The organism is Caulobacter sp. 10L414 (assembly GCF_056395525.1).
This window is the reverse complement of the sequence record NZ_JBFTJR010000038.1, coordinates 1-57,671: the sequence shown is the minus strand read 5'-3', so window position 1 is coordinate 57,671 and position 57,671 is coordinate 1. Positions and strand designations below refer to the sequence as shown.

Annotated in this window: 44 protein-coding genes (1 of these 44 running past the window's edge); 27 read left to right on the top strand and 17 right to left on the bottom strand. The window is 69.3% G+C overall.

Features of this window, described 5'->3' with window-relative positions:
- Positions 1-165, top strand: the 3' portion of a protein-coding gene (gene hfsH, locus AC1DCG_RS15860; RefSeq protein ID WP_477029748.1) for an oligosaccharide deacetylase HfsH. Its footprint begins 618 nt before the window's first position; only the last 165 of its 783 coding nucleotides appear in the window; its start codon lies beyond the left edge, outside the window; the stop codon is at positions 163-165.
- A 3-nt stretch (positions 166-168) separates the two neighbouring features.
- Here the strand turns inward: hfsH and AC1DCG_RS15855 are convergent, their stop codons facing one another.
- The 3 genes from AC1DCG_RS15855 to AC1DCG_RS15845 all read right to left on the bottom strand — a co-directional run bounded on the left by AC1DCG_RS15855 (position 169) and on the right by AC1DCG_RS15845 (position 2,951).
- Entirely contained in the window at positions 169-519 is a 351-nt protein-coding gene (locus tag AC1DCG_RS15855; protein WP_477029749.1) for a hypothetical protein, read from the bottom strand.
- Between the two features lie 30 nt (positions 520-549).
- Positions 550-1,230: a peptidoglycan L,D-endopeptidase MepK gene (gene mepK, locus AC1DCG_RS15850; RefSeq protein WP_477029750.1), complete on the bottom strand. Its 681-nt coding sequence runs from the start codon at positions 1,228-1,230 to the stop codon at positions 550-552.
- A gap of 233 nt (positions 1,231-1,463) precedes the next feature.
- Positions 1,464-2,951, bottom strand: a complete 1,488-nt coding sequence (locus tag AC1DCG_RS15845) for a L,D-transpeptidase family protein (RefSeq protein ID WP_477037023.1) — start codon at positions 2,949-2,951, stop codon at positions 1,464-1,466.
- Between the two features lie 219 nt (positions 2,952-3,170).
- Between AC1DCG_RS15845 and AC1DCG_RS15840 the strand changes: the two genes are divergently transcribed.
- The 6 genes from AC1DCG_RS15840 (at position 3,171) to ku (ending at position 11,574) form a co-directional block, all read left to right on the top strand.
- On the top strand, positions 3,171-4,235 hold the full coding sequence (locus AC1DCG_RS15840; protein ID WP_477041550.1) for a glycosyltransferase family 4 protein: 1,065 nt from the start codon (positions 3,171-3,173) through the stop codon (positions 4,233-4,235).
- 111 nt (positions 4,236-4,346) lie between these two features.
- Positions 4,347-6,500 (top strand): amylo-alpha-1,6-glucosidase, encoded by a 2,154-nt coding sequence (locus tag AC1DCG_RS15835; RefSeq protein ID WP_477041549.1) that lies wholly within the window; start codon positions 4,347-4,349, stop codon positions 6,498-6,500.
- Positions 6,501-6,531: 31 nt separating this feature from the next.
- Positions 6,532-8,328, top strand: coding sequence for a glycoside hydrolase family 15 protein (locus AC1DCG_RS15830; protein WP_477041548.1), 1,797 nt, complete (start codon positions 6,532-6,534; stop codon positions 8,326-8,328).
- A gap of 132 nt (positions 8,329-8,460) precedes the next feature.
- The gene (gene otsB, locus AC1DCG_RS15825) at positions 8,461-9,255 is read left to right on the top strand and encodes a trehalose-phosphatase (protein ID WP_477029754.1); all 795 of its coding nucleotides are present in this window, start codon (positions 8,461-8,463) and stop codon (positions 9,253-9,255) included.
- Positions 9,252-10,709, top strand: coding sequence for an alpha,alpha-trehalose-phosphate synthase (UDP-forming) (gene otsA, locus AC1DCG_RS15820; protein WP_240903515.1), 1,458 nt, complete (start codon positions 9,252-9,254; stop codon positions 10,707-10,709). The genes otsB and otsA overlap by 4 nt, the downstream gene beginning before the upstream one ends.
- Positions 10,710-10,722: 13 nt before the next feature.
- Positions 10,723-11,574 carry a non-homologous end joining protein Ku gene (ku, locus tag AC1DCG_RS15815; RefSeq protein WP_477029756.1) on the top strand — a complete coding sequence of 284 codons (852 nt, stop codon included), beginning with the start codon at positions 10,723-10,725 and terminating at the stop codon, positions 11,572-11,574.
- Here ku and AC1DCG_RS15810 read toward each other — a convergent pair.
- Both AC1DCG_RS15810 and AC1DCG_RS15805 read right to left on the bottom strand, forming a co-directional pair.
- Positions 11,571-12,884 (bottom strand): MFS transporter, encoded by a 1,314-nt coding sequence (locus AC1DCG_RS15810; protein WP_477029757.1) that lies wholly within the window; start codon positions 12,882-12,884, stop codon positions 11,571-11,573. The genes ku and AC1DCG_RS15810 overlap by 4 nt on opposite strands.
- An 84-nt stretch (positions 12,885-12,968) precedes the next feature.
- A complete protein-coding gene (locus AC1DCG_RS15805; protein ID WP_165260044.1) occupies positions 12,969-15,509 on the bottom strand; it encodes a TonB-dependent receptor domain-containing protein in 2,541 nt (846 codons plus the stop codon).
- Between the two features lie 373 nt (positions 15,510-15,882).
- Here AC1DCG_RS15805 and AC1DCG_RS15800 point away from each other — a divergent pair, with 373 nt between their 5' ends.
- The 5 genes from AC1DCG_RS15800 (at position 15,883) to AC1DCG_RS15780 (ending at position 20,220) form a co-directional block, all read left to right on the top strand.
- Positions 15,883-16,437: a TetR/AcrR family transcriptional regulator gene (locus AC1DCG_RS15800; protein WP_165260042.1), complete on the top strand. Its 555-nt coding sequence runs from the start codon at positions 15,883-15,885 to the stop codon at positions 16,435-16,437.
- A 79-nt stretch (positions 16,438-16,516) separates the two neighbouring features.
- Positions 16,517-17,410: an SMP-30/gluconolactonase/LRE family protein gene (locus tag AC1DCG_RS15795; RefSeq protein ID WP_477029759.1), complete on the top strand. Its 894-nt coding sequence runs from the start codon at positions 16,517-16,519 to the stop codon at positions 17,408-17,410.
- Entirely contained in the window at positions 17,410-18,624 is a 1,215-nt protein-coding gene (locus AC1DCG_RS15790) for a serine hydrolase domain-containing protein (RefSeq protein ID WP_477029760.1), read from the top strand. Before AC1DCG_RS15795 ends, AC1DCG_RS15790 begins: the two co-directional genes overlap by 1 nt.
- Complete coding sequence (locus AC1DCG_RS15785) at positions 18,621-19,796, top strand: aromatic ring-hydroxylating dioxygenase subunit alpha (RefSeq protein WP_477029761.1); 1,176 nt, start codon at positions 18,621-18,623, stop codon at positions 19,794-19,796. The genes AC1DCG_RS15790 and AC1DCG_RS15785 overlap by 4 nt, the downstream gene beginning before the upstream one ends.
- 13 nt (positions 19,797-19,809) lie before the next feature.
- The gene (locus tag AC1DCG_RS15780; protein WP_477041547.1) at positions 19,810-20,220 is read left to right on the top strand and encodes a DUF2141 domain-containing protein; all 411 of its coding nucleotides are present in this window, start codon (positions 19,810-19,812) and stop codon (positions 20,218-20,220) included.
- 163 nt (positions 20,221-20,383) lie between these two features.
- On the opposite strand, the gene AC1DCG_RS15775 is transcribed toward AC1DCG_RS15780, so the two are convergent.
- Complete coding sequence (locus tag AC1DCG_RS15775; RefSeq protein WP_477029763.1) at positions 20,384-21,298, bottom strand: hydroxymethylglutaryl-CoA lyase; 915 nt, start codon at positions 21,296-21,298, stop codon at positions 20,384-20,386.
- Between the two features lie 180 nt (positions 21,299-21,478).
- Between AC1DCG_RS15775 and AC1DCG_RS15770 the strand changes: the two genes are divergently transcribed.
- From AC1DCG_RS15770 to AC1DCG_RS15750, 5 genes are all read left to right on the top strand, one after another.
- On the top strand, positions 21,479-23,962 hold the full coding sequence (locus tag AC1DCG_RS15770; RefSeq protein ID WP_477041546.1) for a TonB-dependent receptor: 2,484 nt from the start codon (positions 21,479-21,481) through the stop codon (positions 23,960-23,962).
- Between the two features lie 141 nt (positions 23,963-24,103).
- On the top strand, positions 24,104-26,161 hold the full coding sequence (locus tag AC1DCG_RS15765) for a hydantoinase/oxoprolinase family protein (RefSeq protein ID WP_477029765.1): 2,058 nt from the start codon (positions 24,104-24,106) through the stop codon (positions 26,159-26,161).
- Between the two features lie 3 nt (positions 26,162-26,164).
- A complete protein-coding gene (locus AC1DCG_RS15760; RefSeq protein ID WP_477029766.1) occupies positions 26,165-28,048 on the top strand; it encodes a hydantoinase B/oxoprolinase family protein in 1,884 nt (627 codons plus the stop codon).
- An 8-nt stretch (positions 28,049-28,056) separates the two neighbouring features.
- Positions 28,057-29,250 carry a CaiB/BaiF CoA transferase family protein gene (locus AC1DCG_RS15755; RefSeq protein ID WP_477037140.1) on the top strand — a complete coding sequence of 398 codons (1,194 nt, stop codon included), beginning with the start codon at positions 28,057-28,059 and terminating at the stop codon, positions 29,248-29,250.
- Positions 29,251-29,431: 181 nt separating this feature from the next.
- Positions 29,432-30,073 carry an isochorismatase family protein gene (locus AC1DCG_RS15750; RefSeq protein WP_477029768.1) on the top strand — a complete coding sequence of 214 codons (642 nt, stop codon included), beginning with the start codon at positions 29,432-29,434 and terminating at the stop codon, positions 30,071-30,073.
- Here the strand turns inward: AC1DCG_RS15750 and AC1DCG_RS15745 are convergent.
- Both AC1DCG_RS15745 and AC1DCG_RS15740 read right to left on the bottom strand, forming a co-directional pair.
- A complete protein-coding gene (locus AC1DCG_RS15745) occupies positions 30,070-30,561 on the bottom strand; it encodes a hypothetical protein (protein WP_477029769.1) in 492 nt (163 codons plus the stop codon). The genes AC1DCG_RS15750 and AC1DCG_RS15745 overlap by 4 nt on opposite strands.
- Before the next feature lie 63 nt (positions 30,562-30,624).
- A complete protein-coding gene (locus AC1DCG_RS15740) occupies positions 30,625-31,239 on the bottom strand; it encodes a TetR/AcrR family transcriptional regulator C-terminal domain-containing protein (RefSeq protein WP_165260026.1) in 615 nt (204 codons plus the stop codon).
- A 138-nt stretch (positions 31,240-31,377) separates the two neighbouring features.
- On the opposite strand from AC1DCG_RS15740, the gene AC1DCG_RS15735 reads away from it, so the two are divergent.
- The 3 genes from AC1DCG_RS15735 to AC1DCG_RS15725 are packed head-to-tail and all read left to right on the top strand — an operon-like array spanning position 31,378 to position 35,582.
- Complete coding sequence (locus AC1DCG_RS15735) at positions 31,378-32,817, top strand: efflux transporter outer membrane subunit (RefSeq protein ID WP_477029770.1); 1,440 nt, start codon at positions 31,378-31,380, stop codon at positions 32,815-32,817.
- A gap of 23 nt (positions 32,818-32,840) precedes the next feature.
- A complete protein-coding gene (locus tag AC1DCG_RS15730; protein ID WP_477029771.1) occupies positions 32,841-34,004 on the top strand; it encodes an EmrA/EmrK family multidrug efflux transporter periplasmic adaptor subunit in 1,164 nt (387 codons plus the stop codon).
- Between the two features lie 24 nt (positions 34,005-34,028).
- On the top strand, positions 34,029-35,582 hold the full coding sequence (locus AC1DCG_RS15725; protein ID WP_477041545.1) for a DHA2 family efflux MFS transporter permease subunit: 1,554 nt from the start codon (positions 34,029-34,031) through the stop codon (positions 35,580-35,582).
- A 188-nt stretch (positions 35,583-35,770) separates the two neighbouring features.
- Here the strand turns inward: AC1DCG_RS15725 and AC1DCG_RS15720 are convergent, their stop codons facing one another.
- The 9 genes from AC1DCG_RS15720 to AC1DCG_RS15680 form a co-directional block, all read right to left on the bottom strand.
- Entirely contained in the window at positions 35,771-37,030 is a 1,260-nt protein-coding gene (locus tag AC1DCG_RS15720) for a histidine-type phosphatase (protein WP_477041544.1), read from the bottom strand.
- 96 nt (positions 37,031-37,126) lie between these two features.
- Positions 37,127-40,027: a TonB-dependent receptor gene (locus tag AC1DCG_RS15715; protein ID WP_477037068.1), complete on the bottom strand. Its 2,901-nt coding sequence runs from the start codon at positions 40,025-40,027 to the stop codon at positions 37,127-37,129.
- Between the two features lie 110 nt (positions 40,028-40,137).
- Positions 40,138-41,076 (bottom strand): FecR family protein, encoded by a 939-nt coding sequence (locus AC1DCG_RS15710; RefSeq protein ID WP_477029775.1) that lies wholly within the window; start codon positions 41,074-41,076, stop codon positions 40,138-40,140.
- Complete coding sequence (locus tag AC1DCG_RS15705) at positions 41,073-41,579, bottom strand: RNA polymerase sigma factor (protein WP_477029776.1); 507 nt, start codon at positions 41,577-41,579, stop codon at positions 41,073-41,075. Before AC1DCG_RS15705 ends, AC1DCG_RS15710 begins: the two co-directional genes overlap by 4 nt.
- 110 nt (positions 41,580-41,689) lie before the next feature.
- On the bottom strand, positions 41,690-43,108 hold the full coding sequence (locus AC1DCG_RS15700) for a glycoside hydrolase family 30 protein (RefSeq protein WP_477029785.1): 1,419 nt from the start codon (positions 43,106-43,108) through the stop codon (positions 41,690-41,692).
- Positions 43,108-45,393, bottom strand: a complete 2,286-nt coding sequence (locus tag AC1DCG_RS15695; RefSeq protein WP_477037069.1) for a beta-glucosidase — start codon at positions 45,391-45,393, stop codon at positions 43,108-43,110. Before AC1DCG_RS15695 ends, AC1DCG_RS15700 begins: the two co-directional genes overlap by 1 nt.
- 3 nt (positions 45,394-45,396) lie before the next feature.
- The gene (locus AC1DCG_RS15690) at positions 45,397-46,935 is read right to left on the bottom strand and encodes a tryptophan halogenase family protein (RefSeq protein ID WP_477037070.1); all 1,539 of its coding nucleotides are present in this window, start codon (positions 46,933-46,935) and stop codon (positions 45,397-45,399) included.
- Between the two features lie 89 nt (positions 46,936-47,024).
- Positions 47,025-49,592 (bottom strand): TonB-dependent receptor, encoded by a 2,568-nt coding sequence (locus tag AC1DCG_RS15685; protein ID WP_477041543.1) that lies wholly within the window; start codon positions 49,590-49,592, stop codon positions 47,025-47,027.
- Positions 49,593-49,739: 147 nt separating this feature from the next.
- A complete protein-coding gene (locus AC1DCG_RS15680; RefSeq protein ID WP_165260006.1) occupies positions 49,740-50,783 on the bottom strand; it encodes a LacI family DNA-binding transcriptional regulator in 1,044 nt (347 codons plus the stop codon).
- 97 nt (positions 50,784-50,880) lie between these two features.
- Here AC1DCG_RS15680 and AC1DCG_RS15675 point away from each other — a divergent pair, with 97 nt between their 5' ends.
- The 7 genes from AC1DCG_RS15675 (at position 50,881) to AC1DCG_RS15645 (ending at position 57,569) form a co-directional block, all read left to right on the top strand.
- On the top strand, positions 50,881-52,116 hold the full coding sequence (locus AC1DCG_RS15675; protein ID WP_477029780.1) for an MFS transporter: 1,236 nt from the start codon (positions 50,881-50,883) through the stop codon (positions 52,114-52,116).
- A gap of 158 nt (positions 52,117-52,274) precedes the next feature.
- Positions 52,275-53,357, top strand: a complete 1,083-nt coding sequence (locus AC1DCG_RS15670) for a hypothetical protein (RefSeq protein WP_477029781.1) — start codon at positions 52,275-52,277, stop codon at positions 53,355-53,357.
- Positions 53,354-53,938: a peptidylprolyl isomerase gene (locus tag AC1DCG_RS15665; protein ID WP_165260000.1), complete on the top strand. Its 585-nt coding sequence runs from the start codon at positions 53,354-53,356 to the stop codon at positions 53,936-53,938. The genes AC1DCG_RS15670 and AC1DCG_RS15665 overlap by 4 nt, the downstream gene beginning before the upstream one ends.
- The gene (locus AC1DCG_RS15660; RefSeq protein ID WP_477041542.1) at positions 53,931-55,727 is read left to right on the top strand and encodes an OmpA family protein; all 1,797 of its coding nucleotides are present in this window, start codon (positions 53,931-53,933) and stop codon (positions 55,725-55,727) included. The genes AC1DCG_RS15665 and AC1DCG_RS15660 overlap by 8 nt, the downstream gene beginning before the upstream one ends.
- The gene (locus AC1DCG_RS15655) at positions 55,724-56,206 is read left to right on the top strand and encodes a hypothetical protein (protein WP_205691703.1); all 483 of its coding nucleotides are present in this window, start codon (positions 55,724-55,726) and stop codon (positions 56,204-56,206) included. Before AC1DCG_RS15660 ends, AC1DCG_RS15655 begins: the two co-directional genes overlap by 4 nt.
- Positions 56,207-56,218: 12 nt before the next feature.
- Positions 56,219-56,989, top strand: coding sequence for a hypothetical protein (locus tag AC1DCG_RS15650; protein WP_205691702.1), 771 nt, complete (start codon positions 56,219-56,221; stop codon positions 56,987-56,989).
- Between the two features lie 22 nt (positions 56,990-57,011).
- Positions 57,012-57,569: a hypothetical protein gene (locus AC1DCG_RS15645; RefSeq protein WP_165259996.1), complete on the top strand. Its 558-nt coding sequence runs from the start codon at positions 57,012-57,014 to the stop codon at positions 57,567-57,569.
- The last annotated feature ends 102 nt before the right edge of the window (positions 57,570-57,671 follow it).

The following is a 57,671-nucleotide window of genomic DNA, read 5'->3' as shown; positions in this document are numbered from 1 at the left end:
CACCGTCGAAAGGCGTGGCTGATCCTCTACACCCACGACGTGGCCGAGCAGCCGTCGGCCTGGGGCTGTACGGTGGAGGCGCTGGAGCGGCTGGTCGACGGCGCGGTCAACGCCGGCTTCGACGTCGTGACCGTGGCCGAAGGCGCCCGACGGATCGGGCTGTAGCGCCTACTGGCGCGTCCGCGAGGTCATGCCCGCGGCGGCCGCGTCGTCGGCCATCTGCGGGTCGATTTCCGGCGCGGGCTTGGGCGTGGCGGGCGGAGCCTCGACGACCGGCGGCTTTTCGGGCTCGGGCGCGACGGCCGGCGGCGGGGCCTGGGCGGTGGGCGTGCGGGTGGTGGCGGCGCTGGCCGCATCATCGGCCGCGGTGCGGACCTCGGCGCCTTCCTCATAGCCCGAGCTTTCGAAACCGACCCCGGCGCTGACCACCAGGATCACGCCAAGGGCGGCGACCGCCCCGACGACGAAACCCAGGACGATCCATCCCAACGGATTGCCGCGACGTTCGGCCTTGGCCATCTGGAGCTCCCTAAAGGGAAGGCTCCGATCCTAGGAGCCGACCCAGCGTCGGACCGCGCCGACATCGACGTGAACGAAATTGCTGACGGGGTAGTACCCGACGCCGCCCTGCTTCAGATCGAGGGCCGCAGTCCTCAGCCGATCCAGGGAGACATCCTCCAGATAGAGATCGATCGCCTTGCCGTCCATGTGCAGGCTGCGCTTGGCGACCTCACCGCTGCGCGCGTGCAACATCGCGTTGGTCTTGGGCGAGCGATAGCCGGAGATGATCTGGAAGTGAGACTTGCTTTCCGTGCGCGCCGCCAGGCCCGCCATGATGTCGTAAAGCTTGGGATTCATCGCCGAGACGTCGCCGGAGCGATAGTCGCGCAGCACCTTGTCGAGGGCCTGGACGGCGTCGGGGACGTACTCCCCCTTCTCGAAATAGACGGCCTCGAGCTTTTCCTGGGTGTGCACGTTGTGCAGCTTCACCCAGCGCGGCTCGGCGGAAATGATGCGTTTCGGCTCGGGCGCGGGAACCGGCGCTTCGGGAAGGCCGTTCTCAGGCATGCCTTCGGCGGCATTGCCCAGGTCGCCCTGCTTCATCAGCAGGTCGGCGATGGGGTCGGCCCCAGGGCCGAACTTGGACTGTGCGAAGGCCGCCATCGGCCCGACCGCACTGGCGCCCAGCACACCCAGGCCAAGGCCTAGGAGCTTGCGTCGTTCGATCATCGATACGCTTTCCCGACTGACTGCGTCAGGCCGCCCAAGGGGCCGCCCGCGCTCACTTAGAACGCGATAAACTTTCCGGATCGGAAAGGCTTACGCACAAAAAGAGGCCTGACGAAGGCCGTCGGGTCAAGCCGGGCGGATGGACGCGCTGCCGCTGAAAGCATGAGCATTCACCGCTCCTGCCACGCTTCAAATGCTGCAAAGACAGCGGCTTGAGCGCCTGGGCGAGGCGCTCAGACGGCTTTCGATGCGGCGATACGCTGCACCAGCGTCCGATCCCAGCCGTATGGATCGTCGCGGAAATTCACCTGCCCGTCGGGGGTCACGTAGGCTGTCCAGTACAGCAGGTAGACGGCCATCGGCTTGGGCAGCTGGGCCCGCACGGTCTTGCCCGAGGCGATGGTGGCGTCGACGTTCTCGGGCGTCCATTCGGTGCTGCCGTCGAGCAGTTGCTTGGCCAGCGGGATGGGCTTTTCCAGGCGCACGCAGCCGTGGCTGGCCAGCCGGCTGTAGCTGGCGAACTTGGCCCGCGACGGGGTGTCGTGCAGGTAGACGCCGTAGGGGTTGTTGAAGTCGAACTTCACCAGGCCCAGGGCGGCCTTGTCGCCGGCCTTCTGCTGCAGGCGCGTGCCGCCGCCCTCGGTCGGGATGACGATGAAGTCGTTGCGGGCCAGATAGCCCGGATTGGCGCGCTCCTTGGGCCACAGCTCCTTGGTCGCGATGGAGCTGGGCACGTTCCAGGGCGGATTGAGCACGATCGAGTGGATCTGCGACTGCAGCATCGGCGTCTCGTCGCCCGGACGGCCGGTGACGGCGCGCATGGTCAGGGTCGGGGCGTCGTGGTGGAAGACGCTCATCACGGCGGCGGCGATGTTGACCTGGATGCGGTCGGCCGGCAGCTCCTCGGGCAGCCAGCGCCAGCGCTCCATGTTGGCGACGATCTGGTCGATGCGCAGCTGCACCGGCACGTTCAGCGCCGCCAGCGTGCCCTTGCCCAGCACGCCGTCGGGATTGAGGCCGAAGCGCTTCTGGGCGCGCATCAGGGCCTGCTGCAGGGCCTCGTCGAAGACCGGGGCCTTGTCGACGGCGATGGTCGGATCCTCGACGGCTAGGCGCGCTTCGAGCTGGGCGATGCGCGGGTCGCCCTTGTCGCCCAGCTTCAGCGGCGGGCCTTCGGGGATCACGGCCCAGCCGCCCTTGGCGGCCAGATCGCGATAGACGACGAGGCCCTTCTGCAGGGTCTGGTAGCCGGTATAGGGCGGCGACAGATCTTCCAGCCAGCCGGCCAGGCGGTCGTTCTGCACGGCCGCGGCGAAGCCGGGCGCGGGATCGTAGGCCGCCGGGCGCAGGCCCCAGTTGCCGTCGAAGTCGGCGGGCGCCAGGCGGCCGCTGTGCACGGCCTTGGCGTAGCGCATGGTCAGGGCGACCAGCTGGGTGACGCCGGCCTGGCGATCGGACGCGCTGCGCGAGTCCAGCAGGGCCAGGGCGCGGTCGGGCGCGAAGGCGCCGGGCTCGAAGCCGTGCGAGGGGGCGTCGTTCAGCGCCTTGGCCAAGAGGTCGATCTGGTCGGCGCGCAGGGCCGGCGGCGCGGGCACCGCCACGGGCGCCTGCTGCGGCGCGCGGACAGGCCGGACCTGAGCTTGAGCAAGAACGGCCGGGGCCGCCGACATCCACAGGGCCGCCCCGAGCAGGACGGTCGAAACTTTAAGGCTCTGGCTCACCGTCGACGGGTCTCGCACGCACGTTGCGCGCGGCCCCTCCGCGCGCTTCCCAAATGGCAATTCCGCGTTGGGGTCGTCAACGCGAGGATCGTGAAACTGCAACGGCCAAGGTCCCGTTTTGGTTCTTTCTCACGTTGCGGAACCTTCCGGCCACACTCGCGGTTTGCAGTTCGACGACGGCGCCTTTGCGCCACAATCGTCCTTGTCAGGACAGCCAAGATGAGAATCGCCCAGGTTCCGCCCCTGTATGAAGCCGTGCCCCCACGGCTCTACGGGGGCACCGAAAGGGTGGTCGCGCACCTGACGGACGCGCTTGTCGACCTCGGCCACGAGGTCACCCTGTTCGCCTCCGCCGAAGCCAGGACCAAGGCCGACCTGCTGGTCGTCCGCGACCAGGCCATCCGCCTGGACCCCGCCCCGCTGAAATCCGACCTCGCCGCGCACCTGGCCATGCTGGCCGAGGTTCGCCGCCGCGCCGACGCCTTCGACGTCATCCACTTCCACACCGACATGCTGCACTTCCCGCTGTTCGAGGACGTGGCGGAGAAGACCCTGACCACGCTGCACGGGCGGCTGGACCTGAAGGACCTGCCGGGCGTCTACCGGCGCTGGCCGCAGTTTCCGCTGGTGTCGATCTCCGACARCCAGCGCGCGCCCCTGCCCTTCGCCAACTGGGCCGGCACGGTGCTGCACGGCATGTGCGCCGAGATCTACGAATATCACCCAAGATCGGAGGGCTACCTCGCCTTCCTCGGCCGGATCTCGCCGGAGAAGGGTCCCGAGCGGGCGATCGCCATCGCCAAGCGCATGGGCCGCCGGCTGAAGATCGCCGCCAAGGTCGACGTCGCCGACCGCGAGTATTTCCACGCCGTCGTCGAGCCCCTGCTCGACCATCCGCTGATCGAGTTCGTCGGCGAGATCGGCGACGCCGAGAAGTCGGCCTTCCTGGGGGGCGCCGACGCCCTGCTCTTCCCCATCGCCTGGCCCGAGCCGTTCGGCCTGGTGATGATCGAGGCCATGGCCTGCGGAACGCCGGTGATCGCCTACCAGTGGGGCTCGGTGCCCGAGGTGATCGAGGAAGGCGTCACCGGCTTCATCGTCGACGACGAGGACGAGGCGGTGGCCGCGCTTCGCCGCCTGCCCGACCTGTCGCGCCAGACCGTGCGCGAACGGTTCGAACTGCGGTTCTCGGCCCACGCCATGGCCCGTCGCTATCTCGACCTCTACGCGCATCTGGACGAAGCGGCCCGCGCGCCGCGCCTGATGTTGGCCCAGACCGCGTGACCTCAAAGACGGCCGAAGCCCGCCGGGTTGACGCCGCATTGTGTTTCCAAGTTCAGCGACCGCGCCTCCCCTGGCGCGGCCGCTGATCGCGTTTAGACAAGGGGCATCGAGATGGACGACATGGCTCCGACCCCGGTGACGGCGGGCGAGCATGGCGAGACCGGCGAACCGCGCGTGCCCTATCGGCTGTTCGCCCTGAAGGACCGCGACACCTTTCTGGTGGCCGACGCCTTCGGCGACGTACTGGGCGCGGCCGACGGCCTGTTCCACGACGACACCCGCCTGCTGTCGCGCCTGCGGCTGCTGATCGGCGGTCGGCCGCCGGCCCTGCTGAGCGCCAGCGTCTCGCAGGACAACGTGTTCTTCACCTCGCACTCGACCAACCAGACCCTGCCGTCGCTGGGCGGGGCCTCGGCTCCGCACGGCGCGATCCATGTCGAGCGCAAGCGCTTCCTGTGGGCCGAGCGCCTCTACGAGCGCCTGCGGTTCGTCAACTACAGCCGCGACATGGTCATCCTGCCGGTGGCCCTGGAGTACGACGCCGACTTCCACGACATGTTCGAGGTGCGCGGCTCAAAGCGCAAAGCCAGGGGCCGGGTGCTGCCGGCCGAACTGAACGGCCGCTCGGTGCACTTCGCCTACCAGGGCCTGGACGAACTGCGCCGCGACAGCGTGATCGCCTTTTCCGAACCGYCCGGGCGCCTGACGCCGCAGCGGGCCGAGTTCATGTTCATGCTGACGCCCGAGACCCATTTCGACCTCTACCTGGAGGTCGGCCCGGTTCCGGACCACCCGCCGACCCGCGAGCGCTGGCGCGCGGCCGCCGCCAGGGCGCGGCTCGACATGCGCGGCCGTCGCCGGCGCGGGGCGCGGCTGAAATCGTCGGGCCGCCTCTTCAACGACTGGCTGGAAAAGTCGCGGGCGGACCTGGCCTTGCTGACCACCGAATTCGAGACCGGCCCCTACCCCTATGCCGGCATCCCCTGGTTCTCGACCCCGTTCGGGCGCGACGCGATCATCACCGCCTGGCAGGTGCTGTGGATCGAGCCCCGGCTGGCCAAGGGCGTGCTCGGCTACCTGGCCGAACACCAGGCCGAGGAGGTCAGCGCCTTTCGCGACAGCGCGCCCGGCAAGATCATGCACGAGACCCGCAAGGGCGAGATGACGCGCCTGGGGGAACTGCCGTTCGGCCGTTACTACGGCGGGGTCGACACCACCCCGCTGTTCGTGGCCCTGGCCTGCGCCTATGCCGAACGCACCGGCGACCTGGCCTTCATCGACACCCTGTGGGACGCCCTGCGGGGGGCGGTGGCCTGGATCGAACAGTTCGGCGACAGCGACGGCGATGGCCTGATCGACTACGCCCGCGGCGCCGACACCGGCCTTTCCAACCAGAACTGGAAGGACAGCGAGGACAGCGTCTTCCACGCCGACGGCAAGTTCCCCGACGGGCCGATCGCCGTGGTCGAGGTGCAGGGCTACGCCTTCGCCGCCTTCAGGGGCATGGCGGATCTGGCCCGCCGCCGGGGCGAGACCGCCGACGCCGAGCGCTGGGCGGCCAAGGCCGAGCACCTGCGGACCATGGTCGAGGAGCGGTTCTGGATGGAGGACAAGGGCTTCTACGCCATGGCCGTCGACGGTCACGGCAAGCCCTGCCGCGTTCGCGGTTCCAATCCGGGGCACCTGCTGTTCTGCGGCCTGCCCTCGCCCGAGCGCGCGGCCAAGGTGGCCGACACCCTGCTGTCGGCGGCGTTCAACAACGGTTTCGGCGTGCGGACCCTGGCCGAGGGCGAGCCGCGCTTCAATCCGATGAGCTATCACAACGGCTCGGTCTGGCCGCACGACACCGCCATCTGCGCCATGGGCCTGGCGCGCTACGGCCATCGCGACGGCGTGGTGCGGATGACCTCGGGCCTGTTCGAGACGGCCGCCCACTACGAGATGCGGCTGCCGGAACTGTTCTGCGGCTTTCCGCGCCAGCCGGGCGAGCCGCCGGTCGCCTATCCGGTGGCCTGCCTGCCTCAGGCCTGGGCCGCCGGCTCGGCCTTCATGATGCTGCAGGCCTGCCTGGGCATCACCGTCGACGGCTGGGCCGGCGAGATCCGCATCCAGGAGCCGCGCCTGCCGATCGGCATCGACAGCCTGTCGATCGAGAACCTGGGCGTGGGCGAGCGCCTGACCGATCTCGCCTTCGAGCACGTCGGCCGCCACGTCACCGTCCAGGGCGGACGGCGCTCGACCGTGCCGATCCTGACCCGCTGCTGATTTTCCCAAAAGCGTAACAAGAACAATGACCATGCCCCAGAACCTCGACCTGTTTCCGATCGGCAACTGCTCGGTCAGCGCCCTCATCGACCGTGACGGCCGCTTCGTGTGGGGGTGCATGCCTCGCATCGACTCCGACCCGGTGTTCAGCACCCTGCTGGGTGGGCTCGAGCCGCCGTTCGAAGGCGGCAAGGGCCTGTGGGACGTGGTGGTCGACGGGGCGGTGAAGATCGAGCAGGCTTACCTGCGCAACACCCCGATCCTGCGCACCGTGGTCACCGACGCCGACGGGGCGAGCCTGGAGATCATCGACTTTTCCCCGCGCTTCCAGCAATTCGGACGGATCTATCGCCCCACCGCCTTCATCCGCCTGGTTCGGCCGATCAACGGGGTGTGCCGCGCCACCATCCGCCTGCGCCCCACGGCCAACTGGGGCGGCCGCCTGGCCGAGCACACCAACGGCTCCAACCACATCCGCTACCTGTGCTCGGACATGACGCTGCGGCTGACGACCGACTGCCCGGTCTCGCACATCCTGGAAGAGCGCACCTTCCGCGTGGAGCGGACGCTGGCGATGTTCCTGGGCGCCGACGAAGGCTTCGACGCCGACGTCGGCGCGACCTGCGCGCGGATGCTGCAGCAGACCGAGGACTACTGGCTGAACTGGGTGCGGGGCCTGGCCGTGCCGCTGGACTGGCAGTCGGCGGTGATCCGCGCGGCCATCACACTCAAGCTCTGCATGCACGAGGAGACCGGCGCGATCGTCGYGGCCATGACCACCTCGATCCCCGAACACGCCAACAGCGGCCGCAACTGGGACTACCGCTACTGCTGGCTGCGCGACGCCTACTACGTGGTGCAGGCCCTGAACCGGCTGGGCGCGGCCGACATCCTGGAGAACTACCTCTCCTACCTGCGCAACATCGTCGACCGGGCGGCGGGCGGCCACATCCAGCCGCTGTTCGGGGTGGGCTACGAGCCGGCGCTGGTGGAACGCTTCGCCCCCGACCTGCCCGGCTATCGCGGCATGGGGCCGGTGCGGATCGGCAACCAGGCCTTCGAGCACCAGCAGCACGACGTCTACGGCCAGATCATCCTGTCCTCGACCCAGGCCTTCTTCGACGAGCGCCTGCTGCGGCCGGCGACGGTCGACGACTTCAAGGCGCTGGAGCCGGTGGGCGAGCGCGCCTTCCAGCTGCACGACCAGCCCGACGCCAGCCTCTGGGAGTTCCGCGGCCGGGCCAATGTGCACACCTATTCGTCGGTGATGTGCTGGGCCGCCTGCGACCGCCTGGGCAACGTCGCCGAGAAGCTGGGCCTTACCGACCGCGCCAAGTTCTGGAACGACCGGGCGGCCAAGGTGCGCGAGGCCATCGACACCCACGCCTGGAACGAGACCCTGGGCCGGTTCGCGGCCACCTTCGGCGGCGAGGAGCTGGACGCCAGCCTGCTGCAGCTGGTGGACCTGCGCTTCATCGCCGCCGACGACCCGCGCAACAAGGCCACCGTGGCGGCCATCGAGGCGGGCCTGCGCAAGGGCAGCTACCTGCTGCGCTACGCCCTGCCCGACGATTTCGGCACCCCGCAGACGGCCTTCAACATCTGCACCTTCTGGCTGGTGGAGGCGCTCTATCTGGAGGGCCGGGTCGAGGAAGCCCGGGCGCTGTTCCAGGAAATGCTCGACCGCCGAACCTCGGCCGGACTGCTGTCGGAGGACATCGGATTCGAGGACGGCGAGCTGTGGGGCAACTACCCGCAGACCTATTCGTTGGTAGGTCTGATCAACTGCGCGGCGCTGCTCAGCAGGCCCTGGACTTCGGTACGCTGAAGCTAGGTCAACCCCTTCGGCCTCACGTTTTGGTCAGTCAAACGTGACCCCCCGACCGCCATGTCGGGGGATCGAACCCGGCGCCGGGGCGTTCTTGGCGGCTGAGTTCCATAGTGAAAGGGGCCTAACTGCATGACCACGTACGGGTCTGCCGCTCGGCTTGCGTCGTCGGATCTTCCGCCGCCGCCCACCAGTATTCCTGCCAACTGCGCGTTGTTTCTCGACCTCGACGGAACGCTTGCGCCCATCATGCCGCGTCCGGACGACGTCGGCCCCGACGCCGCGCGCGCGGCGCTGATCGCGCGCCTGCGCGAAGCCTTCGACGACCGCGTGGCCGTGATCAGCGGCCGTTCGCTGGACGATCTTTCCCGCATCCTGGGCGACAACGGCCTGGCCTACATGGCCGGCGTGCACGGCCTGGAGCGCCGCACCCCCGAGGGCGTGTTCCGCGCCCAGCCCCACGAAGGTCTGGCCGAGGCCCGCGACGTGCTGGGCGACCTGGCCCGCTGCGACCGCGGCCTGCTGTTCGAGGACAAGCACCTCAGCGTCGGCCTGCACTATCGCAACACCCCGTCGGCCGCCGACGCGGTGATCGAGGCGGCCGAGCGCCTGTCGCGCCAGACGGGCCTCGTCCTGCAGCTGGGCGACATGGTCGCCGAACTGCGCACGCCGGGGCAGGACAAGGGCTCGTCGGTGGCCGCCCTGCTGCGCGAACCGGCCTTCCAGGGCGCGCTGCCGATCTTCATCGGCGACGACCTGACCGACGAGGACGGCTTCGAGGCCGCCCGCCGCCTGGGCGGCTATGGCGTGCTGGTCGGGCCCGAACGGCCGACCGCCGCCAGCTACCGTCTCGAGGGCCCGCAGGCCGTCCATGCCTGGCTGGACGCCGCCGCCCGATCGGTCGCCAAGAACGAGGTGACCCAATGAGCCGCCTGATCGTCGTTTCGAACCGCGTCAATCCGCCGTCCGGCAAGGGCGAGGAAAGCGTCGGGGGCCTGGCCATGGCCCTGGCCGCGGCCCTGCGCGAATATTCCGGCATCTGGTTCGGCTGGAGCGGCAAGACCACGCCCGAGTTCACCGGCCAGCTGAACATGCAGCGCGTCGAGGGCGTGACGGTGGCCACGGTCGACCTCGAGGAAGGCGACTACCAGGAGTACTACAACGGCTACGCCAACAAGACGCTGTGGCCGCTGTTCCACTATCGCGTCGACCTGACGGCCTATGACCGCTCGTTCGGCGAGGGCTACGACCGGGTCAACAAGCGCTTCGCCGAGACCCTGCGCCCGCTGATCGAGCCGGACGACATCATCTGGGTGCACGACTATCACCTGATCCCGATGGCGCGGGAGCTGCGGCGGCTGGGCGTGACCAACCGCATCGGCTTCTTCCTGCACATCCCCTGGCCGGCGCACCAGCTGGTGGTCACCCTGCCCCGCCACCGACCGCTGGTGGAGGCGCTGTTCCACTACGACGTCGTGGGCTTCCAGACCGAGGAGAGCCTGCAGGCCTTCGAGGGCTACGTGCTCAACGAGGTCGGCGGCGAGAAGACCGAGGACGGACGCCTGCGCGCCTTCGGCCAGATCACCGAGGCCGGGGCCTTCCCGATCGGCATCGACGCCGACGACTTCGCCCGCATCACCCGCAGCCCGCGGGCCATGCGGGTCTATGACCGGATGGCGGCCCACAGCGTGTTCCGCAAGATGGTCGTGGGCGTCGACCGCCTGGACTACTCCAAGGGCCTGGAAGAGCGACTGCTGGGCTTCGAGCGCTTCCTGCACGACCACGAGGACGCCCGGCGCGAGGTGATGCTGCTGCAGATCGCCCCGCTGTCGCGCGACGAGGTCGAGGCCTACCAGGACATCCGCAGCCGCCTGGACGGCCTGATCGGCCGGATCAACGGCGCCTATGCCGACATGGACTTCACGCCGATCCGCTATCTCAACCGCTCCTACCGGCGCGACGAGCTGGCCGGGGTGTATCGCGCGGCCAAGGCGGCGCTGGTCACGCCCCTGCGCGACGGCATGAACCTTGTGGCCAAGGAATATGTCGCCTCGCAGAACCCCGAGGATCCGGGCGTGCTGATCCTGTCGCGCTTCGCCGGCGCCGCGCGGCAGATGAAGGAGGCGCTGATCATCAACCCCAACAGCCCCGAGGAGATCTCGGACGCGCTGGCCCAGGCCCTGGCCATGGACGAGACCGAGCGCAAGCGCCGTTGGGAGGACCTGATGGACAACGTCACCCGCCAGGACGTCACCGCCTGGCGCGACGACTTCGTGGCCGCGCTGAAAGGCGATCCGACGGTCATGGCCGCCAACACCGAGACGCCCGACGAGCCGGCCGTGACCACGGTGAAGAAGGCGCTGGTCGGCGCCAAGAAGTAGGAGCGAAACGCAGATGGCCCCGCGTCCCACATGGCAGGGCCATCTGCGGCTCTCGCTCGTCACCTGCCCGGTGGCGCTCTACACCGCCACCAATCCCGGCGGCGAGGTGCGCTTCAACCTGCTGCACCCCAAGACCCACAACCGCATCAGGATGGTGGCCACCGATCCGGACCTCGGCCCCGTCGAGCGCGCCGACCTGGTGAAGGGCTACGAGGTCGAGAAGGACCGCTACGTCATCGTCACCCCGGAAGAGATCGAGAGCGTGCGGCTGGAAAGCACCCGCACCATCGACATCGAGCGCTTCGTCGACGTGGCCGACATCGACCGTCTGTATTGGGACAATCCCTACTTCCTGGTCCCCGACGGCAAGCTGGCGGTCGAGGCCTACAGCGTGATCCGCGACGCCATGGCCGGCGCGAAACGCATCGCGCTGGGGCGGGTGGTGATGCACACGCGCGAACGCCTGCTGGCCATCGAGCCGCGCGGCAAAGGGCTGGTGGCCTATTCGCTGCGCGCGTTCGACGAGGTGCGCGATCCGGCCGACCTGTTCGACGACATCCCGGCCAAGAAGGCCGATCCGTCGATGATCGCCATCGCCCGCAAGATCATCGAGCAGCAGGACGGACCGTTCGAGCCCAAGGACTTCAAGGACCGCTACGAGGAGGCCCTGCGCGACCTGATCAAGCGCAAGGAAAAGGGCGGCAAGACCAAGGTCGCGGCCGCCCTGCCCGAAGACACCAACGTCGTGGACCTGATGGAAGCGCTGAAGAAGAGCCTGGGCGGCAAGGCCTCCGCGACCAAGCCCGCGGCGAAGAAGGCGGCCCCGAAGAAGGCCGCCTCCGCCAAGACCAGGAAAGCTTCCTAGGCCTCCTGCGCCACCGGCGACCTGGCCTCCTTCAGCCGCAGGTAGATGCAGCCCAGGCCGACCGCCGCGTTGAGGATGCCGACCAGCACGAACGGCGAGGCCGGGCTGATCACGTCGAACAGCACGCCGCCCAGGGTGCCCAGCACCAGGATGCCGAAGGCGCCGCAGAGGTTGAAGAAGCCGATGACCGCGCCCCGGCCCTCCTCCGGCGCTTCCTTGCCGATCAGGGCCTGGGAGCCGATGAAGGCGCTGATCTGGCCCACGCCCAGCAGCACGAACAGCGGCAGCGCCGCCTTGCTGAGCGGGTCGTCGATGAACATCGTCGCCAGGTAGCCGACCGCGCCCAGCAGCATGCAGGCGGCCAGGGCCGTCAGGCGGTGGGCCTTGTCGATCATCAGGGCCACGACCACCGGCCACAGCAGCGCCGCCGACTGGGCGACGATGAACGGGATCCGGCCCTGGTCGAGGGCGTCGGCGAGGCTCGCGCCATCCTCCAGCGCCGCTTTCTTGCCCCAGGCGATGGCGTAGGCGCCGACGATGGCCAGGTCGCCCCGCGCCACGAAGGCCGAGGCGTAGGCCAGCACGATACGCGGATTGGCCTTGGCGGCGGCGACGCCGACGCCCAGCTGGGTCGAGAGCTTGACCCGCTCGACCGAACGCGTCGTCACGCCGGGCTTGAGGCCCAGCCACATGACGGCGGCCGAGACCAGGCACAGGGCCGCGGCGATGGCCAGCGCGGCCTGGCCGGCGGTCTTTTCGTCCATGCCCTGGCCGACGAACACGGCCGGCAGCTTGCCGATGGCCAGCGCCAGCACCACCACGCCCAGGCCGTTGAGGATGCCCGACAGGGCGACGATCTTGCCGCGGTCGCGGGCCTTCACATAGTCGGCCAGGATGGTCGACAGCATGCCGGTCGTGGCCCCGATGCCGATGGCGTAGACCACCTTGTAGAGCGACAGGTCCCAGATGTTGGTGGCCAGCGGGAACAGCAGGTAGCCCGCCGCCGTGGCCAGGAAGCCGATGGCGTAGACCGCGCGGCGGCCCACCCGGTCGGCCAGGGCGCCGGCCAGGCCGAACACGAACAGCAGCGCCACCTCGTTGACGAGGTTCAAGATCCCCAGGACCGAGCCCTGGCGGTCGAGCGGCACGCCCAGGTTCGCGCTCAGCACATAGGGCGTCATCACCGCCACCGTGGTGGCCAGGCCGATGTTGACGAAGGCGGCGTAGAGCGCGGTCCACATGTGGCCGGCGCGCACRCCGGGCTCGATCGCCAGTATGCCGAACCGCTCGGGGTTCTTGGGCGCTGCCATCGGGAACTCCAGAAAAACTTGGGGGCAAGGAAAAGGCCCGGCGCGCAGGGGCGCCGGGCCTTGCAGGTCACTCGATCAGCGCGATCAGAAGGTCTTGCTGATGCGGATCGAGGCGGCGCGCTTCTCGGGCAGAGAAACCACGTAGGAACGCGGCGGCGTGTTGTTGTTGAGGTCGAAGAAGCCGAAGTCGGTCGCCGCGATGGCGTTCTTCGGGGTGTCGTCGTCGAAGAGGTTGGTCACCGCCACGTCGACGCTCCACGACCCGTCGGTGATCCCGGCCCGCAGGTCCGAGACGAAGTAGCTCGGCAGCCAAGTCAGGTTGTTCTGGGTCATGTAGCGCTTGGACTGGTAGCGGCCCGAAAGCTCGGTGGTCCAGCTCCAGTTCGCCAGCGTCGGCAGCTCGCCGCTGATCAGCGCCGAGATGTTGAGGCTGTGCTTGGGCGTCAGCGGCACGGCCTTGCCGGTGTAGTCGCCGCCGTTGGACTCGATCCGGTCGAAGTAGCCCGGAGTCGGGACCTTGTAATCGGTGAATTCGGCGTCGGTGTAGGTGTAGTTGCCGCTCAGCGTCAGCCAGCGGGTCGCCCGCCAGTCGCTGGTCAGGTCGATGCCCTTGCTTTCGCTTTCGCCGGCGTTCTCGACCGACGGCACCGAGGTGCCGCCCAGCACCTTGGTGGTGCCGATCTGCTGGTTCTTGTAGCGGTTGAAGAAGATCGCCCCGTTCAGAACCAGGTCGCCGCCCAGGAAGACGTTCTTCGAACCGATTTCGAAGCTCTGCAGCTTCTCCGGCTTGAAGGTGGAGTCGACGCTGCCGCTGGTGCCGGTGGTGTCGACGCCGCCCGGCTTGAAGCCTTCGCCGTACGACGCATAGACCGAGTTGCGCGAGGTGAGCTTGTAGTTGGCCACGAAGTTCGGCGTGAAGGCGTCCGCGCGGACGGTCTTCTTGTCGACCTGGGTGGTCTTGGCCAGCTGGGCGGCCCGCGCGGCGGCGGTGCCGGCCGGACCGGCGGCGCAGCCCAGTTGCTGCAGGCAGACCAGCTGCACGCCGAACAGGCGGTAGTACATCGGCTGGTACGGGCTGCCGCGATAGGCGACGCGTTCCTCGATGTAGCGGCCGTCGAAGCGCAGGGTCAGGGCGTCGGTGACGTCGTATTCGACGCTGCCGGCCCAGGACAGCGAGTCCGTCTCGCGCGAGATCTTCAGCGGATAGTCCGCCGTGGCCTTCGCGGTCGTCGTCGGCGCCTGGAAGGCCCCGGTCGCCGTGGCGCCGCCGCCCATGAAGAGCGCCGTCAGGATGGTCAGGCGCGGGTCGGAACCCTCGCGCATCCAGAACTGGTCCTTGTTGATCTGGCTGGCCTGCTCGTGGAAGTACAGGCCTTCCAGCGAGGTGCGCAGCTTGCCGAAGTCCTTGCTCCAGCGCAGCGTCTGGCTCTGCTGCTTGGTGTCGAAGTCGTCGTCCAGCATCACCGAGAAGCCGATGGCCGGCAGGCCGCCGGTCGGGGCCACGGTCGAGTAGTTCAGGCCGTAGGCGCGCAGGAAGCCCAGGTACTGGTAGAGCGAGCCGTAGAACGGCGCCATGCCCGCATAGAGCGGAAGCACGTTGCCGCTGAGGCTGTTGTTGGAGTTGTCGAAGTCCTGGACCTGGGTGGTCTCGCCGCGGGTGATGCCGGTCAGCGAGGTGAACGTGCCCCAGTCGCTTTCGTAGTTGACCTCGAACGAGGCGCGGGTCGCATCCGTGACCGTGCCCTTGAAGTCCTTGCCCGTGCGCGGATCCAGCGAATAGGCGATGGTCTGGCTCTTGACCACCGCGGCGTCGCTGAGGTCGCCCTTGACCGTGAAGCCGGGGCGATTGTTGCTGGGATCGGTGACGGCCACGCCGAGATTGGCGGTGTTGGCCGTGCCGGTCAGCGGGTTGACCGCGGTGATGTAGGCCCGGGCCATCTGATCGTATTCTTCGTGCGAGCTCTGCACCCGGGCGAAGACGGTCAGCTTCTCGGTCGGCTTCATCAGCACGCTGAAGGCCGCGCCCTTGGCTTCACCGCCGCCGACGCGCTTGCCGCTGACGCTGTTCAGGTACTGGCCGTCGTTTTCCCAGGCCCCGGCGTTCAGGTTGATCGCCAGTTTGTCCTGCACGAGCGGGACCGAGACCGAGACCTTGCCTTCCTTGAGGCCGAAGTCGCCGGCCTCCAGGCTGATCTTGCCCTCGAACTCGCCGAGGTTCGGACGCTTGGAGATGTAGTTGATCGCGCCCGAGAAGGCCGAACGGCCGTAGAGCACGCTCTGCGGGCCCTTCACGATCTCGATGCGCTCGGCGTCGACGAAGCGCAAGCTGGCCAGCGCGCCGCCGCCGGCGGTGGCGAAGGCTTCCGAAGACGTGTCGACCCCATCCACCAGGATGGCCACGTTCGGACGGCCCCGAACCGCTTGCACGCCGCGGATGGCCGGACGCGTGTCGCTGGGCGTCAGGCCCTGGTCAAAGGTCAGGCCGGCGGTCGATTGCGCCACGCGGCTGATATCGGAAATGTTGCGACGTTCGATCGTCTCGGCCGACACGGCGTTGATCGTGATCGGAATGTCCTGGGAAGATTCAGACTTGTTACGCGCCGTGACGGTGATCTCCCCAATCACCGTGGACTCTTCCGAAGTCGTCGTTTGCGCGAGGGCTTGCCCCGAACAAATCAGAAGCGTAAGAGCGCTCGCGCTTGCGCCATAGATACTCATTGCCGACTTGGTCATGACTCCCCTCTTCAAATCTTGACCACACCCCGCCGCGTTCCCCGCGACTGTTCCCCGACGGTCAAGATGATGGAGCCGGACCAATACAGGTCTTGCGATAAAGCGTTTGTCCGTCCATCGGATAGGAGTTCAGGAAAGTCCCGCCATGCTGACAGACGTAGCGCCCGCAACCAAGCCTCGGCAATCGCGCCGGATCGCCACCGAAGCAGCGATCGTAGAGGCGTTCGGGCGTCTTATGGAGCGCGGAAGCGTCCACGACGCGGGTGTGAACGCCCTAATCAAGGAAGCCGGCGTCGGCAAGAAACAAATATATGACTATTTCGGCGGACTGGGGGGCGTGGCCGACGCCTGGGTGCGCCGCACCGGCATCTGGCCCCGTCTTTCCGACATGCTGGACGAGCCGCTGGAGACCTTCCACCAGCGTCCGCCGATGGAGCGCCTGCGGATGCTGGTGCGCACCTACGCCTCGTCGCTGCGCGCCCACCCCGCCGTGGCCACCATCATGGCCGGCGAGTTCGCAGGCCCGCCGGAACTGCGCGACGCGGTCACCGCCGTGCGCATCCGCATCTGGGAAGAGTACGAGCGCCTGTTCATCGGCCAGCGCAGCGAGGACAAGGAACTGCTGGCCATCGCCATGACCATGCTGTCGGCGGTGTCCTATGTCGGCATGCGCGCCAAGTTCGAACCCAATTTCTTCGGCTTCGACCTGCATGACGACTTGGCGTGGGAGCGCGTCGTGGGCATGCTGGATCACGTGATGGGCCGCTACCAGACCGGCGTCGATGCGGCCGTTTCTCGTCAGGCGGATAACGCCGACTAGAAAATTGACCGATCGGTCCCCTTTTGAAAGTCTCCGAGCATCCCGCCAAGCGCGGGCCTGACCGCAAGCGGAGACCTTGATGTTCGGCGACCCTCTCTCTCTCCCCGTCAAACCCCAGGCGGGCGACCTCTGGGTGGCCGCGACGATGGTCACCGACGACAAGCTGAAGCTCGGGCTGTCCAGGATCCTCCTCCTGGGCCCCGACCTGCAGACCAAGGCGGCGCTGCATACGGGCGACTTCGGCATGGTTTCGGGCCTGGCGGTGAATCCCCGCACCGGCGAGCTCAACGCGCTGGACCCGTTCGCCCGCAACGTCACCCGCATCGACGCCAACGGGCTTCGCGTGCCGGGCCAGGCCTCGCTCCTCCCCGGCCGCGGCCTGGGCTCGATGGTGTTCCTGCCCGACGGCGGCGCCCTGGCCGGCGAGCACCTGTCGGGCCAGGCCCCGCCGTTCACCGGCGAGGGCCGGCTGGTGCGCTTCGACGCCGACGGCCGCGTCGTGCGCTTCTATCGTCCCGAGTACCACGGCGGGGTGATGGGCTTCCTGGGCGTCACCCACCTGACCGTGCTGTCGGACGGCAAGACCGCCGCCTACGTCTCCGAGACCGGCCACACCGTGTTCCGCTACGACATCGAAGCCGACGCCCAGCTGCCGCCGCTCTATGTGCGCACCGATCCGCCGGGCATGGTGTTCGGGATCGCCGCCACGCCCAACGACGACGTGCTGGTCAGCTGCGGCAATGAAGTGCGCCGCGTGACCCAGGACGGTTCGGTGGCGCGCACCTACGCCGTGCCCGAAGGCCGCGGCTGGTCGTTCCTGCGCGTCACCGACGACGGTGCGCACTTCTGGGCCGGCGACTTCTTCTCGGGCCAGCTGGCCAAGATCGCGCTGGACAGCGGCGACCTAGTCGCCAGCGTCAAGCTCGACATTCCGTTCGGCGTGACCTCGATCGTCGAAGTGAAGGCCTCCTGATGGCGAAGAAGCGCAAGATCCTGCTGATCGGCCTCGGCGCCGTCGTCCTGGCGGGCGCGGCGACCTATGCGGCCGCGCCGCTGTACTGGGGCCGCTACTTCCGCGCCCTCACCGTCAATCCGCTGGAACCGCCGATCGACTGGTACAAGCCCGTCGCCGTCGTGAAGGGCGCACCGAGCGCCGCCCTGCCCAAGACGACTCCGCAGGCGGCCGGGATCGATCCCGCCGCGCTGGAGGCCGCCGCCGCGTACGCCGGCGCGCGCAAGTCCGACGCCCTGATCGTCGTCAAGGACGGGGCGATCGTCTACGAGCGCTATTGGAACGGCGTCGGCCCCAACACCGTGATGAAGGCCCACTCCTTCACCAAGACCATGACCGGCATGCTGATCGGCGCGGCCATCGCCGACGGCAAGATCAAGTCGGTCGACCAGCCGGCCGCCGACTTCATCACCGAGTGGAAGAACGACGAACGCTCGAAGATCACCATCCGCGACCTCCTGCAGATGTCGTCGGGCCTGGAGCCGCCGGACTATTCCTACGCCCCCTGGTCCAGCACCATCCGCACCTTCCTGTCGCCGGACCTGGCCAAGGACAACCTGGCCCTGAAGGCGGTGCATCCGCCGGGCACGGTGTTCGGCCACCACAACCCCGACCCGGTGGCGCTAAGCGTCATCGTCGAGCGGGCCACCGGCAAGACCTTCGCCGACTACATGTCGGAGAAGCTGTTCGCGCCGCTGGGCATGCACGACGGCTCGCTGTGGCTGGCCAAGGAGGGCGGCCTGTCGCACGGCGACTGCTGCATGATCTCGCAGGTCCAGGACTGGATGCGCATCGGCATCATGCTGGCCAACGGCGGGTCGTTCGAGGGCAAGCAGGTGCTGCCCGCCGAGTACGTCGCGGCCATGAGCGCGCCGGGCAAGGCCAATCCGGGCTATGGCTTCCAGATCTGGCGCGGCCGCCCGTTCGTCAAGAACCGCATCTACTCGCCCGAGCGCCCCGACAAGGCCAGCGTCTCGGCCGAGCCGATCGCGGCCGAGGACGCCATCTTCCTCGACGGCTGGGGCAAGCGCCGCTTGTGGATCGTGCCCTCGCAGAAGCTGGTCGTCCTGCGCGACGGCGTCGATCTCGACGACTGGGACGACACCAGGATACCCAATCTCATTCTTCGCGGTCTGGCGGCCCCCGCCGCCCCGCAGCCGGAGAAGGCGCCATGATCAAGAACCAGTGGTACGTCGCCGAGTACAGCGACGAAATTCCGAATGGCGGCCACAAGCGAGTGAAGATGCTGGGCCTGGAGTTCGTGGTGTTCCGCGACTCCAAGGGCAAGGTCAGCTGCCTGTCGGACGTCTGCATCCACCGCGGCGCCTCGCTGGGCAGCGGCATGGTCGTCGACGACGCCATCGAGTGCCCCTACCACGGCTGGCGCTTCAACGGCGGCGGCAAGTGCGTGAAGATCCCGTCGCAGGAGCCCGGCGTGAAGATTCCGCCGCGCGCCAAGGTCGATTCCTATCCGGTGCTGGAAAAGTACGGGATGATCTGGGTGTTCATGGGCGACCTGCCCGAGGCCGAGCGCCCGCCCCTGCCGCCGTTCCCCGAGTTCGAGGATCCGTCCTGGCGCAAGATCCGCGGCACCTACGAGTGGAAGGCCAACTACGCCCGCATCACCGAGAACGGTATCGACCCCTCGCACGCGGCGTTCGTCCACCCGAGCTTCGGCGACAAGGAAGCCCCGCAGGTCCACGAGTTCACCCTCGAGCAGGACGAGTGGTCGGCCTATGCCGAACTGAAGTTCGTGCCGCCCGAGTACAAGGGCATGTGGAAGTTCTTCCGCAAGGCCAAGCGCAGCATGGTCACCGTGCGCAACGGCTTCCACGTCTCGGGCGCGCACGTTCGTATCCAGATCCGCCCGACGCCGACCTGGTCGACGGTGATCTTCGACGTCAACACGCCGATCGACGAGACCACCACGATCACCCGCTGGATCATGGCCCGCAACTTCCTGACCCAGAAGATCTGGGACGGCGACAGCCGCCGCCGCACCCTGCGAATCTTCGAGCAGGACCGCGTGATCATGGAGAAGGTCTGCCCCGAGCTGCTGCCCGTCTACCTGCACGAGGAAGTCAGCGTGAAGTCGGACGGCATCATGGTGGCCTGGCGCAACAAGCGCCGCGAGCTGATCGAGAAGGGCTGGGCGCTGGACGTCGACGCCATGGAGCGCGACGTGCAGGGCAAGCGGGCGATGGTCATCCCCTCGCCCGACCGCGCCGATCCGAAGGAGGGCAAGGACTTCCTGCTCAAGACCGTGCCGCTGGTCGACGGCGAGCGCGTACGCCAGGAAGCCCTCAAGCAGCGCCACGGCGGCTCCACGCCGGCGGCGGCCGAGTAGTCCGGTGAAGAGCGTGAGAACGAGCATCCTCGCCCTCCTCGCCGCGCTGGTCGCCACGGGGGCCCAGGCGGCCTCCGTGGAGATCCGCGTTTCGGGCGTCGCCAACGCCAAGGGCCAGGTGGTCGTGTCGGCCTGCGACAAGACCACCTTCCTGAAGACCTGCCCCTACAACGTGAAGGTCCCGGCCGCCTCGGGCGCGGTGACCGCCAAGGTCGCCAACCTGCCGCCCGGCCGCTGGTCGTTCCTGGCCTTCCACGACCAGGACGGCGACGGCGTGATGAAGAAGACCGCCCTTGGCCTGCCCGCCGACGGCGTGGGCCTGTCACGCGACCCCAAGGCCCGGTTCGGCCCGCCGAAGTTCGAGGACTCGGYGGTCGACGTCGGCGCCGACGGCGCGAGCGTCAGCATCGGCCTGAAATACTGATCCCTCTCCCCTTGTGGGAGAGGGTGGCCTCCGAAGGAGGTCGGGTGAGGGGTCGCACAGACCTCGAACGCCGCGAAAGCCGATCAGCTTTCGCGGCGTTTGCATTTGAGAGACCCCTCATCCGTCGGCTTCGCCGCCACCTTCTCCCACAAGGGGAGAAGGATCAGTTGGGAAACCCGCCCGCCTTCGAGACCATGCCCGACAGGGCCGGCGCGCCCAGCACGTCCTTGAGCCAGCCGGCCGTCTCGATCAGCGAGGCCAGGTCCAGGCCCGTCGCCACGCCCATCCGTGAAAACATGTAGGCCAGGTCCTCGGTCGGCACGTTGCCGGTGGCGGCCGGGGCGAACGGACAGCCGCCGATGCCGCCGATGGAAGCGTCCAGGCTGGCCACGCCCGCGCGCCAGGCGGCGAAGGCGTTGGCCAGGCCCGTATTGCGGGTGTTGTGGAAGTGGGCGCGCAGGACAGCGCCCGGCGCCACGGCGCGGACAGCGCCGAACCGGGTCTCTACCGACAGCGGGTCGCCCACCCCGATGGTGTCGGCCAGGGTGATCTCGCCGACGCCATAGTCAGCCAACTCGGCGGCGATGCGGGCCACATGTTCGACCGCCACCTCGCCCTCGAACGGGCAACCGAAGGCCGCAGCGATGGTGACGCCCAGCTTCAGCCCGGCCTGGCGCGCGACCTCCGGGGCCTCGGAAATCTGCCGCAGGGTCTCGCTGATCGGGACGCCCTGGTTGCGGGCGTTGAAGGTCTCGCTGGCCACCACGACGAAATTGGCCTCGTCGACGTCGGCGGCGATGGCGCGGTCCAGGCCCCGGCGGTTCAGGACGAGGCCGATCAGCGACACGCCGCGCGCGCGCAGGTCCTGCTGGCCGCGCAGGCGAGCCATCACCTCGTCGGCGTCGGCCATCTGCGGCACCGCGCGCGGATTGACGAAGCTGACCGCCTCGACCCGCCGGGCGCCGGCCTCCACGGCCTTGAGCACCAGCGCGGCCTTGTCGGCCGAAGAAACCATGGCCTTCTCGTTCTGCAGGCCGTCGCGGGGCGACACCTCGACGATCTCGATACGGGTGGTCATGGCGCAGGCTCCTGGACGCCCGCGAGGCGGGCAGGCATGGCGCGCGAGGATGCGTGGCGGCGCCCGCGAAGCCAGCGCCCCGCCCCCGGCGCCCGACAGGCGGGGAGCCCGCGCGGCCGCGCAGCGAACGTCGGTACGCGGCGCAAGCTCGCCCCCGATCACTGGAGGGGAGCCTGATCGATGAAACCTAAGAAAACCGCCGTCCTAATGGGCGCTTCGCTGCTGGCCCTGACGTGGGCCGGCGCCGCTTCGGCCCAGGAGGCGCCCACCGCCGTCGACGAGGTGATGGTCACCGCCCGTCAGCGGGCCGAGAACCTGCGCGACGTGCCCGCCGCCGTCTCGGCGCTGAGCCAGGCCACGCTGGAGGCCGCCGGCGTCGCTCGCGCCGCCGACTTCGTGGCCCTGACGCCGGGCGTCAGCCTGGTGCAGGCCGCCGAACAGGGCGACGCCCAGGTCAATATCCGCGGGGTCAACGGCGCCCGCGACGCCCAGGCCTCGTTCGCCTTCGTCGTCGACGGCGTGCAGATGGCCAACCCTGCCGCCTTCAACCGCGAGTTCTCCGACCTGCGGCAGATCGAGGTGGTGAAAGGTCCGCAAGGCGCGGTCTACGGCCGCAACGCCGCCGCGGGCGCGATCATCGTCTCGACCGTCGAACCGGGCGAGGCCTTCGAAGGCGCGGGCAAGATCAGCGTCGGCAACCGCGACAGCTTTTCCGGCGACATCCGCGTGGCCGGGCCGCTCGGCGAGCGGATCTCCGGCAGCCTCTCGGCCGACTTCCGCAAGACCGACGGCTTCTGGGGCAGCGATTTCGGCGGCGGCGCGGTCGACCGCTTCGAGGGCTACAATCTGAACGGCCGCCTCGTGGCGCGTCTGGACGAGAAGACCAAGCTCGATCTCAAGGCCCGCTATGGCGAGGTGACCGCCGGCTCGATCGCCTACAACGCCGTCTTCGCCCTGCCCGCCTTCGCCTCGGTGCTGGCCACGCCCTCGTACTACGAGGACGTCAACGACCACCGCTTCGCCTTCCAGAACAACGTACCGCACACCAACGAGCAGCAGGCGCTGGAAGTCTCGGCCAAGCTGGAGCGGGACCTGGGCTTCGCCACCCTGACGGCCTGGACCCTCTATTCCGACATCGACAACGACCTGGTGGCCGACGGCACCTCGGCCTCGTTCGGGTTCTTCAACGCCAGCGCCGCCTGCGCCGCCTCGATCGCCAACCTGAACGCCAAGGGGATCACCCTGCCCGCGCCGCAGTACCTGGCGCCGACGGCGGCGGGCTCGTTCTTCGGCCCCTACACGCCGACGGCCTGCGACGGCTACCAGTACCAGAAGCGCGACCAGAGCGACGTCTCGGGCGAGCTGCGCCTGACCTCTCGCTCTGACCAGCCGCTGCGCTGGATGGTCGGCGCCTACGCCCTGCGCATCGACCGCGAGGTGGGCGTGGCMACCGGCCTGGACGGCGGTGGCGAGGTTCCGCGCGCGCTCTACGTGCCCTCCTCGTCGGCCTATTCGACCGAGCAGCTCTATTGGGACGACTTCAAGAGCGACGTGGCGGCGGTGTTCGGCCAGCTGGCCTATGACATCACGCCTGGCCTCGAAGGCTCGCTGGCCCTGCGCTACGACCGCGAGGAGCGCAAGGTGCACAACCTGGTGCCGACGGCGGCCCGCACCAAGTACATCGACTTCAACGGCCCGCCCTACACCGGCGGCGCGGCGCTCAATCCGGGCCTGGACGCCACGATCAATCCGGGCGGCATCAAGGACCAGAAGAAGACCTACGACCAGATCCAGCCCAAGATCGCCCTGCGCTGGAAGGCCAGCGAGGACTGGACGCTCTATGGCGACTGGGGCGTTGGCTTCAAGTCGGGCGGCTTCAACAGCCAGGGCAGCGCCGCCACCGTGAACCTGTTCGTCAATCCGGTGCGCACGGCCGCCGGCTACAAGCCGGTCAGCATCCGCGACGACTTCGACAAGGAGGTCTCCAGCAGTTTCGAGATCGGGGCCAAGGGCCGGATGCTGGACGGCCGCCTGACCATCGACGCGGCCGCCTACCACACCGACGTCGACGACATGCAGTTCTTCGAGTTCTTCGTCGGCCCGTTCGGCCTGCTGCGGGTGGTGTCCAACATCGACGAGGTGAGGATCAAGGGCGCGGAACTGGGCCTGCGCTACAAGGCGACCTCCCGCCTGACGCTGGAGKCCTCGGGCGCCTACACCGACAGCGAGATCCGCAAGAACAGCGTGCGGCCCGACACCGTCGGCAACGAGTCGCCCTACACGCCGCGCTACACCTGGAACCTGGCGGCCGACTACGTCCATCCGCTGCCCGACAACCTGGCCCTTCGCCTGCGGGCCGACGTGCGCGGCACGGGACCGACCTGGTTCCACGTCGTGCAGGACCAGGACGCGCCGACGGTCTTCGAGCTGAGCTACGGCGCGCTGGGCCGGGCCAACTACGCCAAGAGCCGCCGCGACGCCTACACGACGCTGGACCTGCGGGCCGGCCTCGAGGCTGACACCTGGAGCGTCACGGCTTTCGGCCGCAACGTGCTGGATGAAAAGTACCTGACCGAGGTGATCCCCGCGCCGGAGTTCGGGGGCAATTTCGCCTCGCCCGCGGCCGGCGCGACCTTCGGCGTCGAACTCGCCGTGAAGTTCTGACGACAGAACGGGCGGCGCCCGCACAGCGGTGAAACCCCTCCCCCGATCCGGCGCGCGCCGCCCGATCGGGGGAATGTCGTCTCAATAGGCGTCGCGCCGTCACCCTGGGGGGAGTTGGCGCGCCAGCAATAGAGGCTGACGATGGCTTACCGATTGGGCGTGGACGTAGGCGGGACCTTCACCGACCTGCTGTTGCTGAACGAGGCGACGGGCGATTTCTGGCGGCACAAGACGCCGTCGACGCCGCACGACAGCTCGGTCGGCGTGATGACCGGCGTCAACGCGGTCTGCGAGAAGGCCGGGGTCAAGCCGTCGGACGTCGACGTCTTCCTGCACGGCACCACCGTGGCCACCAACGCCGTGCTCGAGGGCAAGGGCGCCCGGGTCGGCCTGGTGACCACCGAGGGCTACCACCAAGTGATGCAAATCGCCCGCTCGCTGGTGCCCGGCGGTCTGGCCGCCTGGATCATCTGGCCCAAGCCGGAACCTCTCGCGAAGCTGGAAGACACCGTCGAGATCAAGGGCCGCATCGACGCGGCGGGCAAGGAGATCCGCCCGCTCGACGAGGCCGACGTCCGCGTCCAGCTGACCAAGCTTAAGGAGCAGGGCGTCGAGGCGGTGACCATCGCCCTGATGAACGCCTACCTGAACGGCGCGCATGAGCGCCGCGTGGCGCAGCTGGCCGCCGAGATCCTGCCCGGCGTGCTCGTTTCGCTGTCGCACGAGGTCCTGCCGGAGATGCAGGAATACGAGCGCACCCTGACCACCGTCGCCAACGCTTCGGTCCGCCCGGTTGTCTCGAAGTACGTCAAGAACCTGCGCGACAAGCTGCGGGGCCTGGACATGCAGGGCCGCATCGCCCTGCTGCGCTCGGACGGCGGCCTGATGTCGTCGGAGAAGTCCGAGGAGCATCCGGTCAGCCTGCTGATGTCGGGTCCCGCCGGCGGCGTCACCGGCGCCCTGTGGGTGGCCAAGAACTCGGGCCTGAAGAACATCCTCACGCTCGACGTCGGCGGCACCTCGACCGACGTGGCCCTGATCGAGAACGGCGAGCCGCGCCGCGTGCGCACCACCGACGTCGGCCACCTGACGGTGCGCGCCTCGTCGCTGGACGTGAAGACGGTCGGCGCCGGCGGTGGCTCGATCGCCAAGGTGCCGGAGCTGACCCGCGCCCTGCGCGTGGGCCCCGAGTCGGCCGGCGCCGCGCCGGGTCCGGCCGCCTACGGCAAGGGCGGCGCCGCCCCCACCGTCACCGACGCCAATGTCGTGCTCGGCTACCTGCCCGAAGACCTGCTGGGCGGCGCCTTCAAGCTGGACCGCGAAGCGGCCCGCACAGCGGTGCAGACCATCGCCGACGCCCTGGGCATCGACCTCTATGAAGCCGCCCGCGGCATCATCGACATCGTCAACGAGAACATGTTCGGCGCGCTGCGCATGATCTCGGTGCAGCAGGGCTATGACCCGCGCGACTTCGCCTTGATGGGCTTCGGCGGCGCCGGCCCCCTGCACGTCAACGCCGTGGCCAAGCTGATGGGCTCGTGGCCAGCCGTGTCGCCGGTCTCGCCCGGCGTGCTGTGCGCCCTGGGCGACGCCACCACCCGCATGCGCACCGAGACGGCCCGCTCGTACTCCAAGCGCCTGTCGGCCGCGACCGAGGCCGAGGTGCTCTCGCTGTTCGGCGAGATGGACGCCCAGATCCGCGACACCCTGAAGGCCGACGGCGTCACCGACGCCGAGATCGAGACCCGCTTCGAGATCGACGTCCGCTATCACGGCCAGGCCTTCGAAGTGCCCATGCACGTGACGCTGGACAGCCTGAAGAACGGCGGGCTGACCCGTCTGGCCGCCGCCTTCGACGACGAGCACCGCCGCCTCTTCACCTTCAACATGGACGCCGAGCACGAGCTGGTGAACCTGCGCGCCGTCGCCATGGGCAAGGTGCAGGAGATCCCCTCGCTGGAGATCGAGAAGGGCGACGGCGATCCCTCGCGCGCCAAGATCCGCGACCACGAGGTCTGGGCCGACGGCGGCATGAAGCCGGCCGCCATCTACGACCGCTCCAAGCTCCGCGCCGGTGACCGCGTCCCCGGTCCGGCGATCATCACCGAGATGGATTCCACCACCCTGGTGCTGCCCGACTGCGAGGCGCTCGTCGACGCCTACGGCGTCATCCTGATCAATCCTGCCAAGGAAGCCTGAGCCATGCCCGCGCGCATCCTGGAAACCAATTCCACGCCCTTCGGCAAGGTCGCCGTCGATCCGGTGACGCTCGACATCATCGAGAACGCCCTGCGCAACGCCCGCGTCGAGATGGACGCCACCCTGTTCCGCACCGCGCTGTCGCCCGGCATCCGCGAGCAGGGCGACGCCTTCCCGCTGATCGCCGACCGCGACGGCCGCATGGTGGTGGGCCAGTTCGGCTCGTTCATCGACGGCTTCCTCAAGGGCTATGACGGCGAGATCGAGGAAGGCGACATCATCCTCGTCAACGACCCCTACTCGGTCGAGGGCGCCATCAGCCACGCCTCCGACCAGCTGTGCATCGCCCCGATCTTCCGCGACGGGCGCCTGGTGGCCTGGTCGGCGATGTTCGGCCACATGACCGACGTCGGCGGCAAGGTGCCCGGCTCCCTGCCCACCGACGCGGCCTCGATCTTCGAGGAAGGCTTCCGCCTGCCGCCGGTGAAGCTGTACCGCAAGGGCGAGCTGCAGAGCGACATCGTGCGCATCGCCGCCCACCAGTCGCGCATGCCCGAATGGTTCAAGGCCGACCTGCACGCCATCGTCGCCTCGTGCCGCGTGGCCGGTCGCCGGGTGGTCGAGATCTGCGAGCGCTTCGGCGACGACGTGTTCGCCAGCGCCCTGGACGAACTGCTGGCCCGCAACCACCGCGCCATGGCCCACCTGATCTCGACCGCGATCGGCGAGGCGCCGGTGTCGTTCGAGGACTACATCTGCGACGACGGCAAGGGCGCAGGACCGTTCAAGATCAAGTGCACCATGTGGCGTGAGGGCGGCAAGGTCGTTCTCGACTTCGACGGCACCGATCCGCAGTCGGACAGCTCGATCAACTTCCTGCTGAACGAGAACATGTTCAAGATGTTTTTCGGCATCTACATGATCATGGTCTTCGACCCGCAGATCCTGTTCAACGACGGCTTCTACGACCTGGTCGACGTGCGGATTCCGGAAGGCAGCCTGCTGAAGCCGAAGTTCCCGGCCGCCCTGTCCTGCCGCACCCACGCGCTTGGCCGCATCTTCGACGTGCTGGGCGCGCTGCTCGGCCAGAAGACCCCGGAATTCCTGTGCGCCGCCGGCTTCTCGTCTTCGCCGCACCTGATGTTCTCGGGCTTCGACGGCAAGGGCGAGTGGTTCCAGCTGTTCCAGATCGGCTTCGGCGGCATTCCGGGCCGTCCGTTCGGCGACGGCGCCGACGGTCACTCGCTGTGGCCGGGCTTCACCAACGTGCCCAACGAGTTCCTGGAACGCTACTTCCCGATGGTCATCGAGCGCTACGAGAGCGTGGCCGACAGCGGCGGCGCCGGGCGCTTCCGGGGCGGCAACGGCATCCACATGACCTACAAGTTCACGGAAGCCGGCACGATCGCCATCCACGACGACCGCTGGTTCGTGCCGCCGTGGGGCGTCAACGGCGGCGCCCCCGGGGCCCGCTCGTGGAAGCGCCTGGACAAGGCCAGCGGCGAGAGCATCGCCCTGCCCTCCAAGTGCGACGGGATCCAGGTCGACAAGGGCGACCTGCTGCACTTCGTCACCTGGGGCGGCGGCGGCTGGGGCGACCCGCTGGAGCGCGAGGTCGAGCTGGTCGAGCTGGAAGTCTCGCGCGGCCTGGTCAGCGCCGAGGGCGCCAAGCGCTTTGGCGTGGTGATCGACGCGGCCGGTAAGGCCGATGCGACCGCCACCGAGGCCCTGCGCGCCAAGATCCGCAGCGAGCGCGGCCCGCTGGAGGTGTTCGACCGCGGTCCCTCGATCGAGGAACTACGGGCCAACTGCCTGGAGCAGACCGGCCTGCCGGCGCCGCGCGCGCCAGTGTGGCGCAACGCCCCGCTGGCCCTGGCGGCGGAGTAAGGCGCGTCATGACGGTTGAAAACACGGGTCCGCTGAAGGGCCTGCGCGTCGTGGAGATGGGCCAGCTGATCGCTGGTCCGTTCTGCGGCCAGCTGCTGGGTGACATGGGCGCGGACGTGATCAAGATCGAGCCGCCCGGCAAGGGCGACCCGATGCGCGACTGGGGCCGCGGCGACTATCCGCTGTGGTGGGAGGTCGTGGCCCGCAACAAGCGCACGGTCTCGGCCAATCTGCGCGTGCCCGAGGGCCAGGCGCTGGCCCGCAAGCTGATCGCCACCGCCGATATTCTCATCGAGAACTTCCGACCGGGTACGCTGGAGGGCTGGGGCCTGTCGCCCGAAGTCCTGCACGCCGAGAACCCGGGCCTGATCATCGTGCGGGTGTCGGGCTACGGCCAAACCGGTCCCTATGCCGACCGGGCCGGCTTTGGCGGCATCGGCGAGGCCATGGGCGGCTGGCGCCACATCGTCGGCGATCCCGATCGCGCGCCCTCGCGCATGGGCATCTCGATCGGCGACGCCCTGGCGGCCACCTACGGGTGCCTGGGCGCCCTGGCGGCCCTGCGCCACCGCGACGCCACCGGCCAGGGCCAGGTGGTCGACAGCTCGCTCTACGAGGCGGTGCTGCAGGTCATGGAAAGCCTGGTCCCCGACTACAAGGTCATGGGCTACATCCGCGAGCGCTCGGGCTCCGTGCTGCCCGGCATCGCGCCGTCGAACGTCTATCACTGCAAGGACGGCGACTATCTGATCGCCGCCAACCAGGAYACGGTGTTCGGCCGCCTGTGCAAGGCCATGGGCCAGCCCGAGCTCGCCCAGCACCCGGACTACGTCAACCACGTCAACCGCGGCCGCAACATGAAGGCGCTGGACGCCCTCATCGAGGCATGGACCAAGTCTCTGACCGTCGACGAGGTCGAGGCCAAGATGATCGAGGCCGGCGTGCCGGCGGGGAAGATCTATCGCGCGCCCGAGATGCTGGCCGACCCGCACTTCGCGGCCCGGGAGTCGATCGTCACGCTCGACCACCCACGCTGGGGCGAACTGCCGATGCAGAACGTCATGCCCAAGCTGTCGAAGACCCCCGGCGTCGTCCGCGCCATCGCCTCCCAGGCGGTGGGCCAGGACAACGGCGCGGTCTGGGGCGAGCTCGGGGTGAGCGAAAGCGAACTGAAGGCGTTCGCCGAGCAAGGGGTGGTCTAGGGGCGCGCCCCTTCCCCCTCGATTGTCATCCCGGCCGAAGGCGCACAGCGCCGTAGAGCCGGGATCTCCCACGTCGGCAGCTCCGGCAACCGTGGGAGATCCCGGCGCTTCGCTACGCTACGGCCGGGATGACACGATCTGTTGGATTTGATGTCCTCCGGCGAGGACAGCGGAGTTTGAAATGGCCGAAGACCTGAACGAAGACTACCACAAGGCCGGCTTCGGCGGCCGCCTGGCCTTCGGCAAGAGCCCCGCCCTGCTGATCATCGACGTGGTCGACGCCTATCTGCTGCCGGACTCGCCGCTCTATGCCGGCGTGGAAGACGCCCTGGCCAGCAACGCCCGCCTGCTGCAGGCCGCGCGCAAGGCCGGCATTCCGGTGATCCTGACCAACGTCGTCTACCAGGCCGGCGTCGGCGGCCGCGACGGCGGGGTGTTCTATCGCAAGGTGCCGGCCCTGAAGGCCTTCCAGGAAGGCTCGCCGCTGGGCGCGTTCCCCAAGGAAATCACCCCGATCGAGGGCGAAATCGTGCTGTCCAAGCAGTACGCCTCGGCCTTCTTCGGCACGCCCTTGGCCTCGACCCTGCGGGCCATGGGCGTCGACACCGTGATCATGGGCGGCTTTTCCACGTCGGGCTGCGTGCGAGCCAGCGCGCTGGACGCCCTGCAGCACGGCTTCATCCCGTTCGTGGTGCGCGAAGCCTCCGGCGATCGCGACGCGCGGGTGCAGGAAGCCAACCTCTTCGACCTGCAGGCCAAGTACGCCGAGGTGGTCTCGGAAGACGAGGCGCTGACGCTGATCGCCGGCGCGGCGAGCGCCTAGCGCCGCAAGGCGGCCGCCAGTTCGGCGTAGCCCGCCTCGCCGCCGCAGGTCCGCACCGCCTTGGGCGACTGATCGCCCTCGGCGAGGGCCTGCGCGCACGCGAGGTTGAAAGCCGCCTGCCCCGGCGAGACGTCGTAGCGCGGCACGAAGATCATCGAGACCCGGCCAGGCTTGCCGTTGATGCCGGGAATGTAGGTGGTGATGGGCGTCGATCCGCGCGAGGCCGTCGCCCGCCGACGCAGGAAAGCCGCCTGGACCGGATCCTTTTCGACGCCGCCCTGGCCGTACTCGTAGAGCAAGGACAGCGCCATCTGGGCGTGGCCGTCGTTGCGTTCGGCCCGCTGGCGCAGCGCCTCGGGCGGGGCAGCCAGCGCTGCGCGCAGGGGTCCAAGGCTTGCGAAGCGAGCCTCAGGCGTCGTGGCGCAGCCGGCCAGCAGCGCCGTCGCGACCACGCAGGCCATTCCCGCGATAAGCTTGCCGTTCGACATCAGCGCCCCATCAACCGATGAGGGAGAGACTACGCGCGATCGCCTATCGCGCAACGCCCGCGATCAGGCCGCGGCCGGTTCGGGTCCGTAGGCGCGCATGAAGATGTCGACGGCCTCGTCGACCACCTCGTCGATCACCTCCGGCGGCAGGCTGGTCAGCACGCCTTCCAGCAGGCGCATGAACGGCCCGGCCTCGCACAGGGCCTGGAAATGCATCGACGCCCGCCAGGGGTCGGCGCGACGCATCTTCCCCTCGGCGATGAACTGCTCGAGCTTGGCGACCATCCGGGTCCAGCTGCGCTTGGGGCCGTTCTCGTAGAAGAGCTGTCCAAGGTTCGAGCGGAAGCCCTCGGCGATGATCATCCGCCGGAAGGCCAGCACCTCGTCGCTCGAAACGAACGACAGGAAGGCCCGGCCGAACCGGCTGAGCGCCGTGCGCAGGTCGTCCTCGGCCTCGAAGGTGGTGAAGAGCGGATCCATGATCTTCGCGCCCTTCTCCAGCATGGTGGCGACGAAGAGATCGTCCTTGGAGGCGAAGTAGCTGTAGAGCGTCTGCTTGGACCCGCCGGCGCGCGCCGACACCTCGGCCATGCTCGCCCCCAGGAACCCGCGCTCCAGGAACACGGCCTTGGCCGCTTCCATAATGCATTTGCGCTTTTCCTCGGTCTTGACGCGCACGCGCCCTCCTCCCGTCTCCGATCGGCCAGTTAACCAGACCCAGGCGTTTTCTGGACCAGACCGTACACTTTTCACTTGACGCCGTCACGTCAAGTTATATTTGGACCGTCCTGTACGGTTTGATATCGAGCAAATCCGATGGCAAACGCCCTCCCCCGGACTTCCCCCCTTAAGCTGGCCCTCGCGGGCCTTCTGGCGACAACGGCCCTGGCGGGCTGCGCCGCCGTGCCCAAGCTGCCGCCGGCCCAGGCGATCAAGGCGCCCGACGCCTACGCCTCGCAACAGAGCCTGGCCGCGCCCGCCGCCGACTGGCCGGCCGACCGCTGGTGGACCGCCTATGGCGACACCCAGCTCGACGCCCTGGTCGACGAGGCCCTGGCCGGCTCGCCCGACCTGGCCGCCGCCGAGGCGCGCGTGCGCAAGGCCGAAGCGCTGGCGGGCCAGGCCCGCTCGGCGACGCTGCCCAGCCTCAGCGCCGGCGCGACCTACGCCTCGGTCAAGCAGAGCTACAACAACGGCATCCCGGCCGCCTTCGTGCCCAAGGGCTACAACGACACCGGCCGCGCCACGCTCGACTTCTCGTGGGAGCTCGACTTCTTCGGCAAGAACCGCGCGGCCCTGGCCGCCGCGACCTCGCAAGCCGAAGCCTCCAAGGCCGACGCCGCCGAGGCGCGCCTCGTCCTGTCGACCAGCGTCGCGGCCGCCTATGCCGATCTGGCCCAGCTGTTCGCCGATCGCGACGCGGCCGCCGACGCGGTCAAGACCCGCGAGCAGACGGCCCAGCTGACCGCCGACCGCGCCGCCAACGGCCTGGAGAACCGCGGCTCGGCCGAGCAGTCGAAGGCTGGCCTGGCCTCGGCCCGCGCCCAGTTGGCCGCCGCCGACGAGGCCGTCGGCCTGACCCGCAACCGCATCGCCGCCCTCCTGGGCGCCGGTCCCGACCGGGGTCTCGCGATCCAGCGCCCAAAGGTCGGAATGCTGAAGGCCTTCGGCCTGCCGGCCAACCTGTCGGCCGACCTGATCGGCCGCCGTCCCGACGTGGTCGCCGCCCGCCTGCGCGCCGAGGCCGCGGCTCAGTCGATCAAAGAGGCCAAGGCCGAGTTCTATCCCAACGTCGACCTGTCGGCCTATTTCGGCCAGCAATCGTTGGGCCTGGACCTCCTGACCAAGGGCGGGTCGCGCATCGGCTCGATCGGCCCGGCCGTGCGCCTGCCGATCTTCCAGGGCGGCGCGCTGCGCGCCAACTATCGCGGCGCGGCGGCCGACTACGACGCCGCCGTGGCCAGCTACAACGGCACCCTCTCCCAGGCCCTGAAGGACGTCGCCGACGCCGCCGTCAGCGCCCGCGCCCTCGACGCCCGCCTGGACGAGACCCGCAAGGCCGTCGCCGCCTCGTCGGCCGCCCACGACATCGCCCTGCAGCGCTATCGCGGGGGTCTGGCCACCTACCTGGAAGTCCTCTCCGCCGAGGACGCCCTGATCGCCAACCAGCGGACGCTCGCCGACCTCGAGACCCGCGCCTTCACCCTCGACGTGGCGCTCGTGCGCGCCCTCGGCGGCGGCTACCGCGCCGCCTGACCCGTTTCCCGGAGCCCTCCCCCATGTACGATTCCGAAGCCTCCGCCGACGCCTCTTCCGCCCAGGACGCCAAGAAGGCGGCCGCCGCCAAGGCGGCCGCCGGCGCCAAGCGCAAGAAGCTGTTCCTCGGCCTCGCCGCCGTCGTCCTGATCGCCGGCGCCGGCTATGGCGCCTACTACGCCCTCGTCGGCTCGCACCACGTCGAGACCGACAACGCCTATGTCGGCGCCGACGTCGCCCAGGTGACGCCGCTGGTCGGCGGCCCGGTGCGCAGCGTCGCGGTGCACGACACCCAGGTGGTCAAGGCCGGCGACGTGCTGGTCGTGCTCGACGACAGCGACGCCCGCATCGCGCTCGCCTCGGCTCAAGCCGACCTGGCGCGCGCCGAACGCCGGGTGCGCGGCTATCTCGCCACCGACCAGAGCCTGTCGGCCCAGATCGCCGCCCGCGACGCCGACCAGGCCCGCGCCGCCGCCAGCCTGACCTCGGCCCAGGCCGATCTCGAGCGCGCCCGCATCGACCTGGATCGCCGCAAGGCCCTGGCCGCCACCGGCGCCGTCTCGGGCGACGAACTGACCCGCGCCCAGAACGCGTTCGCCAACGCCCAGGCGGCCTTCGCCTCGGCCAAGGCCTCTCAAGCCCAAGCGCAGGCCAACCGCGCCGCCGCGGCCGGCTCGCTGGCCGCCAACGCCGTGCTGACCGACGGGACCACCGTCGACACCAACCCCGAAGTCGCCGCCGCCCGCGCCAAGTTCGAACAGGCGCAGCTGGACCTGTCGCGCACCGTCATCCGCGCGCCGATCGACGGCGTCGTGGCCAAGCGCGCCGTCCAGGTCGGCCAGCGGGTCGCCGCCGGCACGCCGGTGATGCAGGTGGTTCCGATCGCCGCGGCCTATGTCGACGCCAACTTCAAGGAAGGCCAGCTGCGCAAGGTCAAGATCGGCCAGCCGGTCGAGCTGACCGCCGACCTCTACGGCAATTCGGTCACCTACCACGGCAAGGTCGCCGGCCTGTCTGGCGGCACCGGCGCGGCCTTCGCGCTGATCCCGGCCCAGAACGCCACCGGCAACTGGATCAAGGTGGTGCAGCGCCTGCCCGTGCGCGTGGCCATCGACCCGGCCGACCTCAAGGCCCACCCGCTGCGCGTGGGCCTCTCGATGAAGGCCACGATCGACACCCGCGACTAAACCCGAGCAGCAAGGACCGCCGTCATGGCCAGCGCTCAAGCCGCCCCCGCAAGGGCGGCGTCCGAACCCGCGCCGCTCAGCGGGCCGGCGATGATCTTCGCCGGCCTGATCCTGGCCGCCGCCAACTTCCTGGTGGTGCTCGACACCACCATCGCCAACGTCTCGGTGTCCAACATCGCCGGGGCCCTGGGCGTCTCGCCCAGCCAGGGCACCTGGGTGATCACCTCCTACGCCGTGGCCGAGGCCGTGGTCGTGCCGCTGACCGGCTGGCTGTCGGCCCGCTTCGGCGCGGTCAGGGTGTTCGTCTTCGGCATGATCGGGTTCGGGATCTTCTCGTTCCTGTGCGGCCTGGCCCCGTCGCTGGGTTTCCTGGTGCTGTTCCGCATCCTGCAGGGCGCCTGCGGCGGCCCGTTGATGCCGCTGTCGCAGACCCTCCTGCTACGCGTCTTCCCCAAGGAGAAGGCCGCGGCCGCCACGGGCTTGTGGGCCATGACCACCCTGATCGCCCCGATCCTCGGGCCGATCCTGGGGGGCGCGCTGTGCGACAGCGTCGGCTGGGCCTTCATCTTCTGGATCAACGTGCCGATCGCCATCGCCTGCGCCTGGTTCGCCTGGAACCTGCTGAAGGGCCACGAGACGCCCCTGGCCAGGGCGAAGGTCGACCTGGTGGGCCTGGGCCTGCTGATCGTCTGGGTCGGCGCGCTGCAGATCATGCTGGACCTGGGCAAGGAACACGACTGGTTCGCCTCGCCGATGATCATCGGCCTGGCCATCGTCGCGGCCGTGGGCTTTGCGGCCTTCCTGATCTGGGAGCTGACCGAGGAGAACCCGATCGTCGACCTGCGGGTCTTCCGCCACCGGGGCTACACCGCGGCGGTGATAACCCTGAGCGTGGCCTTCGGGGCGTTCTTCGGGATCAATGTGCTCAACCCGCTCTGGCTGCAGCAGAACATGGGCTACACGGCCACCTGGGCGGGCTACGTCTCGGCCCTGCTGGGCGTCACGGCCGTCATGGTCGCGCCGCTGGCGGCCGGCATGTCGGCCAAGTTCGACGCCCGCCGGCTGGTGTTCCTGGGCCTGATCTGGATGGCGGTGATGACCTTCTTCCGGGCGCAGGCCAACCAGCAGATGGGCTATTTCRACATCGCCCACTGGCTGCTGTTCCAGGGCTTCGGCATGCCGTTCTTCTTCGTCCCGGTGACCGCCCTGGCCTTGGCCAGCGTCAAGGTCGAGGAAACCGCCAGCGCGGCGGGCCTGATGAACTTCTGCCGCACGCTGTCGGGGGCGTTTGCGACCTCGGTGGTGACCACGGTGTGGGCCGACGGCGCCAGCCGCAACCACAACGAACTGTCGGGCGTGCTGAACGGCGCGCAGGGTACGATGGACCAGTTGAAGGGCTTAGGGATGAGCGCCGACCAGGCGCGCGGCACGCTGGACAACATGGTCCAGAGCCAGGGCGTGATGCTGGCCACCAACCAGGTGTTCATGGCCATGGCCGTGCTCTTCGTGGTGGCCGCCCTCGTGGTCTGGCTCGCCCCCAAGCCGACGCGGGTCGCCGACACGTCGGCGGTGCACTGAGGCAAACTGGGGAGCGGCTCTGGTCGCTCCCCTTTCCCATACTCCCGTCATTCCCGCCCTTGTGGCGGGAAACCCTCTATCAGCCGCAGGTGCAGATGGGGCGGCGCGCCAAGCGCGCCGCTTGCCTCTCACTCGGAAGCGGAACCAGGGGGTCCCGCCACAAGGGCGGGAATGACGGGGAGATAGGGTTAGCGGGCCACAGCCCCCTTCACCACCTTCGCGAAGCCATCCACCGGGCAGTCGTAACCGGCGCCCGCCTGGCTGCAGCCCGGCACGAAGATCGGCGAGGCCGACGGTGGGGCCGCCGGCGTCAGGGGCCTTTTCTCGCGCAGTTGCGACAGGCTTTGCACCGCGTAGCGCACGCGGATGACGCGGACGCCGTCGGTGCGCTTCCAGCGTTCGAAGACGATATTGCCGCCCGGCGCGATCTGGCCTGGCTGATAGCCCGGCGCGGTCCATTCCAGGCCGAGCAGCCCGCCCAGCATGGCCAGCGTGCCGTCATGACCGATGATCACCACCATCTTCGCGTCCGGACCGCCGATGGCGTCCTTGCCGGGCTTGGCCTCCAGCGTGGCCAGGATCTTCGAGGCCAGATGCCCGGCGCCCGTGCGCGCGACTTCATGCGAGCGAAGCCGCAGATCGAACTCGGCCTGATGCAGCGGGAAGACGCGCAGCAGGGCCGCCTCGTCCAGGCCCTTCCAGCCCAGGCTCGCGAAGTCCTGCCCGTCGGCCCAGGCCATCAGCATGCTTTCGGTGACGCCGGACGCGAAGGCCTCGGGGCCCGAAATGCCGACGGTCTCGTCGGCGTCGTCGAGGAAGGCGGCCGGCTCGTCGTAGACGCGGCGCTTGCCCTCCGCCTTCGGGCACGGCGCGGCGTCGCACTGCATCAAAAGCTCGTCGAGGCTGGCGATGGCGTCGGCATGACCGGCGCTCCAGGCGGCCAGGTTCCCGCCCACGCGGCCGGCGACCGAGGCGCGCGCCAGGGCCAGGTCAGGCTTGGCGACGCCCGCCTTCACCGGCTCGAACAACGGATCGGCCTTGCCCTCGCCCACCGTGTGGACGTCGACGGCGCAGCCCGGCTGCAGGCCCTCGCCCAGCGCCTTGGCTGTGGCGATCGTGCGCTGGGTGACGTTGGCCCAGTAGTAGACCGCGCCGCAGTCGGCGTCGGCCAGCAGCCCCTGCCTGGCGTAGAGTTCGCGGTAATAGGCGCCGAACAGGGTCGAGAGCGCCGCGCCGTTAGCGGTCAGGTGGCCCGGCGGGACCGAGAAGCGCGGCCACGGACGCGCGGTGGCCGTCTCCAACCGCTCGGGGCTCGACATCGCCGCGCGCACGCCGTGACGGCTGAGGACCACCACCTTTTCCAGGGTCTCGCCCGATGACTGGGCGGCTGCGGGCGCCGCGACGAGCGCGGCCAGGGCGAAGGCGGAAAAGCGGGCAAGCAGACGCATCGAAACTCCCGAGAACGAAAAAGCGGCCCGCGCGGCGGAATCGTCCAGCTGTGCAGACGGCCGCGACGATGCTCCGCAAACGGAGCGAACCGGGCCTTAGAACTTGGCCCGCAGGCCGAAGCTCACCGTGCGGCCGTAGTGGGTGTAGCCGCCGAACCAGCCGCCCTTCACGAACTGCCACTGGGCCGCGTCGGTCAGGTTCTGGCCTTCCAGGGCCGCGGTGATGTTGTCGGTGATCTTGTAGCTGACGCTGGCGTCCAGCGAGCCGAAGGCCGCGTCGTTCAGCGCCGACAGACCCGCGCCGCCGACGTCCTGCAGCACGTCGTCCACCCAGCTGTAGCTGGCGCGGGCGGCGATGCGGTCCTTCTCGTAGAAGCCGGTGATGTTGAAGCTGTTCTTGGCCACGTTGACCATCTCGTCAGTCAGGGTCGGCGAGTAGGTCGCTTCGGTGTCGGTGTAGGTGTAGTTGGCCAGGAAGCCGAGGCCGTCGAACGGCGCGGGCAGGTTCTTGAACAGGTGCTGGTAGGCCAGCTCCACGCCCTTGATGCTGGCCTGCCCGCCATTGGTCGGCGAGGTCAGCTGGTAGGTCTGGCCGTCGACCACGATGTTGGTCTTCTGGCTGTAAACGAAGGTGGTGATGTCCTTGTAGAAGGCGCCGGCCACGATCGCGCTGCCCGGGGCGAAGTACCATTCCAGCGTGGCGTCGTACTGCCAGGCCTCGAACGGCTGCAGCTGCGGATTGCCGCCCACCGCCGTCAGCACCGTGCCCGACGAGTTCAGCGTCAGGCGCGGGGCCAGGTCGGCCAGCGACGGACGGGTGATCACCTTGGCCGCGGCGAAGCGGGCCTGCAGGGTGTCGGTGATGTCCATGGCGAAGTTCAGCGTCGGCAAGACGTCGGTGTAGGTCTTTTCGTAGCGGACCGGGATGGCGGCGCTGCCGGTGTCGGCGTGGCCGGCCGAGACCTGCTTGGTCTGGGCGACGCGAACGCCCAGCTGGCCGCGCAGCGGACGACCGAACAGCTCTGTGTCCATGTCGGTCAGGCCGTAGCCCGCCAGGATCTCTTCCGACACGAAGTAGGAGTTGCGCTGGTCGGCGCGAGCGGTGCCCTTCTGGGTCTTGTCGGCCAGGGCCCAGAACTTTTCCGGGTCGGGCATGACCCAGGTGCGCGGCAGGCTGCCGCCCACCTGGCCCAGGAAGTCGCCGGCCGGGAAGGCCTCGAAGTAGCTGGCGTCGAAGTACTTGCCGGCCAGGTTGGTGGTGAAGTTGATGTCGGCGCGATTGTAGCTGCGCTCACGCTCGCGGAACTTCACGCCGAAGGCCACGCGGCTGAACGGCCCCCACTGCAGCGGACGCTCGGCGTCGGCCTGGATGGCCTTTTCCAGGTCCAGCGAGTCGTTGGTGCGCCATTCGATGCGACGGAACGGCAGCAGCGAGGGGTTCGACAGGTTCGCCGTGGCCAGGGTGACGCTGGGCAGCACGTCGTCGTCGACCTTGGTCATGTTGAAGGTCGTCTGGCCGATGGCGCCCAGCAGGCGGGTGCGGGTGATCGGCTTGGAGGTTTCCGAATAGGCGCGCGCGTAGGCCGCATCGCCCGAGAAGGTCCATTCGCCGATCCGCTGCTTGCCGTTGATGGCCAGCATCAGGTTGTCGTGGGCGAGATCGCTGACCTCGCGGCCGATCTGGCTGGTCGAGGTGACCGTGCCGCCGACCAACGTGCCGTCGCGCACCACCGCCGAGCCCGGAACCAAGGTCGAGACCGTCTGATCGACCGAGTAGGTCAGTTCGTCATAGTGGTCGTCGAGGTGGGTGTAGCTGGCGTCGAAGGTGATCTCGGTGGCGTCGGTCGGGCGGTACTGGGCCGAGAACACCAGGCCCTTGCGCTCGCGGTCCTCGCGTTCGAGGGTCGGACGGATGGCGGTCGGATAGAGGTTGATCCCCTGCGCCGCCAGGCTCTTGCCCAGGGTGGTCGAGGTGTCGGCATAGCTCCAGCTGACGCCGGTGACGCGGTCCTGGCGCAGGGTGCGCTGGTCGTAGACCAGGGCCAGCAGGGCGCCGAAGCTCTTGTCGTGGTTCACCCAGCTCAGCAGGCCCGAAACGCGCGGGTCGGTGGCGCCGGCCAGCTCCGGATGGCTGGCGGTGGCCGAGGCGGCGATGGTGTTCTTGCCCAGGGTCAGGGGGCGAAAGGTCTTGATGTCGACCACGCCGCCGATCGCGCCTTCGTCCAGCGAGGCCAGCGGGGTCTTGCCGACCTCGACGCCGGCCACCAGCTCGGACGGCAGGGTGTCGAAGCGGAACTGGCGGCCGCTCTGGCCGCTGTCGCGCATGTTCTCGTTCACCGCGGCGCTGCGGCCGTTCAGGGTGACGATCTGGAAGTTGGGGCCCAGGCCCCGGACGCGGACGAACAGGCCCTCTCCGCGATCGCGGGTGATGGCCACGCCCGGCACGCGCTGCAGCGCCTCGGCGATGTTGTTGGACGGGAACTTGCCGATGTCCTCGGCCGAGATGGCGTCGACGACGTTGGCGGCCTTGCGCTTGTCGGCCAGCGCGCGCGCCAGCGAGTTGGCGAAGCCGCCGGTGACGACGATCTCCTCGACCGTGGCGGACTCGTCCGCAGCCGGCTCGGCGACGACGGGCGCGGCGGCTTCGGCGCGGCGGACGGGGGCCGGGGCGGTCGAGATCTTCTGGGCGACGGGGCGCAGGACGGCCGCGCCGCCGTTGCGGACATAGGTCAGGCCGGTGCCGCGCAGCAGCTGGTTCAGGCCCGTCTCGGCGTCGAGCTCGCCGCGCACGCCGGCGGTGCGCTTGCCCGCCAGCAGGGCCGGATCGGCCAGCACCTGCAGACCGGTGGCGCGCGAGAAGGCCGGCAGCGCGCTGGCCAGGTCGCCGGCCGGAATGGCCAGGGCTGGCTTGGGCGCCGGAGCAGCCATCGCCGTCGTCGCCGACATCAGGACGGCGGCCGAGGCCGTGCTCCACAAGGTCCAGGTCTTGAAGGTCATCGTCTTATCCCCGAATGCGCGGCGTCAGGCCGGCTTCGGCGGGGAAGACGTCGCCGCCGCCCCTTTCAGGACAGGGAATTTTGTGAAGTTTCGAAGACGGCCGAAGGCCGTCACCGGCTGATCACCAGGCCGCCCTGACCCTCGCGCACCTCGAAGCCGTGAACGAGGGCCAGGTTGCGGACCAGGGTCGCCGGCTCGTCCAGTCGGAAGCGGCCGGCCACCCGCTGGCGAGCCAGTTCCGGATCGGCGATGACGACGCGGCGCTCAGACGAGCGGTTCACGCGCTCGACCAGCCGCCCCAGGGTCACCCCGTCGGTCTCCAGCCATCCCGAACGCCAGTCGTCGGCCAGGGGATCGAAGGTCCTGACCTTGGACAGCCTTCCTTCGGTGGCGAAGGCCCGCTGGCCGACGGTCAGGTCGGCGGTGCGACGGATCAGCCCTTCGGGCGCCAGGCGCACCCGGCCGCGATGCACCGACAGCTCCAGCCGCTCTGGCCCGCGCTCGTCGCTGAGCTCCAGGTCGAAGGCGGTGCCCAGCACGCGGGCCGAGCCGGCGGCGGTCCTGACCGTGAACGGGCGAGCCTCGTCATGGGCGACGTCGAAGAAGGCCTCGCCTCTGGTCAGCGCCACCTCGCGCCGGCCCGTCCCGAGGCGCACTTCCAGGTGGGTGTCGCCGTCGAGCATGACCTTGGTGCCGTCTTCCAGGACGACGCCGCGGTGCTCGCCACGGGCCGTCTCGAAGGCCATCGGCGTCACGGTCATCAGTTGCAGTTGCGGCCAGGCCAGCGCCACGGCGAGGCCGCAGGCCAGCACGCCGCCGGCCAGGGCCGCGATCGGTCCCGCCTGGCGACGCCTGGCCAGACGGCGCTGCTCGCTGAGTTTCATCGCCTCGGTCAGGGCGCTGTCCTGGTTGGTGCGCCAGACCTGGTCGAAGGCCTGGGCGTTGGCCAGGTCGTCAGACTTCCAGGCCTCGAAACCGGCCTCGTCGCGGAAGGCCGGATCCATGCGGCGGGCGGCCCATAGGGCGGCGGTGCGGCGGGCGCGGCTCATCGGCGGCCTCCCACGGCGCGGCGCTCGGCCTTGGTCATCTCGCGATGCAGCTGTTCGAGGGCCCGCACGACGTGCTTCTCGACGGCGGCTTCGTTCATGGCCAGGGCGTCGGCGATCTCGCGCGTCGTCTGGCCGTGCAGGCGGCGGCGGATGAAGACGTCGCGACGCAGCGGCGGCATGGCGTCCAGCACCCTGCCGAACACCTCGACCTTCTGGCGATGCATGAGGATCTGCTCCGGCGCCGGGGCTTGGCAGGGGATCTCCTCGTCCAGCATCTCGGTCGGCCGCCGCTTGCGGCTGCGGAAATGGTCGCGGACGAGGTTGAGAGCGATGCGATAGCCGAGCGCCGCACGGTCGGCGACGGTGCGCGCCTTCTCGTAGGTCAAAAGGCGCGCGAAGGTTTCCTGCACCAGATCGTCGGCGGCGGCCGGATCACGGGTGCGGCGGACGATGAAGTGATAGAGCTCGTCGCGCTGGGCGCGCAGGGACGCCAGGTCGGTCATGACGCGGGATCGGGCGTGTCTGGGCGCGCCGGCGCGGAAGAAGCGGCCTTGGGGAGCATGGGGCGGCGGCTACCACGGCTTCGTGACAGTTCTTCCGCCGCCCCTTCAAGTCACCAGACGAAGGTGCCCGCCGACCTCGCGGGAAGCTTGCCCTGCAGGCGCCGGGCGCCGTCGACGATGGCGAAGGCCTTTTCCTCGGTGGTCTGGTTGAGCACGATCAGGGCCCTGCCGCCGTCGGGATTGACGAAGGCGACCGTCTTCAGGCCGGCCACCTCGGCCGGCGAGCCGACCCGCACCGCGCCCGGCTTCACGAACCGGCTGGCGTGGCCGAAGGCGTAGTACTCCTGGTTCCGCTCGACCGCGCCGGTGGCCTGGTCGATGGTCACCACGCCCCGGCAGTCGCCGCAGCCGCCGGCGTGCGGACCGTACTTCTCGTCCAGCGCCAGGTTCCACATCAGGACGCCGCGCGCCCCGCCCCGGGTGGAGCCGACGATCAGCTTGTCCATCATCCACAGGAAGCTCTCGTCGAACTTGGCCGCCCACTGGCCGCCCGAGCACTCGGTGAAGAACACGTCCTTGTCGGGATGGGCCTTGCGCACCTCGTCCTGGGCGGTGACATCGCCGGCGTAGCAGTGCCAGCCCACGCCCGCGACGAACGCTCTGGCCTTGGGATCGGCCAGCACGGTCATGGGCTGCTGCGGCTGGTCCCAGTTGTGGTCCCAGTCCAGCACCTTGGTTCCGATCCGCTCGCGAGCGAAGACCGGACCCAGGTTCTCGCCGAAGAACCGCGCCCGGTCGGCGGCCGGCCAGCGCATGCCCGGATAGTTCTCGGGCTCGAAGTCGGGCTCGTTCTGGATGCTGAGATAGTCGGTCGGCACGCCCTGGGCCTTGGCCGCCGTGACGTACCGGGCGAAGAACTCGGCATAGACCGGATAGGCGTCTGGCTTCAGCTGCCCCTTCACCAGCGAACCGGTGGTCTTCATCCAGGCCGGCGCGCTCCAGGGCGAGGCCATCACCTTCAGGTCCGGATTGACCTTCAGCGCCGCCCGCACGGTGGGGAACACGTACGCTTCCGGCCGCGCCGTCGAAAAGTGCTTCAGCTCTGGATCGGCCGCGCCGCCGGGCGCGTCGTCCAGGCTGTAGTGGTCGAGCGAGAAGTCCGACGCGCCGATCGTCACGCGGGTGAAGCTGAAGCCCAGGCCGCCCTCCCCGCGCCCGAACAGCTCCGACAGCAGCGCTTGGCGTTGCGTCGCCGACATCCTGGTCTGGATCAGCCAGGCCGAGGCGTCGGTGATCGAGGCGCCGAAGCCGACGATCGACTGGTCGCGGGCGGCGGCGTCGACGGCCACGACCGGCAGGTCAGCGCCCTGCCCCGCCGGCAGATTGGCCAGCGGCGGCTGCTCGGCCAGCAGCTGGGTCTTGTCGCCGGTGGTCACCCAGGCGCGGGCGACGCGTTCGGGCGCCGGGGAGACGCTGGCGCAGCCTCCCAGGGCCAGGACCGCCGCCGTCGAGATCAGGGCGATGCGCATCACGGCTTGCGGCTCCAGGCCTTCAGCTTGGCCGAACCGGTCAGAGCCGGATCGCCAGCGTGGGCGCCGACATACAGCGGGTACGAACCGGCCGGCAGGGTCCAGCCGGGCTTGGTCGTGTCGTAGTCGGCCAGCACGCGCGAGTCGACGCTGAGGGTCACCCGCTTGGTCTCGCCCGGCTGCAGGGCGACCTTCTGGAAGCCGGCCAGGCGCACCATCGACTTGCGCTTGCCGGCGGTGACGTACAGCTGGGGCGCGTCGGCGCCGGCCACCTTGCCGGTGTTGGTGACGTCGAAGCTGACCTTCAGCCCGTCGCCGTCCTCGACCTTGAGGTTCCGGTAGCCGAAGGTCGTGTAGGACAGGCCGTAGCCGAACGGATAGAGCGGCTGCAGCTTCTGTTGGGCGAACCAGCGATAGCCGACGGCCGCGCCTTCCCCGTACTCGACCGGGAAACCCTTGATCGGTCCGGCTTCCTTGCCCGCGCGGCGGGCGTCGTCGATGGCGGCCTGCTCGGCATAGCCCGGCGCGGAGGCGCGCGGGGCCTGGTCCTCGGTCCTGGGGAAGGTCATCGGCAGGCGGCCCGACGGATTGACCGCCCCGCTGAGGATGCCGGCGATGGCCTCGCCGCCGCGCTGCCCCGGATACCAGGCCTGCAGCACGCCGCCGACCCGGTCCAGCCACGGCATCAGCACCGGGCCGCCGGTCTCCAGCACGACCAGCGAGTTCCTGTTGGCGCCGGCGACGGCGTCGATCAGGACGTCCTGGTTCTCGGGCAGGGCGATGGAGGGCGCGTCTTGCGCCTCGGTCTGCCAGTGCCAGGCGAAGACGATGGCGAGGTCGGCGTCGCGCGCCGCGGCGGCGGCGGCGGCCGGGTCCTTGCCGTCGACATAGGACACCTCAGCGTTCGGATAGGCCGCCTTGATCGCCTGCAGCGGCGAGGAGGCGTGCCAGGTGACGCGCACGAACGAGGCCGCCTCGCCGCCGTTCAGCGGGATCTCGACCGGCGCGCCGCCGACCGACCGCACCTGGGACGAACCACCGCCCGACAGCACCCCGACGTCGGCATGGGCGCCGACCAGCACGATCTTCTTCGCGCTCTTGGCCAGCGGCAGCAGGTCCCGGTCGTTCTTCAGCAGCACCGCGCCGCGCTCGGCCAGGGCCTGGGCGACCTTGGCGTTGCCGAGGTAATCGATCGGCTGGGCGCTGGCCGGGGTCGGGTTGTCGATCAGGCCGGTGGCGATCACCCCGTAGAGGATGCGGCGGACCATGTCGTCGACCCGCGCCTGGCTGACCTCGCCCTTGGCCACGGCGGCCTTCAGGTCGTCGCCGAAGTAGATCTGCTTGTCGAGCTCCTGGCCCGACTGCTGGTCCAGGCCCGCCAGGGCGGCCTTGGTGGTGCTGTGCACCGCGCCCCAGTCCGACATCACCCAGCCCGGATAGTTCCAGTCGCGCTTGAGCACCTTGTTGAGCAGGAAGTCGTTCTCGCAGCCCCAGTCGCCGTTGATCTTGTTGTAGGCGCACATCACCGAGGCCGGCTGTCCCTTCTCGATGGCGATCTGGAAGGCCAGCAGGTCGCTTTCCCGCAGGTCGGCCTCGCCGATGCGGGCGTCCATCACGTGGCGGCCGGTCTCCTGCGAGTTGATGGCGAAGTGCTTGATGGTCGAGACGATGTGGTTGCTCTGCACGCCGCGGATCGACTCCCCGGCCATCTCGCCGGCCAGCAGCGGATCCTCGCCCAGGTACTCGAAGTTACGGCCCGCCCACGGGTCGCGGGTCAGGTTGACGCCGCCGGCCAGCAGCACGTTGAAGGTCTTGGCGCGGGCTTCGGCGCCGATCATCGCGCCGGACGCGTAGGCCAGCCCGGGCTCGAAGGTGGCGGCCAGGGCCAGGCCCGACGGCAGGGCCGTGGCGGTGTCGCCCTTGCGCTGCTCGACCTGGTTGGCGACGCCGAGGCTGGCGTCGCTTTCCCGAAGCGTCGGGATCTTCAGGCGCGGCACGCCCGGCACGTAGCCGGCCGAGGGGATCATGTCGGCGGGCGCGGGCTTGGTGTTGGGCGGAAACAGGCCGTGCAGATAGGTGATCTTCTCGTCCAGGGTCATCTGCTTGACCAGCGCGTCGGCGCGCGCCCACACCGGGTCGTTCGCCCGCGCGGCCAGCGGCGCGCTGTCCTTGGTCGGCATGGTCTGGGCCAGGCTCGCGGCCGGCAACAGGGCCAGCAACGCCACGGCGGCGGAGGTCCGGCGCAGGATCCGCAGGGCGGATGAAGGCTGGGCGGCGGTCGTCATGGGCTACTCCGTGGTGGTCGAAATCAAGGGACGCGTGGAAGCCGCCCCGGCGCGCGCCAGGACGGCGGCCAGGTAGGCGTCGTGGGTGTCGCAGGCCTCTACGCAGGCGGCGTTGACGGCGGCGATCTGGTCGAGGAAGGCGGCGCGCTCGGCCGGGTTCTTCAGCGCGGCCAGCGGATGGGCGGCGGCCGGCGAGGCCCCCTGCCCCAGCAGCACCTGCACCCAGCTTTCCTCGTAGAACAGCTCGTCGCTCTCGCGCTCGATATGCCCGAAGGCGGCGAAGAGCTCGAGCTTGCGGGCCAGGCTGTCGGGCGGCGGGGTCTCGCGCACCTGCCGCCAGAACGGCTCGTCGCGGGCGTTGAGCACGTAGTGCAGGATCACAAAGTCGCGCACCTGCTCGAACTCGCGCGCCGAAAGCCGGTTGTACTCGGCGATGCGGGCCGAATCGCAGTCGGCGTCGGGATAAAGGGTGAGAAAGCGGTAGAGCGCCGTCTGCACCATGTGCAGGCTGGTCGACTCCAGCGGTTCCAGGAACCCGCCGGCCAGGCCCACGGCCAGGCAGTTGCCGATCCAGCCGGCCTTGCGGCGGCCCGGCTCGAAACGGATCGGACGCGGATCGGCCAGCAGTTCGCCATCAAGGCCCTGGATCAGCCGCTCATGCGCCTCGTCGTCGCTCAGATGGTCGCTGGAGTAGACCAGGCCGTTGCCGGTGCGGTGGCGCAGCGGGATCCGCCACCGCCAGCCCGCGTCCACCGCGGTGGCGCGCGTATAGGGCGTGATCGGACCGGGCGTCAGGGTCGGCGCGGCCAGGGCGCGGTCGCAGGGCAGCCAGCGCCTGGCGCTGTCCCAGCCGGCCTTCAGCGTCTGCTCGATCAGCAGGCCCTGGAAACCCGAGCAGTCGATGTAGAAGTCCGCTGCCACCTCGCGACCGTCGGCCAGGCGCAGGCTCTGGATGCGGCCGCGCGCCGACTCCTGGCGGACCTCGACGATCCGGCCCTCGATCCGGGTCACGCCCCGCGCCTCGGCGTGGCTGCGCAGGAAGGCCGCGTAGAGGCCCGCGTCGAAGTGATAGGCGTGGGCCAGCCGCGACAGGGGCGAACGCGGCCGGTCCTTCTGCGGCGGCGAGAACCGTCCCGCCCGCGCAAGACCCGCGCCGAGCGTCAGGGCTTCGAGGCTGGGGGCGCCCGGACGGTCGCGATCGGCCAGCCAGTGCTGGTGGCACGACAGCGTGCCGGCGCCCTGCCCGATCGCGCCAAAGGCGTGCATGTAGCTGTCGCCAACGCGGCCCCAGTCGCGAAACTCGATGCCAAGCTTGTAGGTCCCTTGCGTGGCGGCCAGGAACGCGCCTTCGTCCAGGCCGATCATGGCGTTGAACTGGCGGATCGGCGGGATCGTCGCCTCGCCCACCCCGACCGTCCCGATCTCGTCGGACTCGACCAGCGTGATCGCGGTCCCCGGCCCGAGCATGGCCGACAGGAAGGCCGCGCTCATCCAGCCGGCCGAGCCGCCGCCGACGACGGCGATGGATTTGATCGGGGTCACGGCGCGCGGAGCCTCTTGAAGGGAGCGTCGTCGAAACGAAAAAAAGCGCGGAGGGCCAGGGGAAGGGATCGACCCTCCGCGCGCAGGGGTCAGAACTTGTAGTTCAGACCGAAGATGTACTGCCGGCCGTACTGGTCGTTGGTCTCGGGCAGCAGGGTGCCGTCCGAGAGCACGCCGGTGCGGGTGCGGTAGGGGCTGTTGTCGAGGTTGTTGACCTGGAACACGGCCGAAAGGCCCTTGAGCGGTCCGTCCTGGAACTCGTAGCCGATCTGGGCGTCGACCTGCTCGTCGGCCAGCACCTGGGTGAAGCCGCGATAGGCGCCGAAGCCCGTCAGCCACGGCGTGATCAGCCCGAAGTCGACCGCGCCCGAGATCTCGTAGCCGTAGAGCTTGCCGCCCTCCCCGTTCTCGGGACGGGTCAGCAGGCCGATGTTGCTGATCGGCTGGACCGTGCCGGTGTTGGGCACGTTGGAGAAGTCGTAGTCGACCGACTTGTTGTAGATGTAGGTCTCCAGGTCCTTATAGTAGCCGGCGACGGCGATGTAGGTCCCCGGCGCGAAGTACTTCTCGACCGAGAGGTCGAAGGCGGTCGCCTTCCACGGCTTCAGGTACGGATTGCCGCCCGAGCCGCTCCAGCGGAAGGTCAGGGCGTCGACGCCGGCGGTGATGCTGGCGCGCATGTCGTCCAGGCGCGGACGGGCCGAAGTCTTGGCCACCCCGAAGCGGACATAGAGGTTCTCGACCGGCTCGGCCGTCAGGTTCAGGCTCGGCAGCAGTTCGTCGTAGGTGTCCTCGACGCTGGTCAGGCTCGGCGCCTGGGCCGTGCCGCCGCTGACGGTGTAACCCGTCGATTCCTGCTTGGTGGAGATGTACTGCAGGCCGATGTCGCCCTTGATCGGCAGCGCGCCGACATGGGTGTCGATCTTGGCCATCAGGTAGGCCGTGGTCAGGCGCTCCTGGATCTTCCAGTCCTTGTTATAGTCGTCGGCGTTCCCGATCGGGACGATGTTGTAATAGACCGGCAGGGCCTTCTGCAGGTTGATGGCCAGCACCTGATCGACGCCCGCGAACGCCAGCGAGGCCGGCTCCAGCAGGTATTGCGAGGCCACGGTGGTCGGAGCGCGGCCGTTCTTCAGGAACAGGTCGTTGTCCGAGACCGTCTTATCCTTCTTTCGGTCGGCGTAGTTGATCCCGGCCTGCACGCTGCTCAGGAAGCCGCCGAGACGGGTCTCGGAGACGTCGTGGTCGATGCGGAAGTCGCCGGTGAACATCCGGTCCTCGACCTCGGGGAAACGGATGGCGCCGTCATGGCCCCAGCCGCCCCAGGCCGCCGGATCGCCCAGCTGCATGTGGGTCGCGTCGGCGTAGTCCAGCCCCGTCGTGTACTTGCCCACGCCGTTGAAGTTCAGGTCGTAGGCGATGTTGTCGAAGGTGCGGATCGGGCCGTAGCCGGCGTAGGTCTCGAGGATCTGCTCGCGGCGCTCGACCTTCGAGTAGCCGATGTCGGCCGTGTAGGTGGTCGCGCCAGAGACGTACGAGGTGTTCCAGCCCAGGGCGAACTGCTCGTCCTTGCGGGTGTTGCGGTCGTTGCGGACGATCGGGGTGACGTTGGTCGCCGTGCCCGAGGTGTTGATCAGCGAGTTGCCGACCTTGGTGAAGCCGGGGTTCAGGAACACCGTGGCGTCGGGCGTGCTGGGGCTGGAGAACCACTGCATGCCGCGGCGGACCTCCTTCTGGTCGAAGGTCGAGTAGAACAGGTCCAGCGTCGAGTGCAGCTTGTCGTTGGGCCGCCATTCCAGGACGCCCATGAAGCCGTCGCGCACCTGGTCGCGGTTGGTGGCGAAGATCTCCTGGCCGCCCAGGCTGTAGGCGCCGGCGTTGGCGCCGGTGAATTGGGCCGGCTGCTCCCAGTACCAAGCCTTGTACTGCTGGATCTGGGTCGGGCTGTCGAGGTGGGCGTAGCCCAGCGCGACGCCGATGGTGCCGTCGGCGAACTGGTCGATATAGGAGGCGCTGAAGCGATAGCCGCTCTTGGAGCCGTCGGGATTGGCCTTGTCGAGATCGCTGACTTCGCGGCGGGCGTTCAGCGTCATCACCCGGCCCTTCTGGTCCAGCGGGCGCACGGTGCGCATGTCGACCGTGCCCGACAGGCCCTGGCCGATCAGGGCGGCGTTCGAGGTCTTGTAGACGACGACGCTGTTGAGCAGCTCGGACGGATACTGGTCGAACTCGGCGGCGCGGTTGTCGCCGGCGCTGACCTGCTGGCGGCCATTCAACAGCGTGGTCGAGAAGTCGGGCGACAGGCCGCGGATCGAGATCACCTGCACCCGGCCGTTGACGCGCTGGCCCGTCAGGCCCGGCAGGCGCGCCAGGGACTCGGCGATCGACACGTCGGGCAGCTTGCCGATGTCCTCGGCCGAAACGGCCTCGACGACGCCGACCTCGCGACGCTTGATCTCGGCGGACTTCTCCAGGCTGCGGCGATAGCCGGTGACCACCACCTCGTCGACGGCGGTGTCTTCCTTGGCGGGGGCGGCGTCCTGGGCGTGGGCGGCGCCGGCCAGCAGCGACAGGGCCCCGGCCGAGGCGTAGGCCAGACGCTTGAAGCGCCGGGCGCCGGCGCGAACGGGCGCGCTCGTATGGGCGTGATGGATCAAGGTACTCTCCCCTCCTGCGTCTCTTCCCTGGCCCTCCTCGCCCCGTCTCTTGCGGATTCGGCGTCGAAAAGCCGCGCTTTCGTGAATTGGAAGCGCTTCCAACAAAGGCCGCAACGCGTCGGCCTTGTCAAGGGGATCGACGTTCGATCAGGGCGCGGAGGCTGCTGTGCCCCGCTCGACCACCGCGTGGTCGAGGCAGTCGAACTCCGGTTCGGCCTCGGATCGGCCGCCGGTCAGGCGACTGGCCAGCAGGGCCACGGCGCGGCGGCCCATGTCCTTCAGCGGCTGGTGCACGGTGGTCAGCGGCGGCCAGACGATGGCCGACACCGGGGTGTCGTCGAAGCCCGTCACGGAAAGGTCCTGCGGCACTTTCACGCCACGTCCGTGGACCACCGACAGCGCCCCGGCGGCCATGTCGTCGTTGGCGCAGACCAGGGCTGTCGGATGCAGCGGATCGTCCAGCAGGCGCGGCGTCAGCTCGACCCCCGAACGGAAGGTGAAGTCGCCCCGCACCTGGATCAGGTCGGCCTGCCCGAGACCCGCCTCTTGGAGCGCGCGCATCAGGCCGTCCAGGCGTCGATCGGCCGAAAGGTGGCCCTCGATGCCGCCCATGAAGGCGAATCGGCGATGGCCCAGTTCGATCAGGCGGCGGGCGATGTCGTAGCCGCCGGCCTCGTCGTCCATGCCCACCCCGTCGGCGAGGCCCCTGCCCGCCCCGCCCGGCGAGATCGACACCACCTTGCAGCCGCGCCGCAGCACCTCGGCGATCAGCGGCGCGTCGTCCGAATAGGGCGGCGTGAAGATCAAGCCTTCGCAGCGCTGGATCGCGATCAGGTCGTAGACCTGCTGCTGGCGGTCGGCGCTCTGCAGCGGGATATGGCGCGTGACCAGCTGGTAGCCCAGCTCCAGGCAACCACGCAGCGCGCCCAGTTCCAAGGCTGAGTGATAGAACGAGTTCGGCTCGCTCTCGAGGTCGGAGGCGAACACCAGGCCCAGCAGCCGGCTGCCGCCGCCCGCCAGCGAGCGGGCCTGCGGATTGACCTTGTAGTCCAGCGCCTTGACGGCCTCCATCACCCGGGCCCGCACTTCGTCGCGAACGTTGGGGCCGTCGTTGAGCACCCGCGAAACCGTCGTCCGCGCGACGCCCGAAAGGCGCGCCACGTCGTCGATGGTGGGCCGTCTTGCCGTCAATGAACTCTCCGAACCGAACGCTGGGCGACACGATGGGGACGAACGGCCGGGCTGACAATAGCTCGACCGCAAGCTGTCCTGATCGCATAAACCACGGATGGATCAAGGCGGCCGCCCATTTCCCGACACCGACGCCGGCAACGGGCGATCGCGCCTTTTCCTGGCGGGCTACGGCCTGGCCAACGCCGGCGCCTTCATCTCCTTCATTCCGTTCCTAACCCTGCTGGCGCCGCTGAAGGCCGCCGAGGTGGCCCCGCACGCCCGCGACCTGACCCTCAGCCAGATCTCCATCGTCGGCGCGATCACCGCCGCGATCGCCCACATCGCCTTCGGCGCGCTCAGCGACGCCACGCGCGGCCGCCTGGGCCGCCGCCGTCCCTGGATCCTCGGCGGCTGGGCCGCCACCGCCCTCAGCCTGGTTCTGGTCGGCCTGGCCCAGACGCCCTGGCAGATGCTGGGCGCGGTGGTGCTGCTGCAGCTAGCGGTCAACGCCCTCTACGCGCCGCTGGCCGCCGTGCTGCCCGACCTCGTGCCCGACCACCAGAAGGGCGCGGCGGCGGCCTGGGCGGGCCTTGCCCTGCCGGCCTCCAAGCTGTTCACGGCCCTGGTGGTCAGCGCCCTGCTGGTCTCGGCGGCCAGCCGCTACGCCGCCGTCGTGGCGGCCACCGCCCTGCTCGTCCTACCCTTCGCCCTGACCCTGCGCGAGCCGCCCGCCCCGGCCCGCGCGCCCATCGCCTGGCCTAGCCTCCGGCTCACCGCCTTCGCCGACGGGCGCTTCCGGATGGTGTTCGTCTCGCGCCTGCTGGTGGAGACGGCCGTGGCGCTGCACACCCTCTACCTGTTCTTCTACCTCAAGGACCGCGGCGACCTGGCCAGCCGCCTGCCGGGGGTGACGCCGGAGGCGGCGTTCGGCCTGCTGCTGACGGCCTCGACCCTGGGCATGCTGGCGGCCGGCGCGGCCAGCGGCCCGCTGTCGGATCGGCTGGGCCGCAGGCCGATGGTCATCGCCGGCGGGGTGCTGATCGCCGCGGGCGTGGCGCTGCTGCTGTTTGCTCCCGAATGGCCCGGCCCGCTGGTCGCCCAGATCATCTTCGGGATCGGACACGGGGTCTATTCGACCAGCAATCTGGCCCTCGTGGCCGAGGTGCTGCCGGACGGCGCCCGCAACGGCCGCGACCTTGGCCTGATGAACGTGGCGGTGGCGGCCTCTCAGGCGCTGGGCCCGCTGCTCGGCATCGCCGTGGCGTCGACCGGCGGCGATCTGCGCGGCGTGTTCATGGCCGCCGCCCTGGCCGCGCTGGGCGGCGCGGGAGCCTTGCTGACAAGGCGCTAGCGCCGATCGTCCGCACACGACCGAACGCACATGGCGCATATTCACCACGTGCAAGATTTCAGAACTTTACAAAGTGATACAACTCTGACACGAGTCCCGAGCCGCGCCAACTAGAGCGTGGATTACCCCGGTCGAAACCAGCCTTGAGGGAGGTGTTGGTGCTCGAGTCGTCGGTGTTCCCCAGCGTTGCGTATCCAAGCGTCGAACCTGAGGCCGCCGACCTGCTGATCACCAGCATCGGAAACGCGTCGCCTCGCGCCGCGTCCGTACTCAGCCAGGCCCTGGAACTGCCCGTCGAGACCGTGGTCGACGCGCTCTACCGCGCCCCGGCACGGCTGCTGGCGGGCCTGCCCCGGCAGGACGCGACGCGCCTGGCCGAACTGATCGGAACCCTCGGGGTCGAAGCCGCCGTCGCGCCTGCCGGCCCGGCCCCGGCCCGCGCGCCGTCGATGGACCTGGCGGGCGAACTCCTGGACCTCGACGCCGCCGACGCCGTGGGCGTTGTGCTCGGCCGGTTCCTGGGCATGGAGGCCGCCGCCGCCCTCGACCTGCTGCTGACCCCGCCGGGCGTGATCCTGGGGGCCGTCACCGAAGCCACGGTCCGCGCCCTGGCGGCCGCCCTGCCCGCCGGCGCCGTGCGGCTGACCGCCAGCCGTCCGGACGAAGCCCGCTTCGCCCTGTTCGCCAGCGACCTGTCGCACCTGCAGATCGGCATCCTGCGCCAGAGGCTGCCGAACGGCGCGGATCTGACGCCGGGCGGTTCGGCCACCGTCTTCGATCTTGGCCGCAGCGAAGCCGACAGCCTGTGGCGGCGGCTGAAAGCTCCCGAGCAGGTGCGGATCGTCGACCAGGCCTTCCTGCGCTTCACCGTCGAGCTGGTCGCCGCTCCCGTCGAAGGCGCCGCCGCGCTGGAAGCGCTGGCCGGCGTCCCGGCCGAGGATTTCGAGTTGCTGCGCCAAGCGCTGCCGGTTCCCGTCGAGGCCGGCGTCGCCTTCGCCGACCTGGAGGGCCGCATGGCCGCCTACGCCGAGGCCGGCCTGACCGTGCGCGCGGAACTGGAGACCTTCTCCTACCAGGCGCTGGACATCATTTCCGCACCGGCCCGGGTGCTCGCCGAAATCGGCCTGCCCGAAGCCGCCCCCGTCTCGACGGCGCTGATGCCGCGCCCCCGCGCGCGGCTGATGCGCCATCGGCTGGAAGCGGCCGGGGCCGAGGTGCTGTTCTCCGAGGCCCGCGCATGACGCCCGCCATCGACGTGCATCGCCTGCACGCCGGCGTCGCCGAGGCGGGCAAGCTGCTGGCGCTGAAGGGCCGGCACGACGAGGCGCTGGCCAAGTATCGCGAAGCCCTGCGCCTGGCCCACGGCGTGCGCGCCCCGCAGGTCTTCGCCCGGCACTACCTGCACTGCGTCCTGGAAAGCCTGGAGCGCACCGGCGCCAACGAACAGGCCGCCATGCTGGCCCACGAAGCCGCCTGCAGCGCCGCCGCCGAACTGGGCGATGGAACGCCCAGCGACTTCCAGCGCCGCGATCGCGCCTGCCTGCTCGAACGCTGCGGCGTCAACCGCCTCAAGGCCGGCGACGTGACCGGCGCCCGCGAGAGCCTGGCCGCCGCCATCGCCCTGGACGGGGCCTTGCCCCTGTCCCGCGACCTCCTGGCCTGGACGGCCCGCGGCCTCGGCGTTCCGGCCGTCCGCATGGCCGAAGCCCAGCGCGCCCACGGCTACTGGACCGTGCGCGCCGACACCGTCGACAGCGCCCGCGCCTGTGAGTCCCCCGTGGGACCCAAGGAGCCGCGGATCAAGGAGCCGATGCATGGCTGACGAGAACCCCATCGAGAAGATGACGCCCGGCCAGATCCTGGCTGACGCCAGCGTCGCCGAGTTCATCAAGGCCATGGGCCTGTCGATCGCCGACGCCCAGAAAGCGCTCGACCTCAACAGCCTGGCCCAGGTCGGCGAGTACGTGGAGCCGCGTCCGGGCCTGGGCGGCAAGAGCCTGCTGCAGCTGGGCCTGTCGCCGCCGTTCTACCACTACCAGCACGCCGACCTGACGGTCTCGATGCAGCTGACCATGAAGGTCGGCGAGGCCAGCGCCTTCGGCATCGGCGGCAAGCTCGACTTMGGCTTCGGCCAGGGCGGTCCCCAGGCTCCGGCCAACGCCCGCGAGGCCCAGGTCACGCTCAAGAGCCTGCCGGCCAGCGTCACCGTCGACGGAACCAAGACCGACGCCGCCGGCGCCGACGTCGAGGCCGCCGCCGAGGACCTGGCCAAGAAGCTGGGCACGCCCACCGGCAAGTTCGAGCGGGCCTATGTCAGCGCCAAGCGCACGAAGGTGCCGTTCAAGCTGGAACCCGACACCGCCAAGAACCCGATCAAGACCGACACCAGCGTGGCCTTCTACGCCGCCTCGGAGGCCAGCCTGGGCGTCATCCGCATCGTCGAGACCCCGACCAACAACACCAGCGAAGAGTTCGTGCTGGCCTCGGGCAAGAGCACCAAGGTCGACGCCAAGGCCAACAACCTGCTCTACGCCCGCGCCGTCGCCAGCCAGATCAACACGCTGGGCGGCTTCAAGGCCAAGCTGCTGCGCGATCCGGTCGGCTCCGACCTGCCGGTCGGCGGCGGCACGCTGGGCCTGGCGCTGTTCGACAGCGGCAAGTCCGACCTCAAGCAGGCCGCCATCGAGGAGCTGACCCTGGTGGCGCGGGCGCTGAAGGCCAACGGCGCGACGGTCGACGTCGTCGGCTTCACCGATCGGGTGGACACCGACCCCTACAATCAGAAGCTGGGCCTGGACCGCGCCAACAAAGTGGCCGAGTTCCTGCGCGACAACGGCGTCGCGCCCGGCCAGATCCGCAAGGTCGAAAGCCGCGGCGAAGCCAGCTGGAAGGCCCAGGGCGCCGTCGACAACGTCGCCAACCAGCAGTTCCGCCGGGCCGAGGTGCTGCTGGCCGACTCCAACGACCTGCTGATCGTGGTCGAGTCCGCCGGGACCCAGCTGCAGGCCACGCCGACGCCGGACAAGACCAGCTCGGGCGGCGGCAACGGCTTCATCATCGTGCGCCACTTCACCGCCGTTCCGGTGGACGGCACGGCGGTGAAGGTCGGGGCCTCGGAAACCTCGGTGGCGATCAGCGGAACCGCGGCCAATGACGGCTCGACCACGCTGGAGGCCAACTCGCCCCAGGCCTACGCCTTCAACCTGGCGCGGGACGTCAACGCCGGCAGCGCCACCCACGGCGTGCGCGCCGTGCGCAAGGGCGGCGTGGTCAGCTTCTCCGACGCCAAGGACGCGGTGGTGATCAATCTGGTCACCCTGTCGGCCAACGACATCGCCCTGTCGGCCGCCGACGGCGCCAGCGTCACCAAGGCCCTCGACAAGATCGCCGCCGGCCCGACCGCCAGCGCCGACAAGCCCAAGGTCTCGGTCGCCGTGGGCCTGTCGGTCGACTACCGCACCAGCCGGCAGTTCGAGCAGTCGATCAACGGCAACAGCAGCATCTCGGCCCGCATCGTCGCGGTGCCCGCGCCCGTCGAGTTCCTGGACGAGATCAAGACCTATCTGGCGCCGACCAACGGCTCCACGCCGACCCCGACGCCCACGCCATGAGCGAGACCGCGTCCGTCACCCGGCAGCTGCTGTCCGCGCCGCTGCCGCAGATCATCGAACGCCTAGGCATAGCCATCGCCCAGGCGCAGTCCGCGCTCGACCGCAACAGCATCGAGACGGCCAAGGCCATGGCCGAGGCCGAGATCGAACTGGGCGGCGAGACGCACAACCTGATTTCGCTCGGCTTCACGCCTACCTTCTACAGCTTCACCGAGGCGACGGTGGAGGCCAAGCTGTCGTTCAGCATGACCGAGAGCACCGAATTCGGCGTCTCGGCCGGGGCCACGGTCGGCGTGCAGGCCGGCTTCGTCATGGTCGCCGCCTCGGTCAACGTCAGCTACGCGCGCAAGTTCTCGGTCAGCGCCGAGGGCATGAGTTCGATCGCGGCCCGGCTGGTCAGCCTGCCGCCGCCCGAAAATCTCGAAAACCTGCTTCGCAAGATCAGCGAGCCCACCCCTGCGCCCGCGCCCAATCCCTAGGAAGGACCAGACATGTCGATCGGGAGAGAGCTTCTGAACGTCCCCATGGGGGACATGATCCGCCAGATGGCCTTCGCCATCGCCGAGGGCCAGATCAAGCTGGACGCCAACAGCATCGAGGTGGCCGAGATGATGGGCGGCCTCCAGGCCGTGACCGACGACGAGGGCAAGACCACCTTCGACGACAGCCGCATCTTCTTCGGCTACGACCTGATGACCGCCAGCGACGCCCTGGCCTACATCGCCGCCGACAACGCCATCTCCGGTGGCGACACCAAGGCGCTGGAAAAGGTCGTCAAGGACCAGAAGGACGCCGCCGAGGACAACGGCGAGAACCCCGACACCACCCTGATCCGGGTGCCGACGCGCCTGTCGATGCTGGAGCTGGGCTTCTCGCCCACCTTCTACCAGTTCGTCGACACGATCATCGAGGTGAAGATCGCCATCAAGATCACCTACAGCAGCGAGTCCACCCGCACCTCCAAGGCGACCAGCCAGGTGACCACCAAGGGCTCGAGCTTCAGCTGGAGCCTGTTCCGCGGCAAGGCTGGCACGAGCAACACGACCCAGGTCTCGACCAGCCAGGTCGACGCCAGCTACTCGTCCAAATACAGCTACTCGGCCGAGGGTTCGAGCCTGCTGCGCACCAAGCTGGTGCCGATCCCGCCCCCGGCCATCCTGGAAGAGCGGATCCGCCGTCAGCTGGACGAGGAGGTCGAGCGTCGCCGCCGCCTGCTCGACAAGAAGCTGGGAACCCAGAACCCCGCCCCCGTGAACCCGTAACGTCCCGGAGGGAGAACGCGCCATGAGCGTGGGCACCGAACTGCTCGCCGTCCCCTTTCCGGAGATGGTCCAGCGCCTGGGAGTCGGCATCGCCACCGCCCAGCTGCAGCTCGACATGGTGTCGCTGCGGATAGCCCGGCTGATGGCCGGCTACGACGAGGACGCCGACGAGGAGAAGGAAGGCGAAGGGGCCAAGTCGAAGACCTACATGGTCAAGTTCGGCGACGGCCAGGAGTACAGCCTGCTGGAGCTCGGCTTCACGCCGACCTTCTACCAGTTCGTCGACACCGTGATCGAGCTGAAGATGTCGATCTCGTTCAAGTCCGAGACCGAGATCAAGCGCAGCAGCAGCAGCACGACGGTCAAGGCCGGCGGCTTCTGGACGCCGTTCGGCGGCGGCGGCGCGGTCAGCGCCAGCAGCGTCAGCGCCAGCTACGCGGCCAAGTACCAGTACAGCGCCGAGGGCTCGAGCCTGATGCGCACCAAGCTGGTGCCCATCCCGCCGCCGGCGCTGTTCGAGGAGCGGGTGCGCGCGCTGATCGAGAAGCGACGGGCCGCCGAGGAAGAAGACGACGGATGAGCGATCCGCCCTGGAAGGACGCCCTGCGTCGCRCCAAGTCGCCGGCGCCGGCGGCCGCGCCGGCCGCGCGGGCGACGCCTTCCCCGCCTCGCGGCCTGCCGC

Bases quoted from the DNA above. Each gene is read 5' to 3' on its own strand.
- AC1DCG_RS15790 (WP_477029760.1), top strand. From the start codon at position 17,410: ATGGCGAAGAAGCGCAAGATCCTGCTGATCGGCCTCGGCGCCGTCGTC.
- AC1DCG_RS15715 (WP_477037068.1), bottom strand. From the start codon at position 40,027: ATGACCTTCAAGACCTGGACCTTGTGGAGCACGGCCTCGGCCGCCGTC.
- AC1DCG_RS15645 (WP_165259996.1), top strand. From the start codon at position 57,012: ATGAGCGTGGGCACCGAACTGCTCGCCGTCCCCTTTCCGGAGATGGTC.
- AC1DCG_RS15750 (WP_477029768.1), top strand. From the start codon at position 29,432: ATGGCCGAAGACCTGAACGAAGACTACCACAAGGCCGGCTTCGGCGGC.
- AC1DCG_RS15760 (WP_477029766.1), top strand. From the start codon at position 26,165: ATGCCCGCGCGCATCCTGGAAACCAATTCCACGCCCTTCGGCAAGGTC.
- AC1DCG_RS15745 (WP_477029769.1), bottom strand. From the start codon at position 30,561: ATGTCGAACGGCAAGCTTATCGCGGGAATGGCCTGCGTGGTCGCGACG.
- AC1DCG_RS15775 (WP_477029763.1), bottom strand. From the start codon at position 21,298: ATGACCACCCGTATCGAGATCGTCGAGGTGTCGCCCCGCGACGGCCTG.
- AC1DCG_RS15720 (WP_477041544.1), bottom strand. From the start codon at position 37,030: ATGCGTCTGCTTGCCCGCTTTTCCGCCTTCGCCCTGGCCGCGCTCGTC.
- otsB (WP_477029754.1), top strand. From the start codon at position 8,461: ATGACCACGTACGGGTCTGCCGCTCGGCTTGCGTCGTCGGATCTTCCG.
- AC1DCG_RS15730 (WP_477029771.1), top strand. From the start codon at position 32,841: ATGTACGATTCCGAAGCCTCCGCCGACGCCTCTTCCGCCCAGGACGCC.
- AC1DCG_RS15705 (WP_477029776.1), bottom strand. From the start codon at position 41,579: ATGACCGACCTGGCGTCCCTGCGCGCCCAGCGCGACGAGCTCTATCAC.
- AC1DCG_RS15765 (WP_477029765.1), top strand. From the start codon at position 24,104: ATGGCTTACCGATTGGGCGTGGACGTAGGCGGGACCTTCACCGACCTG.
- AC1DCG_RS15855 (WP_477029749.1), bottom strand. From the start codon at position 519: ATGGCCAAGGCCGAACGTCGCGGCAATCCGTTGGGATGGATCGTCCTG.
- AC1DCG_RS15735 (WP_477029770.1), top strand. From the start codon at position 31,378: ATGGCAAACGCCCTCCCCCGGACTTCCCCCCTTAAGCTGGCCCTCGCG.
- ku (WP_477029756.1), top strand. From the start codon at position 10,723: ATGGCCCCGCGTCCCACATGGCAGGGCCATCTGCGGCTCTCGCTCGTC.
- AC1DCG_RS15665 (WP_165260000.1), top strand. From the start codon at position 53,354: ATGACGCCCGCCATCGACGTGCATCGCCTGCACGCCGGCGTCGCCGAG.
- AC1DCG_RS15650 (WP_205691702.1), top strand. From the start codon at position 56,219: ATGTCGATCGGGAGAGAGCTTCTGAACGTCCCCATGGGGGACATGATC.
- AC1DCG_RS15695 (WP_477037069.1), bottom strand. From the start codon at position 45,393: ATGACGACCGCCGCCCAGCCTTCATCCGCCCTGCGGATCCTGCGCCGG.
- AC1DCG_RS15655 (WP_205691703.1), top strand. From the start codon at position 55,724: ATGAGCGAGACCGCGTCCGTCACCCGGCAGCTGCTGTCCGCGCCGCTG.
- AC1DCG_RS15795 (WP_477029759.1), top strand. From the start codon at position 16,517: ATGTTCGGCGACCCTCTCTCTCTCCCCGTCAAACCCCAGGCGGGCGAC.
- mepK (WP_477029750.1), bottom strand. From the start codon at position 1,230: ATGATCGAACGACGCAAGCTCCTAGGCCTTGGCCTGGGTGTGCTGGGC.
- AC1DCG_RS15710 (WP_477029775.1), bottom strand. From the start codon at position 41,076: ATGAGCCGCGCCCGCCGCACCGCCGCCCTATGGGCCGCCCGCCGCATG.
- otsA (WP_240903515.1), top strand. From the start codon at position 9,252: ATGAGCCGCCTGATCGTCGTTTCGAACCGCGTCAATCCGCCGTCCGGC.
- AC1DCG_RS15785 (WP_477029761.1), top strand. From the start codon at position 18,621: ATGATCAAGAACCAGTGGTACGTCGCCGAGTACAGCGACGAAATTCCG.
- AC1DCG_RS15675 (WP_477029780.1), top strand. From the start codon at position 50,881: ATGGATCAAGGCGGCCGCCCATTTCCCGACACCGACGCCGGCAACGGG.
- AC1DCG_RS15700 (WP_477029785.1), bottom strand. From the start codon at position 43,108: ATGCGCATCGCCCTGATCTCGACGGCGGCGGTCCTGGCCCTGGGAGGC.